The sequence below is a fragment of the Undibacterium sp. RuRC25W genome, assembly GCF_049339825.1.
Lineage (GTDB): Bacteria > Pseudomonadota > Gammaproteobacteria > Burkholderiales > Burkholderiaceae_D > Undibacterium.
Window position 1 is genome coordinate 1 of sequence record NZ_JBMPPD010000010.1, and the last position, 57,671, is coordinate 57,671.

Consider the following 57,671-nt stretch of genomic DNA (forward strand, 5'->3'; position numbering starts at 1 on the left):
AGAACATCTTTCGCGAAGTATGCCGCCGCCTTTTTTATGATTTCGTTCTCCCGCTTAAGTCTGGCAACTTCTGCTCTTAATCGGGATAGCTCCATGGCTTCTGGTGTGACGACTTTCGTGCCTGCGCCTTTAAGTTTTCCTTCAGATGAGGCCTTGATCCAATTGCGCAGGGTTTGGTCACTTAACCCCAGCTCCCTGACGACGACAGAGATGGCTTCACCATCTGAAACACGTTTAACGGCCAGTTCTTTAAACTCGGTCGTGTAAGCTTTTTTTGGTATCCTGTTCATCATTTGTCTTTCCAAAGTTACGTTTATTTTACGTCACCTTTGGGGAACTAAATTTCGGGGGAAGCTCAATCGTCATATGAACGAACACCGGATCCAGAACACTCATACAAAAATTTAATGGAAGCGATGTCTACTGGTCCTAAAATTTCTGACATTTATGAAAAGCTTTTTTTTGGAGTTAGAAATCTAAATATGGTGAAAAGAATTCAAAGTGAGGTAATTGAAAAAAAACAATGCAGCGTGGTTGCTGTAGGAGCGGCTCATCTTGGTGGTGAAAATGGAATATTAAATTTATTCAATACATCGGGCTTCACATTTTTACAAGAGTGAGTTGAAACCTCGACGAAAATCATAACAATACGACTGTACGAAATGCCAAGCATGGTTGGCGCAGTTATTTCAGCGGGCAACAAAATATTTGGAAAAACTGTGTTGCCATATTCATGAATTCAGCTAGTTAATTCGAATAATAAAATGGACGATGGGTATATAACCAGTGGCGCAGTCACTTTTCATCTTGTTGTCCATATAGGTCTGTAGGCGACGCTTTAATTTCAATTAAATCATAGTAATGAAACGTTGACGAATTTTTTCCATATTTAATGATTATAAAAATATTTTGAAAGCCATCCTCCAAACAGAATCGAGCGAATGCGGCCTTGCCTGTCTTGCGATGGCTGCATCTTATTATGGTCATCATACCGACCTCGCGGATTTGCGGCGGCAGTTTTCCATTAGCCTTAAGGGCGCGACAATGGCGCAATTGATGCGTCATGCTGCGGCACTGCATTTATCGACTCGTCCGCTTCAGTTGGAACTGGAAGAAATTCCGCAGTTGCAAACACCATGTATATTGCACTGGAATTTGAATCACTTCGTTGTCTTAAAAAAAGTCACCAAAAACTGGCGCGGCAAAGTTACTTTAGTTTTGTTGGATCCTGCTGTCGGTGAGCGACGAGTCTCCCTACAAGAAGCATCGGCACATTTTACTGGTGTAGCATTAGAATTATTTCCAAGTGCTGCCTTTCAGAAAAAAGACGAACGTAAAAAGATAGCGATCCGTGATCTGACTGGACATATCGTTGGTCTGCGACCAGCAATTGCGCAGGTCATGTTGTTAGCACTCGCGCTGGAAATCTTTGCTATCTGTTCTCCTTTGTTTAATCAATTCGTCGTCGATGAACTCATTGTCAGTGGTGATAAAGAACTACTGACTGTTTTGGTATTTGGCTTTGGTTTGTTGATGATCACGCAGACAGCAATTAGCCTCGCACGTAGCTGGTTTCTGATGCGTTGGAGTATGGATATCAGTTTTCAATGGAGTGCAAGAGTCTTTGCACATTTGACCCATTTGCCAGTGTCATTCTTTGAAAAACGTCATTTAGGTGATGTAGTATCTCGATTTGGCAGCATCGGTGCAATTCAAAGTACCTTGACGAGCTTGTTTGTCGAAAGTGCACTGGATGGTTTGATGGCCTTATTGGCGCTGTGCATGATGTTGGTCTATAGCTTAAAGCTTTCAGTTTTAGTGCTAGGTACGGTTTTTGTTTATGCCTTACTACGCTGGATTTCTTATCACCCATTCAGAGAAGCATCGCAAGAGCGTCTTATTTTGTCCTCCAAAGAAAGCAGTCATTTCTTAGAAACAGTTCGCGCGATATCTCCATTAAAACTGTTTGGTCGAGAAGATGAGCGCCGTGCGCGGTGGTTGAATCTCAAAATGGATGTGCAGAACCGCGATATTAAAACGCAGAAAATGTCGATAGTGTTTAAGATTACCAATACCACTTTATTTGGTATTCAGGGGCTTGCTTTGTTTTATATTGGTGCTGGACAGGTAATGTCGAATGCCTTATCTGTTGGCATGCTGATGGCATTTTCTAGTTATGCAGGAACATTTTCAGGGCGCTTCTTTAGTTTGATTGACTTAGTCGTCAACCTCAAAATGCTCGGTCTGCATAGCGAACGCCTGGCTGATATTGTGTTGGAGGAAGCGGAAGTCGACACAGCAATAGAGACAGACTTATCCCGTATTAATCCAAGCATTACGCTCAAGAACATCAAGTTTCGCTATGGCGAAGGTGAGCCGTGGATATTGAATGGAATTAATTTGACCATTCCAGCCGGACAGAGCATTGCCCTTGTTGGGCCTAGTGGCTGCGGCAAAACTACGTTGTGCAAGGTGATCCTCGGTTTGCTTAAACCGACTGAAGGCGAAATCCTGATTGATGATATTCCGATTCAGCAATTAGGAGTGAAAGCCTATCGTCAATTAGTCGGTACAGTAATGCAGGATGATGTGTTGTTGGCTGGTTCTATCAGGGACAACATTAGTTTTTTTGATGCACATACTGATCAAACACGAGTGGAACAATGCGCGCAACAAGCGGCGATTCATCAGGATATCGTCAAAATGCCGATGGGCTACCAGACTTTAGTGGGTGATATGGGCAGCAGCTTATCGGGTGGTCAGAAGCAACGCGTGTTATTAGCGCGTGCCTTATACAAACACCCTAAAATCCTTGCTTTGGATGAGGCAACAAGTCACCTTGATGTCGACAACGAGCACAAGGTGAATGAGGCATTGCGGGGGTTACAACTCACCCGCATCATGGTTGCACATCGTCCTGAAACCATTAATGCGGCGGAGCGCGTAGTAACGCTCCAAAGTGGAGTGATGACGGAACTGCGCATGACTGCGGTCTCACCGCTTCGGGTGTTGGTATAAATGACAAGGTAATTGGCGATATCGTACTGAAAAGCCGGATATTGAGCGTTATGCCTAATGAACTAGTATTTTCTTTCAACTTGCTTCCCACACTTCTCATCATCGCTTAGGTGTTAATGCCATGTTGAAAGAAGGCCATCAATAATGACAGCAAGAGAGAGGTCAGCCTTCATGCGTTCGCTTGTAGCGGATATCGGTTATCTAGGTTGTATCCGGCTGGTCGATATCATCTTACATAGTCAAATTAGACATGCTTCATGTCGACCGCCGTAATGGCAGATGCTACATAGTTACCGTACCAGATCCAGGAAGGGCAGGTCATCCCCAAATTTGTTTCAACGTGATGAAACGTCTACTTAACTTGGGGAAGTCCAGGTGACGACACCCGCCATGAAGGTGGCTTAATGCTCCCTCAGTGCCCGTCTGTACTGGATGGCTTCCGCGACATGGGGTGTGCTAATGGTCTCTGCAGCGGCGAGGTCGGCGATGGTTCTCGCTACTTTTAATACCCGGTGATATGCGCGTGCAGACCAGGCAAACTTGGTGATGGCTTGGGTGAGAAGCTGTTGTGCGGCGGAATCCGGTTGGCATAAAGCATCAATTTCGCTGGTGCTGAGTAAGTTGTTGGCTTTTCCTTGTCGTTTCTGCTGGCGCTCAAATGCCGCTTCAACCCGTGCGTGGATGCTGGCGCTGGTTTCGCCGTCGGCTTGCCTGAGCAAGTCGGCATGCGGCAGGGCGGCAACCTGAATTTGCAGATCGATACGATCCAGTAAGGGGCCGGAAATTTTGTCCTGATAGCGATTGATGGTCTCAGGCGTGCAACGACATTTGCCATTACTGTGGCCGACATAGCCACAAGGACAAGGATTCATCGCGGCAACGAGCTGAAATCGTGCCGGAAAGTCGGCCTGACGTGCCGCGCGCGAAATCGTAATGTGACCCGATTCCAGCGGTTCGCGTAAGACTTCTAAGACTTTACGGTCAAATTCTGGGAGTTCATCTAAAAATAGCACCCCCCGATGCGCGAGAGAGATTTCTCCGGGGCGTGGGTTACCGCCCCCACCCACCAGCGCGACTGCAGAGGCTGTGTGATGGGGGGCGCGGTACGGCCGTATCTTCCACTTGTCAATCGAGAAGCCTGCTGTCAGTGATTGCACGGCAGCTGATTCCAACGCTTCCTGATCGGTCATGGTGGGCAAAATACCCGCAAAGCGCGCTGCCAGCATGGATTTACCTGTGCCGGGTGGACCGACCATTAATACGGAATGAGACCCAGCAGCGGCAACTTCGAGTGCCCGCTTGGCTTGTAACTGTCCCTTCACCTCGCTGAAGTCGGGGTAGATTGCTGCCTGCTTAGTCTCAACGGGGCGATGACGGGATAGCTTATCGTCACCGGAGATTGCGGCAAAGTGAGTGCAAACTTGGAGCAATGAATCTGCTGGGTAAATCGTCGCATCGCTGACTAATGCCGCTTCGTGCGCATTGGCGCTCGGTAAGATAAAGGCACGTTTGCGTTCCGGCCTTGTATCGCGCTGACTCTGGCAAATTGCAAAGGTCATTGCCAGGGCACCGCGAATCGGCCGTAACTCACCTGATAACGAGAGTTCACCTGCGAATTCATAGTGTTCCAGCATTTCGCCGGGGATTTGGCCTGAAGCAGCGAGGATGCCGAGGGCAATCGGCAAGTCGAATCTGCCTGATTCTTTGGGTAGATCTGCCGGCGCCAGATTGACCGTAATTCGCTTAGCCGGGAACTCAAAACGCGCGTTTTGTATGGCTGCGCGGACCCGGTCTTTGGATTCTTTGACTTCAGTTTCCGGCAAACCAACGATGGCAAAAGCTGGTAGACCATTCGCCAGATGCACTTCAACAGTCACTTGTGGCGCATGCATGCCGGCCAATGCACGGCTTTTTAAGACGGCAAGACTCACATTTTTCCTTTATGCTAAAAAGCTCTCACGCCCATACGGAATTAACCCCAGCAGAACGGAGGGGCGACGCATCAAATACCACTTTGTCTTTTAAATCAGTCCAGTCGCCGTGAATAATTTGATGAATACGACTGTAACCCGTCACCAAACGGGTAAGGATGACGTACTGGTGTGCATCCAGCAGATCGGATGCACCAAGGTTAAGAAAAAGAGAAAAAACTGAGGATACCCCGCTTACTTTGGTGGGATCTGTGTTTCTAATGCTGCCACACGCGCTTCTAGTGCTTCCAGCTTGGCACGGGTCTTGGCTAACACTTGTGCCTGAATATCAAACTCTTCACGTGTGACCAGATCTAGTTTAGAGAATCCCTGGGTCATCATTGCTTTGACATTTTTTTCTATGTCTTTTGCTGGTGAGTTTTCCAGTGCCTGGCTAATTTTTGCCTGCATGTCGTCGAAAAAATTTTGCTTGTTCATGGTGTGTTGTCCTGGTTATTGACGGCTACGCACATTTATGGTGCGATTTTTTTACTATCAGATTACATTAAAACGTTTGCTGCAAATTGGTGCAAATCGACTGTTCGTTCAGACCAGTTGGGTAGTGTAGTTTTGACTAAAAGGAAATCATAACCTAAAGCTAGAGAGCTGCCCATGGTCTTAGCGCCTCTCTTCACAACAGAGATATGACAAGGCGTAACAAAGCGGTCACCGCAGGGCGATAGGATCATAATTAGAGACAAAAAATTAAGAAAAATTCAGTTGTGTATTGTTCCCAAGACACCTGGCACAACTCCTGCTTATACAAAAGCGAAGAGCTCTATCAAGTTCAATGAGTTCATTTCCCGCAGGGTCACGGATGATCTTCTGGCTTTGTGTATCAGCGGTTGACGAAGTGAGTTCAAGGCAGTTTCTTAATTATTAATAATGTTCAAACCTTTAAGGGGAAGCAAAATGAAGAAAGCTTTACTTGCTGTTGCAGTGGCCTCAACGCTCATGACTGGATTTGTACATGCTGAAGACGCAAAACCAGACAATGAAGTTAGTTTTAATGTTGGTGTTGCGAGCGACTATCGCTATCGTGGCATTTCTCAGACTCGTCTGGATCCAGCATTGCAAGGCGGTGCGGACTACACAAATAATCCAACAGGCTTTTACGCTGGTACCTGGTTGTCTTCCATTAAATGGACAAAAGATGCAGGCGGCGGTGGCGATGTTGAGTGGGATTTGTACGCAGGTAAGCGCGGCGAAATCACTAAAGACGTGACGTATGACGTTGGTGTTCTGAGCTATGTTTATCCTTCCAATGGTCTGGGTAATGTCGCTGGTTTAGTTAACGCAAACACCACTGAGATCTACGGTCAGGTCGGTACAGGTCCTTTCTATGCAAAATACTCCAGTTCTGTGACAAACCTGTTCGGTAATGCAAACAGTAAAAACAGCGGCTACCTTGATTTGGGCGCGAATGTCGAGTTGACAGAAGCGTACACATTGGTGTTGCATGCTGGTCGTCAGATGGTTAAAAATAACTCTGCGTACTCGTACACTGACTGGAAAGTTGGCGTAACTAAAGAATTTGTTGGCGTTGCTTTCACTTTAGCGGCGATCGGTACGAATGCTAATAGTTCTCTGTATGTAACACCAGCGGGTAAATTCACTGGCAAGACAAGTCTGGTCTTGACGGCCGTTAAAACTTTCTGAAGACCGAGGATAGTATGAAACTCATTACAGCGATTATCAAACCTTTCAAACTCGATGAAGTGCGTGAAGCCTTATCGGAAATGGGAGTACAGGGCATCACCGTGACCGAAGTCAAAGGTTTTGGCCGCCAAAAAGGTCATACCGAGTTGTATCGCGGTGCTGAATATGTCGTTGATTTCTTGCCAAAAACTAAAATCGAAGCCGCTGTGGATGATGCGATTGTTGATCGTGCTATTGAAGCGATCGAAAATGCAGCCCGTACCGGCAAAATTGGTGATGGAAAGATTTTTGTCTATGACTTGCAACAGGTTGTGCGTATCCGTACCGGCGAAACCGGCAACGACGCACTCTGACGCACTCTGATTGATTCATTAGGGAATTCATATGAAAAATATATTTAAAAATATGCTGGTAGCAGGTGCCTTGCTTGCTTCAGTAGGTTTTACGTCCGTCGCATTGGCGGACGATGCACCAGCAAAAGCTGACGCCACTGCGGCATCCGCAGTCACCGCTTCAGCACCAGCAGCAACTGCTACCCCAGCGCCAGTCGTTGCACCTGCTGCGGCTTCTGATGCAGCAACTGCTTCCGCACCTGCCGCCGCTGCAGACGCGTCAGCAGCATCTGCACCAGCGGTCGTTGCTAACAAGGGTGATACTGCATGGATGCTGGTTTCCACGCTGTTAGTGATCCTGATGACGATTCCAGGTCTGGCATTGTTCTACGGTGGTTTGGTCCGCTCCAAAAACATGCTGTCCATCCTGATGCAAGTGTTCATGATCTTTGCTGTGATCATTGTTCTGTGGTGCCTCTATGGCTACTCCTTGGCATTCACTGAAGGTAACTCTTTCATTGGTGGTTTTGATCGTGTGTTCCTCAAAGGTATCTGGGATCCAGTTAAAGGTACATTCGCGACCGCTGCAACATTCAGCAAAGGTGTTGTGATTCCTGAGTTTGTTTATGTCGCTTTCCAGGCAACGTTTGCAGCGATTACTTGCGGTCTGATCATCGGCGCGTTTGCTGAACGTGCAAAATTCAGCGCAGTACTGGCATTCGTCGTGTTGTGGTTCACATTCAGCTACCTGCCGATTGCACACATGGTCTGGTTCTGGACTGGTCCTGACGCCATTAAAGATGCAGCAACTGCGGCAGCTGAGTTGGTTAAAGGTGGTTTCCTGCAACAAAAAGGTGCACTTGATTTCGCTGGTGGTACTGTTGTGCATATCAATGCAGCGGTTGCCGGTCTGGTTGGCGCGATCATGATTGGTAAGCGTGTTGGCTACGGTAAAGAATCCATGGCACCACACTCTCTGACAATGACAATGATTGGTGCTTCGTTGTTGTGGGTGGGCTGGTTTGGTTTCAATGCTGGTTCAGCATTAGAAGCAGGCGATATCGCAGCACTGGCATTCGTCAATACGTTGTTGGCAACAGCTGCAGCAACGGTATCCTGGGTGTTCGGTGAATGGATGTCTAAAGGCAAACCATCCATGTTAGGTGGCGCTTCTGGTGCTGTTGCTGGTTTGGTTGCGATTACGCCAGCATGTGGTTTCGTGGGTCCAATGGGTGCATTAGTCATCGGCTTGCTGGTAGGTGTGATCTGCTTGTGGGGTGTCAATGGTCTGAAACGCCTCATCGGTGCGGATGATTCTCTGGACGTCTTCGGCGTACACGGCGTTGGTGGTATCTTCGGTGCGTTGGCAACCGGTGTGTTCGCTGCACCAGCGTTGGGTGGCCAAGGCATCATGGACTATGTTGCTAACAAAATGTCTGCTGATCCATATGTGATCTTTGATCAAGTCAAAGTACAGGCGATTGCCGTTGGTACAACAGTCCTCTGGTCCGCAGTGGTATCCGTTATCGCCTTCAAACTGGTTGATATCGTCATCGGCTTGCGTGTACCAGAAGATGAAGAACGTGAAGGCTTAGACATCACCAGCCATGGTGAATCTGCATACCACTCTTAATTGAGCGGGAGGTTGCAGAAAGGTTTGATGTAGCAAAGCTAGTATCCTCAGTACGTGTATAGAGCGCACGGTGCTGATTTTATGAGCGGTTTAGCGTCATTGCTAAACCGCTCTTTTTTTGTCCCTGCCAACAACATCACGACAAAGCCAGTCTTTAAGATGAAGTAACATTTAAGGCACACTAGCGCAAGCAATCAGTTGTGGATTGCTTGAGAATGCAGAGCGCAAAAAAAGCGTGGCAGAAAATATCCTGGCACGCTTTTCAGACTTCAGATAGAAGAACTTATTTTGCTACTGGCGCTTCCAGTGGCTTGAACTTCAACCACAGCGAGGCGATATCCGCGGCGCCATCCGTGCCTTGAATGGTACCGAATGCTTCCGCTGCTTTATCACGATTACCCGCTTTGAGATAGGCGAGGCCTAAATGCAGTTTTGCTTCGTCAGCAGATTTCAGTCCGCCTTTAGCGATACCTTGATCGATCAGCGCGATACCTTTTTCAAATTGACTGTTAACAACGTAGTTATAACCAATATTGACCAAGCCAACGCCTGTTTTTGCATTTTTTGCGGCGGTTTCGCCAGCGTCCAATGATTTAACGTCGTCAGCCGCTTGTTTATTAACACGGTCACGTAATTGTTTATGTTTCGCAGCTTCTTTGCCTGCACCCAGCACGTTAGCGGCATAGCCAGCATCAACCACTGCTTTTGCTTCTGTCGGTAAGCCAGCCAACAACGCCAGTTCTGCCATTTCTACATATTGTCCTGGATCGTCCATATTGTTCGTTGTGAGCATCAAACGATACAGGTCCAGACGCAGGCGATCGGAGAACCCTGGTTTATGCTCAACGCGGTAGAGTAGATCACCCCAGTATTCTTTGCTTGGGTGGTAGGTGATCATCAATGTCAATAGCGAGGTGTAACCCGCGGTATCTTTGATCTGTTGATAGCTGCTTCCCAGCAAACGCAAGGTTTCTTCGGTTGGCGCGCGTTTTGCTGCCTGATCTTCGGCCACAATACCTTTGAGTTCCGTAATCGCATTCGGGAAATCGTTTTTGAGGTAATACGCTCGGGATAACAAATTATGCATCGAGGCGTTGGCGCTGTCTTTTTCTAAAAAGCGCTTAGCCCAGATAATAGCGGAGTCATATTTTTTTTCATTGAAATAGGTACCCGCTAAACCTTCGATCAAACGCTGTTTCTCATTGTCTTTGAGGAACTCAGATTTAATCATCCCTTCGAAAGCAATTGCTAACTGATCGGTATTACTCGTTCCAGATGCTACAACAGCGTACATACGATCAATCACGAAGAGTTCGTAAGGTGTTTTATTTTCAAAGGCCTTCAGAGCATTAATTTTTTCTGATGCTTGCGGATATTGTTTTTTATCAAGCAGGTCTTGAATTTCTGATAATGGTTTGCCCATTTCCGCACGGACAGTGGTTTGTTTCGCTTTGTCGGCAGCTTCATCCGCGTGAGCGATACCTGAGGTCACAGGAGCAATACCTGAGCCGATTGCTGCAAACATCATCGCAGCGAACAAATAGGAAATTTTTTTCATGGATTATCCGGTAAAAAATAAGGAAGGCCGCACGAGCACGGTTCTGATAGTAACGCTCAGCTGATTAAGTCTGTTGACTGTGTGGATGTGCGAAGCGGGCATTATAACTGAGGTAGCCACAGGTTCACCACTTACAAACCTTATCGCTTATGGCACTGGCTGCCAATGGAATCAGTGCCAACAAACCTAACCCAGAATAGGCTTGTCGGCAATCTTTGGCCTGCGCTTTTTTAACGCCTTCACCCAGACGCGTTTCAATACGCTCATCGCGTCTCAGTTCATTCTGCATTTTTTCAATTTCACCTGGGCGTCGCTGTTTATCCATTGCCAGCGCTGAGGCGCGCAATGCATCAAGATCAAGATGTATTGCTGGTTCAGGTTCGCTGCTGGTGATCGGCGTATTCGCGTTATTTGGAATCGCGATGGTCGGTGCGTTTGACGTGACGGTGATCGTCTTGGTTGTGGGGGAGGCAACATTTGCTTGTTTGCGCGACACCACAGGATGCGTGTTTGGTTTATCTTGTTGCGTTGGACTTTTTTCTAGCTTCGGGTGCGGCGGCTCGGGCTCTTGTCGAGGTAATTGTAGCAATTGCAGATACGTTGTTGGTGTTTCGCGCAACAACCCGAATTTGATCTGCGACTGCCACGCAAACCACAGCAAAGCATGTACCGACAACATGAGTAAAATGACAAATAACCGTTGCGATATGGGCGGTACAGGACTGACTGTCATTGCTGTCATCGTTAAACTCCCTGAGTGATATGTCACTGTGACAGATGAAACTTATTAAAAGTTCATTATCATTGAAGCGATGCCACTGTGGTGCAATCCGTTGCGGTATCAGCCTTGGGTGCCATAAGGAGCAAAAACTGAGGAAAAAACGAAGAAAGAACCTGAGAAAGAACCTAAGTTACTTCGTCACGGTCATCAATTATTGTTCTACCCGATGTTGAACAAGGATCCACGGTTTGATAACGACGGTCCATACCATGAGATTTTGCTCCAGCCAGGAGAGGGCCTGTTCGTCGGTGACCTTGGCAATTTTTCCAGCGATGACGAATGGCTGAATCACCGCCGTATTATCAGTTGCCATTGCTTCGGCAATCTCGACCAGATCAAGCTCGCCATCGACGGCGATCACATTGCCGCTGGCAAATTGTTTGAGTAATTCACTCCAAGGGAAAATCGCAGTTTCTTGGTTAATTTTTTCGCGTAAGGATTGTTCAGACGACATAGTAGTTTCTTGTAGGGGTAATAAAATAATAACTCACAAGGAGGCGCATCACTTTTTGATGTTGACTTGACCCTTTAATTGTTCAGTTAGTTCAGCAATCACGTCATCGACATTTTTTTCTTTAATACTGACGTGTATTTGCACCATCTCCCCATAAAAGACATCGGTGATATGCGTTGCATATTTTTCTAAGGTACGCCTGGCATGGGACTCATCAGCAAAACTGACTTCGATGCTGATATCCGCCAAGGTCTCAACAGCGATTAACTCTGCCATTTTAAAAGCTTCTGAAATGGCTTGTCCGTAGGCGCGCGTCAGGCCTCCAGCACCGAGTTTGATACCACCCCAATAGCGCACAACAACAGCGAGTACATTAATAACGTCTTTATGAACTAAGACGTTATACATTGGTTTCGCAGCAGTTCCAGAGGGTTCACCATCGTCATCGAGGCCTGATTCGCCTGCACACACTAATGCCCAACAAACGTGTACCGCATGCGGGTGCGCAGCACGAATCTGGCTTAAACGTTCACGCGCCTCAATGCGGCTATGCAAAGGGTACAGTTGTCCCAGAAAGCGGCTTTTTTTGATGTCGATTTCCGCAAATGCGGGTGCTGCCAGTTGATGCATGTAAAGTTGAGGTATGGAGGATGAGCGTTTTAGCGCGGAGAATCGCGTCACACGTCATTCGTAAACAATAGAGGGCGGAGCAAAGATTGCCAGGGACTTGGCATTCCGCTTGCCGCCGATGTTGCTTGGTATGACGATCTGCTCAGGTTTATTGAATGACGAAATTAATCAGGTAGACATCAGTGACGCCGTCGTGCTCTTTTAAACCTAACGCCTGATTGAGTTTCTCTTTAATCTCATTAATCAATTCGCGTTTACCATCGCTGTTCTGAATATCAGACGATTCTTTACTACTCAGTAGCATGATCATAGCGTGTCGAACCATCGGCATCTTGGCTTTAATCTTCTCGCCGGTTTCAGGGTTTCCTAATTGCAGCGTGAGACTGATCTGCAGATAGCGATCAAAGCTCGACAAATTAACGGTGAACGGTTCCAAAGCCACGACTGACGAACTACCTTCGCCACCTTCTTTTTTTTCGTTGGCTTGTGTCGTGCCAGAGCAAAGGGCGAGCACGCAAAAAAGACTTGCTAAAAGGACCTTTATGAATGCATTTTTTCGCATAACATCTCTCACAAGGGAAGGGTTTCGGAACTATCCAGAAAGACGATTATGGTCTGTCTGGATAGATACTTGATCGTACTTATACTGTCAGCGGCTTGTAGCGAATCCGTTTTGGTTTGGCGCCTTCTTCACCTAGACGTTTTTTCTTGTCGGCTTCATATTCCTGATAGTTGCCGTCAAAGAAGGTGACCTGAGAGTTACCCTCAAACGCCAGAATATGGGTTGCAATCCGGTCCAAGAACCAGCGGTCATGGGAAATCACCATTACGCTACCAGCAAATTCTAACAAGGCATCTTCTAGTGCACGCAGTGTTTCAACGTCCAGATCATTGGACGGTTCATCGAGCAGCAGAACGTTGCCGCCTTGCAGCAAGGTTTTGGCCAGATGCAGACGTCCGCGCTCACCACCGGATAAATTACCAACGATTTTTTGTTGATCGCCACCTTTGAAATTGAAACGACCCAAGTAGGCACGCGACGGCATTTCGAAACGACCTACCGTCAGAATATCGGCACCATTGGCGACATCTTCAAACACCGTTTTTGTGTTGCCTAAGTCTTCGCGGGATTGATCAACGAGGGAGATCTTCGCTGTTTGTCCCAGAACGACTTCACCGCTATCAGGTTGTTCCAAACCTTTGATCATTTTGAACAGGGTCGATTTACCTGCACCGTTTGGGCCGATAATACCGACGATCGCGCCTGGTGGAATCTTGAAGCTGAGATTGTCGATCAATATGCGGTCGCCAAAGGCTTTGGAGACGTTTTTAAATTCGATGACTTCGTTACCTAAACGCTCCGCAACAGGGATAAAAATCTCCTGTGTTTCATTGCGTTTCTGGTATTCATGCTCACTCATCTCGTTAAAGCGGGCCAGACGTGCCTTACTCTTCGCCTGACGGGCTTTTGGATTCTGGCGTGACCATTCTAATTCTTTTTGCAGTGCTTTCTGACGGGCAGATTCAGTCGCTTCTTCTTGTTTCAGACGCGCTTGCTTTTGATCTAACCAGGAAGAGTAATTGCCTTTCCATGGAATACCATGGCCACGATCCAGTTCAAGAATCCACTCAGCGGCGTTGTCCAGGAAGTAGCGGTCATGCGTAATCGCCACCACGGTGCCAGGGAAGCGCAATAAGAACTGCTCCAGCCAATCGACCGATTCTGCATCCAGATGGTTGGTCGGTTCGTCAAGCAAGAGCATGTCTGGTTTCGATAACAACAGACGGCACAACGCGACACGACGTTTTTCACCACCGGACAAGACGCCGATTTTGGCATCCCATGCCGGCAGGCGCAGTGCATCGGCGGCCATTTCTAATTGCAGTTCAACGTTGTCACCGGCGGAGGTGGAGATAATTGCCTCCAGACGTGCCTGTTCATTGGCCAAGGCGTCGAAATCAGCGTTTTCATCGGCATACGCGGCATAGACTTCTTCTAACTTCGCTTTTGCTTCAAACACTTCACCCAATGCGGACTCAACGGCTTGGCGCACTGTTTGTTCTGGGTCGAGTTGTGGTTCCTGAGGCAGATAGCCGATGTTCAGGTTAGGCATCGGTACTGCTTCACCCTGAATATCTTTATCAATACCTGCCATGATTTTGAGCAGCGAGGATTTACCCGAGCCATTCAGACCCAATACGCCGATTTTGGCGCCGGGAAAGAAGGACAAAGAAATATCTTTCAGAATTTGACGCTTCGGCGGAACAATTTTACCGACGCGATTCATTGTGTAGACGTAATTAGCCATTTTTTTAATGTTTTATGAGGTAAGGACAATGAACGCAAGGATACCTTAAGCGGACATTGAGCGGCACATTTTGCCAAATTTTACGAAAAATTGTGCCTTGCACCAAACTTGATGTAGCTCAAACAGCTTTTTGCGGTGCGGAACTACACTTTGTTCATCTTAATTCGACACATAAAGGAAATTAAAATGAAAAAATTAGTCCTCGCGCTCTCTTTGGCAGCAGTTGGTTTTACAGCAACACAAGCAATGGCTGATGAAGCAACAAGCCCATGGCTGGTGCGTGTTCGTGCAGTAAACATCAGCCCAGCAAATCAATCCGATCCTATCGGTGGCGCTGGTGCCGCTGACCGTGTTTCCTTGAGCACAAAAACAATTCCAGAAGTTGATTTCTCCTACTTCGTGACACCAAACTGGTCTGCAGAATTGATTCTGACTTACCCACAAAAGCATGATGTGAAGCTCGATGGCAACACAATTGGTAGCCTGAAACACCTGCCACCAACACTGACGGCACAATATCACTTTGCACCAGAGGCAAAAATCAATCCTTACTTAGGTGCAGGTGTGAACTACACACGTATTTCTGATGTCAACCTGCCAACAGGTCTGAGTCTGGATAACAACAGTTTTGGTTTCGCTCTGCAAGCTGGCGTTGATTTTAAAATCGACAAAAACTGGTCTGTGAACGTGGACGTGAAAAAAGTACAGATTCGCAGCGATTTGTCTTTGAACGGCGCTAAAGTATCTAACGTTAAAGTTGACCCATTATTGGTTGGTGTGGGCGTTGGCTACCGCTTCTAATGTGATACGCTCCTTAGCGTGTTAAGCTCAAAAGTCAGTCTCACCGACTGGCTTTTTTTATGTTTGCCCCTGTTTTTTTTCTATTCATACAGCGATGACGAGCTGAGTCCGTTACCCTTATTCACCCTCCTGCAACGCAAAAGACTCGCAAGCCCTATAATCGAGACCGCTGAACAGGGCGCCTACGATTGATGCCTTGTTGAAGTACCGATTACTTGTATTCATTGTGTCATCCCACTGGAGAAAAAAATGGCGATTTCTATGTACACCGCGTCTGTCCCTGTTTTAGTTCAAATGCTCGACAGCCTGAGCGATGTGCTCAGTAAGGCTGAGGCGCACGCTACGGAGAAAAATATTGCACCCGAAGTGTTTCTGCAATCCCGCTTATTTCCCGATATGTTTGCGTTAGTGCGTCAGGTGCAGATCGCCGCTGACTTTGCAAAGGGGATTGCAGGACGACTTGCTGAGGTTGATTTGCCTGCGTATGAAGATAACGAACAAAGTTTTGCGCAATTGCAGGAACGTATCGCTAAAACCAAAGCGTTTATCCAGTCTCTGCCTGCCGTACAATTTGAGGGGAGCGAGGACCGCGACATCGTTCTGCGTCCCGGCACACCGAAAGAGAAAAAACTCAGCGGCCATGCCTATCTGTTGAATTATGGTCTGCCACAATTCTTCTTCCATGTGACGACAACCTACGCGATTTTGCGTCACAGCGGCGTCGTCTTGGGTAAAAAAGACTACATGGGCGCTTATTAATTAGCAATGAATTAAACAGGAATTCTTTGATGGCTTCGACGTTAAAATACAACGTGACTTCATCACTCACAAACGGCACGTAGCGGCCAACTTTATAGTCACTCCGGAGTATTTTCGTGTAACCATTCGCACCACAGGCCTGCTTGAGATACAGAATCATAAAGCGGCAATTGAACTGCGTTATTTCGATAGTGACCGGGAGTGTCGTGTCTTTGATCGTTAATTTTCCAATTACTTGGGTCAATTTATCGTTGTCGAATAATAATTTATCCGAGGCAAAGGCGATCGTAGGAAATTTTTCTGCGTCAAAAAAATTGGATGAGCGCATGGCACGATCGAACGTCGCGGAGCCGGTGTTGACCGACGTCGTATCAATTTCTATGTTGATAGAGCCCGATTTTGCTTCTTTATCGACGTGAATACTACCTGTATTTTTATCGAAGCGACCGCGCTGTGTGGACAATCCCCAATGCTGATATTCAAAACTGCTAAACGTATGTTCGGGGTCAATTTTGTAGGTATCGTTAGCAAAGGCGGTGTGGGCTGACGTTAATAATAGCGCTGAAAATGACAGTGCTGAGGATGCAGCCTGAAAAGTGGGACGAAATACCATGACATGCTCCAGATAGCTGCGACACAACAAAAACATTGTGTCGCACGATAGCGATGTTCTTGCGATTTTCAGGGTTTGATGAACTTTAACGTCATCCTATCACTTTCGCCGATAGCCTGATACGCTGCTTTGTTATTGTCTTTGTTGGCATAAGTTGGTGGCAGTGCCCATACGCCACCTTCGTGATCTGCATGATCTTTTGGATTGGCGTTGATTTCTGATTTACCTACCAGCTTAAATCCTACGCTCTGTGCCATCTGAACCACATAAGTCTCATGCACGTAGCCACTGCTCGCTCTATCATCCTGCTCTTTATTTTCGGGTAAGCGATGCTCGACAATACCAAATACACCACCCGGTTTTAAGGCGTCAAATGCGCTTTGGAAAACCGCTTTGACACTGCCATTACTATTCGCTATCCAATTATGAATATTGCGGAAGGTGAGCACCATATCAACGCTGTTATTGGCAGCAAAATGAATATTGCGGGGTGGCTCAAAGACGCCAATGGTCACTTTATCAAACACGGCAGGACGTGCGTCTAAGCGTTGTTTGAATCGCTGATATCCACGTTTTGATTGTTCATTGTCTGATGCTGGATCGCTTGCCGTCGCGATCATCAGCCCATCGTTGCGTAAATACGGTGCAAGGATTTCGGTGTACCAGCCAGCGCCGGGTGCCAGTTCGACGACCTTCATATCGGGCCGGATACCAAAAAAGCGTAACGTCTCGTCAGGATGACGGTAGACATCACGAGTTATGTTTTCTGGTGTACGTTGTGCTCCGTTAATTGCTGCTTTTAGCGCATCATCGGCGAACGCCGGACTACAAATGGATACCATCAGTGCTGACACGAGCGCAAAACGTTTCATGGAGTGACTCCGGAAGTAAAACCGACCAGACTACAAAAACGACAGAATGTTTCGTACGTTTTGTTTTATTTGACTGTGACTATATCCCTTTTCATCGGAGCTAGTCGCGCAATCAGTTTATTCTGAATGGCGAATGGAATATTGCACTTCTCCATTCCTGCTTGTAGATCTTCCGCTAAGGCATTGAACTGAGCACTGGTGATGCCGAGTTTTTCATGGACAATTGCCATCTCGTCACCACTGTATTGACATGGACCACCCGCTACTACGCAAAATTGTTCTTTGAGTAGCTGTGCAAGGCGTTTCATATTGGTATCTTTGAAACCACTTTTGATGCGTTCGTCATTCAGAATCTGTATAACGGTCTCGTCAACGATACGGCTAATCCCACTTTCCTGCCCCAGTGCGTTATATAGCGTTGATTCTTGTGCCGAGACGGGTTTCGTGGCCACCATGATTGTGGCAGCAACGAGCGCAATGCGGATTAATTTGACATACTTATTCATACTGAACTTGCCTCCTCTACTAATTGCCTATTTGTACGGATAAATACCATCCACGCTGATTTTTAGGATTGAACACCGTAATGTCTCCTAAGGTTACGTAGGCGAGGGTGAGGGACAGATTTTTATTAGGAAACCAGGCCAGAAATCCGTCGTAGTATGCTTTTTCGTGGTCAACGCTCAGATTGCTGGGTTTTTGACGGTATTCAACACCGACGGCCACTTTGCGGTTGAGTAAGTAAGCCGCAGACGCTTCTGCCATTGCCTGGTAATGATCATGTTTGTCTCCACCAAAGCCTAATAAACCCATCTGGTTTGCTTTGGTCAGTCTGACCGTGCCGTTGAGCAAGAGACTTTGCGCTAAAAATAACTTAGTAGCGGAAACATAGTAATCCGTGCCCTGATCATCTTTGGCGCCGAGCTGTGTGACGTTGGTCACACCGAGCGCCTCGAGCCCATTGATTCCCTGATCCCGTTTAAACATCGCACCCACCGCAATTTGTGGACGCCAGTTATCCTGATCGGCGACCAGATCGCCTGCTAACTTGAGTTTGACACCGACAATTTCTTGGCTGAGTTTTAATTTGTTTAATGGTGCCAGACTACCGCTGAACTCTTGTTTTGAGAGTGACAGTTCAAGTTTGTCGCAGATGCCGATGGCAATCCCGCTGGTGTTTAATTGGTAATCTTGGGTATTGAGTTGGGTAACATGTGCATTAAAGCCGTAGCTGTTTTCGCTGCCATACCCAGTAATAACTGCCCACGGCACAAGACCGCCACCACCTGTACCTTCGACTTCTGACACGCCAGAAGTCGCCAGGAGTTTACCCTGATCCGGTAAGGGTAGCACCTGTGCCTGAGCGTTTTGGAAGATCCATCCAGCTAAACAGATCGCAACATAACTTGAAAAGTGAAAGAGTCGCATGGCATGTTTAATAGTAAGTTGGCGGGGCACAGTCATTATGTTACTGTAACTTAACCTTGTTTGGCTTGAAAGCACTATTCACTTCGCGCAAAGAGCTACCCACTAGCATATATCGTCTGGCGAAGAATGCGTCACACGGTAAAAGCTAATTTTGATGTCTACGTAGGATATAGGATATTTTTGTTGTGTAAGGTTGATTAAATGCAACATCGGTAGCGCGATTTATTTCGATAATTGTTATTTACTGTAGAAGTCAACGCATTTCAAAACGATGAATTAACAGAGAATAATTGACTTGCTTAAAAGAACTGAATTCGTTTATCTTCGTATAATTATCGTTAAATAAAGCAAAAGTTTGCGTTTTTGACATAATTATTTTTCGTTTTTTTGATGTCAGCGTATTCGTGGTTTGCATAGCAAGTTGTTATCTTATGGTTGTTTATTTAATGTAGGTTGTCGAGTCTCTTTATGAGCCGTTCTTCTTTGCGTCGCGAATTGGTTATCCCTATTACTGCTGTGGTGGTGGGTGTTTCTATTGCGATTGGTTGGGTATCAATGAAAGCGGGGACGGATGCTGTCAATGCATTGTCTCAACGCATTCTCGTTGATATGGTCAACCGGATTAACCTGGCAACCGAAAAGCATCTTGATGGCGCCTTAACTGCTATTGAATCGATTGCGCCCAGTGCTAGCCATCTTCCTAGAGAGTACGAATTTAATCCTGATTTGCATGTTCTGGAAGATAAATTCTGGTCTGCAAGCGGCTTGTTTATGGACGTCAATAACTATGTCTATTTTGGTGGAAAGGATGGGCGCTTTATCGGTGTCTATCGTATTTCACCGACAGATGTACAATTATTTTGGCGTGAACCTACCGACTTGCGCCGCTCGGTGTTCAAGGTGGGAGGGGTCGGTGATCGGTCTGTCATAATCCGGACGGATGATTTTGATCCACGCAAACGCCCTTGGTATCAGATTGCGATGGGTTCCACAGCGCCAGTCTGGTCACGTATCTATAATAATTTTTCTTTTCATTATCCAACCATTACCCTCGCAAAAGCGGTATTTGAACACAACCGTCAATTTGCCGGTGTGGTTGCAACTGATGTGACTTTAAAAGAATTATCGAATTTTTTATCTAAGCTCGATATTAGTAAGAATAGTGTTGCTTATATTGTCGACGAGGATGGGTATATCGTTGCGACTTCTGGTAAAGAAATTCCAGAGCGTTTAGTCAACGGCGTTCCCGAACGCATGCGTGCTGTCGACATGAAAACGACGCTGATTAGTCAGACTTACAGAAAACTCAGCCAGCCCATGTTGAAAACAGCGAAAATACAGTCGCTAGATCTGCAGCTAGGTACGGTTGATCTGGCTATTTCGCCGTTAGGTAATAAACAAGGGCTGCATTGGCAAACGATTGTTGCTGTGCCGCGCGCGGACTTTATGAGCAACATTAACAAAGGCTTTTTGCAGAGTGTTGTCATTGCAGTGGCTTGTATATTGTTTGCGTTGACAGTTGGTTTGACGATCGTTGAACGGGTTATTCGGGATATCCGAAAATTAACCGCTGCCGCTGAAAAATTCGGTAATGGTGAAGCGATGCCCAAGCTAGACATCCGTCGTAAAGATGAAATCGGTATTCTGGCGCAGACCTTTACAGAAATGGAAAACAAACTGCGGTTTGATAAATTAACGCAGGTTGCCAATCGCGAGTCTTTGTTTGCCCAAATTAATTACCTGCAAAATATCGCGCTACAACATCCGGAGGCCAATATTGGCTTCACTTTGTTGTTTGTCGATCTGGATCGGTTTAAAAGTATTAATGACAACTATGGCCATGATGCTGGCGATAATGTCTTAGTGATCACTGCTGCTCGCTTGCGCTCAGCCATTCGCGACTCTGACGAGGTGGCACGCTATGGCGGCGATGAGTTTGTATTGCTATTGAAAGATACCAAAAATTCGATTGATATCCATACGATGGTGGAAAAAATTACTTCCCTTGTCGAAGAGCCGATTTCGCTTGAACATGACGTCGTCGGTATCGGCGCTTCAATTGGCTGGGCGAGTTTTCCGGATGATGGCGAGGATTACTTACGGCTGATCAAAATTGCTGATAGCCGTATGTATAACCTCAAGCGCGACAGGAAGACAACATCGTTCGTTCACGCAGTCTGAAGACGGGCGAAGGGGTGACCCTTATTGCTTCTTAAGCAGGCTGGCTGGTCCGCCATTGCTTAAGCCATGCGGGCATATTGGTTACTGGCATTGGTCTGCTGATGAAGTACCCTTGCGCTTGATCACAGCCGAGTTCTTTGAGCAAAGCCATGACTTCCGCATTTTCTATGCCTTCAGCAACCACTCTGAGTCCCATATTGTGGCCGAGATCGATCGTTGATTTGACGATCTTGGTATCATCGATATCCTGTTCCATCTTTAAGACGAATGATTTATCGATCTTTAACTCATCGACGGGCAAGCGTTTCAGATAGGCGAGTGACGAGTAGCCGGTACCAAAGTCATCAATGGATAACTCCATCCCCATCGCATGCAGTTTATCGAGGGTCTGATGGGCACGCTGCGGATCATCCATAATCGCGCTCTCTGTAATCTCTAGGCAAAAAGACTGTGGCTGTACCCCATGTAATTGCAGAATTTCAGCAAATTTTTGGGGCAAATCTTGATCCATTAAATCTCTCGTCGAAATATTCACCGACATCTTCAGGTCGATACCAGCCATGCTCCACGCATGACAACATTCTGCTGCCGCATTCATTACCCAGCGTGTGAGCTGACGAATAAATCCTGTTTGTTCTGCGAATGGAATGAACTGATCTGGGAATACCATTCCTTTTTCTGGATGGACCCATCGCACCAATGTTTCTACCGCAATGACCTCGTTGGTACTGAGAGATAGCTTAGGCTGCGCATATAACTGAAAATGATTTTGTTCCAGAGCGATCCGCATATCGGTCAATAAGGACAAACTTTGTTGACTCGATTTATCAATGCCTTGGGTATAGATAACTGGACCGTTTTTTGCCTGTTTTGCGACATACATCGCGACTTCAGTATGACCGAGCAAGGTCTCAGTATCGATGGCATGTTCAGGGAAACCGGCGATGCCGATACCAGCACTGATATCAACGGCTTGATCCTCAATTGAAATGGGCTTTTCCAGCGATTCCAGAATCTTATTTGCTACTCGCAGCGCGTCAACCGCATTAGACGATGGTAATAAAATAGCAAATTCATCCCCTCCGAGTCGTGCTGGTTTAATGTTGCCGATCCCTAGTCCGGCACGGAGTCTGAATGCTACTTCGATGAGTAATAAATCGCCGAAACGGTGACCCATCACGTCATTCACATGCTTAAACCTATCCAGATCCATCATTAAAACGAAACAAGAGTTACCGAGAGATTTAGCCTGCACTATCGCCTCATCCAGCATCTCAGTGAATAATGCGCGGTTTGGCAGGGTAGTTAGGGTGTCCCAATAAGCGAGGTGACTAATTTCTTTTTCGCGCTGTGCAATCGCATCGCGCATGTGAGAAAAGCTTGCAGCGAGATCACCGATTTCATCTTTTCGCTCAATATCAATGTTCACTTTGTAATCACCAGCACCGAGTCGACGGGCAGTATCCGCCAACTGCCGAACTGGGCCAGCAATACGACGTGCGGTGAGGATGCTCAGAATGCACGCCGCGATACCACCCATGACCGTGAGGAGCAGTAAATTTCGTTGGAGTTTTTTATATGGCGCAATGACGTCACTGACGGATAACTGTAAAACGGCAATCGTCGTGCTTTTTTTATTTTTCGCCAAAGGTAATACGCGGGCGCTGTAGCGATTTTCCCCAATCGTGAGATCGCGTATATACGTCGATACGTTGATGCCTGTAGGGATTAATTTAGCTAAGGCTGCCTCTTGAGTCGCGTCCAATGTCGAGACATCAGATATCCAAGGACCATTATTTTCCGAGGTGAATAAGCTTACTTGTAGTAATGATAACGCTCGCATATCATTCACAAGTCCTTGATCAATCGGTATCGCCATGGCAACCCAGCTAATAAAGACAGGCGCTTTCACCGGTACCATGACCATTTGATATGGCTTACCGTTGACGATATTGGTGCTCGACGCATTTCCGTTCAGCGTGGCATCGTTTACAAGATTACTGACGGTCTCCTGGAATCCTCTTGCCAGGGTATCACTACTGGCATCGATGATTTTTCCGTCTAGGCCGACCAACATGGTTAAATCCGACTTAATCCGGTCACCGTGATTGAGTAATGCTGAGACAATGGTTTGCGTATCGTTACTCGCAATCGCTTGTCGGAATGCGTAGTCTTTTGAGAGTAAAGTCGCCCCTACCACCAGTCGTTCGGCATTTTGATCTAGTAAATGCCCCATAATTTTTTCATTGATGCTTAGGCTTGACTCAATCGACGCCCGAGCATTTTTATCGATCGCATTGTCGATAAAAAAATACCCCGCGAGCTGCAAAACCAGTAGCAGACTGATAAATAAGATAACAACTCTACTTTCCAGACTCTGTAGACGCATTTTCCCCTCTCTTGAAATTGATAAATCAAGTGTAATCTAAAGAACGTCTTTATACATGAAGGTTTTAGTTATTACTCAAACGAACAGGGGGATATGTTTATCGCCGTTTAAAGTTGAGCTTCACAGTCATAGGCGGAATTTCTTTTGCGACTTGTAACACCTGAGAATAGGGTTCGCTGCCTTGTGCTTGCTCATAGTGCCAGACTTTAAGTGTGTACTTACCTGCGGGGAGTGCTGGGAGAGTTGCGTTGCCACGCGCATCAGTCTTGGAAAAAAATGGTGTGTTCACCACATGAATAAAGGCCAGCATCTGATCGTGGATGTTACAGCCGACGGTGACAGTTCCAGCTTTATCAAAGAGCAAAGGTGCGGTTGGTTTTCCGGAATAAAGTTTCAGTTCAAATGTTTTTGCCGGAGAGAACGAATAGGCCTGATGTTTTACATTGTCGTTATTTGGAAAAGAAATCAGTGATCCCACCTGTACGACGGTGACCAATGGAATGAACTGTCTATTTTTTTGCTCAATCACCGCTGGTTCTGGCTTATTACTTGGAAGCGTAAATTCGGGCTCAGCGTACACCACGGCATCTTCTAACTTTTGTCCACTGTTGTCGGTTACAGAGATAAGCGTACTGGCAAAAGCAGCATTGTTTGCGCCGATACAGAGAAGTATAGTCAGTGCAACTGGACGAAAAAATTGGGCTGGCATGGTGATATCCTGGGTTTCAAAAGTGAGAGCGGAAGGCGACAAAAACAGCCTTGATGTCACGTTTTAATCATTTCACCGCAAATCGATTAGACACGAATAGCTTATAAGCCTATCATTGTTTTTGCTACACGATCTACGTTCAACAAAAATTATCATTTCGATCTTGAGTTTAATACTGTCTACAATATGTTGCAGGATGGGTGTTGCTACCATCACTTTTGATTGTCTTTCGATGACATCGTGGGGATCTGGAATATGGAATCCATCATTCAGCATTTGGAAAAAATGACAGGTTATCGTGACCACGATTTGCTCAATATTTCGATAGCGCCCGCATTGCGAGAAATTGTTGATGCATCCTCGGCACGGGTCTTTGAATTTGTTGCCAATGAGGCGGGTACTTTTCTGCGGTCGAAGGTCGATATCACCGCGACAGATGTTACGTTGGTCGAGCAGCAAGAGGTCATCCATCTCTCGTCAGGTGTTTGTTCAATTCCTGGCTTACAAAGTGCAATCACAAATCGTCATCCGGTAGTCGAAGCCACTACCGATACTGGATTGAGTCTTTACTTCTTGTTGTGGAATGGCGAGAAGTTAGAGGCGGTTATCCAGCTATGCCGTCCGGTGAAGCAACATATCAGTATTACCGATGTACTAAAAGGGATGCTTGTTGTCTTCCGAAATTTCCATGCCTTGCTTGACTACAATGAGCGAGACTCGCTGACGAGCTTACTAAACCGTAAGACCTTTGAAGACAGTTACACCAAGTTATTGCGCCTTAATCCGGAGCAACCTGTCTCCAATACTGAAGAGGCAGAGGGTGCGCATTTTCATTGGTTAGCGGTGGTGGATATTGATCACTTTAAGCGCGTGAATGACCAGTTTGGGCGTTTATATGGTGATGAGGTGTTAATTTTAATTGCTAATCTGATGCGCAGTTATTTTCAGACAGATGATTACTTGTTTCGCTTTGGTGGTGAACAGTTCCTGATTTTGTTACATGCGACTAATCTGGCTTCTGCGCAAGAAAATCTGGATCAGTTCCGGACTCTGATTGCGGAACATCAGTTTCCACAGGTAGGAAAAGTTACCGTGAGCATCGGTTTTTCTCGTGTAGAAAGCGGCGAACCAGCGGTCGCTATTGTCGGTCGGGCCGATCAGGCGCTGTATTACGCGAAAAATCATGGTCGCAATCGTACCTGCCACTATGACCATCTTGTGGCTAGTGGCGATTTGCATCAGGAATTCTCGAATGATATTGCTGAGTTTTTTTAACGCAATATCATTTTGCCGGTTTGCGTGAACTTGTCAGCACCATCACGCTACCAAGGATAATCGCCATCGCCAACATCGCTTTGAGTGAAATATGTTCACCACCAAATGCGGCACCAAGGGCGACGGCTATCACAGGATTCACGTAAGCGTAGCTCGCTGCTAGTCCGGTATGAACTTTTGATAGCAAATACATATACGCCGTAAAGGCGAGTAAAGAGCCGGCAGTTACCAGATAGAACCAGGCTGCAATGGCATTGAAAGTGACCGGCCCAGTCGCATGTTCACCAAGCAGGATGCTAGCGACGACTAAAAACAGTCCCCCCACTAGCATTTCGCTGGCAAATCCCATACCTCCGGCTGCCATCTTGAGTTTTTTCTGCGACAAAATTGATCCAACGTCCCAGCATAAGATAGCTGCTAATAACAAGATAACCCCGACTGGTTTTGCTGCAAATTCGCCATCTGATGCCAACAATAGCGCTCCGGCGAATCCGCATAAGATGCCTAACCATTCATGGCGCCTTGGCCAGTCACCGAATAAACCTGATAAACCCGATAAAATCATTGGTGAGCAGGCAATAAATACCGCGGTCAGTCCCGACGACACATATTGCTCGGCACACGCAGTTAAACCGGTACCGCCGCCCAGCATCAGAATGCCGATGATGCCGCCATCCCGCCATTCACGCCAAGTCGGGATTGTTGCCCCGCGCCATAGTTGCCACAAAAATAGAATCGATCCGGCTGCCACAAAGCGCGTACCAATCATCATTAACGGCGGGAACGATTCAAGCGCCACCTGAATCGCAAAATAAGTGGACCCCCAGACGATATAAACAGTCAGTAAAGCGGTCAGAACGGAGCGGGGTAAATGGCGCATAGGGATGAAATTGAAAATGAAACGAGGCTGCAGAGAGCAGTTAATGTAAAACAGTGTATGTCAATCAGATACGCTTTTGAATGGATAAAACAAGGTAAATAGAGTACATTTCTTTTAAATCGACTGAAAAATCAAGGTTTTACCATGAAGATAGAATTTGACCTGATGGATGCAAAAATTCTCGATATTTTGCAGGCGGATGCCCGCGTGACGCTGGCAGAAATTGGTCGCCGTATTCATCTAAGCCAGCCCGCCGTGGCTGAGCGTATCAAACGGATGGAAGCTGCCAATGTGATCACGGGTTATCACGCTCACGTTAATCCAGAAGCTCTAGGCTACGGGATTACGGCATTTGTACGCATTGCCAGTCGGTCGAGTGATATCCCCGTTGTCAAGATTGCCGAACAAGTACCAGAAGTGATCGAGTGCCATGCGATTACCGGTGAAGATTGTGTGATTGTCAAAGTGGTTGCTCCTTCTGTACGCGAGTTGGAACGCGTGATTACCAGTCTGGCGCGCTGTGGCGTAACGTCGACATCCCTGATTTTGTCGTCCTCGATAGAACGACGCTCAATCAAACCGGTGGAGTAGAGTATGGAATTACGCCAGCTGCGCTATTTTGTGGCGATTGTCGATCACGGCTCGTTATCACGCGCTGCAAAGGTGCTGCATATTGTTCAGCCCGCGTTGACACAACAATTGCAACAACTGGAAGAGGAACTAGGGGCGACCTTGTTACATCGTTCAGCGCAGGGAATGCAGGCAACTGATGCAGGTAAGATATTTTATGAACATGCACTGGCGATCCTCAAACAGGTCAGTGACGCTAAATCGGCGGTAGCGCAGTCAACTGATAAGCCTACTGGAACGGTGGCATTGGGCATACCGCAAAGTGCTTCCGGTGCGTTGGCCTTTCCGCTGCTGACGGCGGTACGTGCAGCCTATCCCGATATTGTGTTGCAGTTGACTGAAGAACTGACCGGTAACCTGACCGAGCAGTTGCGTTCAGGAAGACTAAATCTGGCCGTCTTGTTTGATGACGGACAGCTCACGCATTTCGCTACGACTCCGCTGGTGGAAGAAGAAATGATGTTTATCACGCGTGTTGATTCCCAGTTTGCGTGCAAACGTAAATCCATCACACTTGAAAAAGCATTACAGGTACCGTTGATATTGCCGAGTATTCAACACGGGGTCAGACCCAGGATAGAGAAAGTCGTTAGACAGCAGGGGCTGCATATTGAGCAGGTGATTGATATTACGTCGATTGCGATTTTAAAATCGGCGTTGCAGGCCGACATGGGAGCGACGATTTTACCTGTATCGCCTCTTCTTGCAGAAATCGAACGCGGTGAAATGATTGCCCGTTCTATCAATGACATCCAACTGTCGCGGACAGTGAGTTTGTGCGCGTCTAAAAATATTCCCTTAACCAATGCCGCACTAGCCGTTGAGAAGCTCGTGCTTGATGTGACGAGGGATCTCTGTATCAGTAAAAAATGGTTAGGGACAAAAAGTCTAATAAACGATGGGCCAGAGCACACTCAATAATCAGTAACACTCTGGTCTGGTCGGATCTTACTTATGCCGCAATCAGTGTTGGAGAAGTCTCTAATAAAGCAGATAGACCGATAAATGCCGGATAGGGTTCAATAATCACAAAGACCGGAATATCGGATAAGTATTGTGTAAAACGGCCTTTTTGTTCAAAGCGGCAACGGAACCCAGATTGGTTGATGTAGTCACCGAGGCGTGGGACGATACCGCCACCAATGTAAATACCACCGCGTGCGCCCAGTGTGACGGCAAGGTTGCCCGCCATTGTTCCCAGCATCTCACAAAAGCAGGATAAGACCTCGGTACAGATACGACATTCCTGATTCAGACCGCGTTGCAGAATCTCAGAGGCTTCGATATCGTCGGCCACCTTATTTTGCATTGCTGCAAGCGCCCGGTAAATCAGTTTCAAACCCGGACCGGATAATAGGCGTTCAGTTGAAACATGCTCAAATTCTTGCCATGCAAATTCGAGAATAGCTATTTCGCGCTGGTTTGCTGGGGAAAAACTGACATGGCCACCTTCGCTATGCAGTGGTTTCCAACCATTTTCTGAAGGAATTAATCCAGATACACCAAGCCCTGTACCGGCACCTAAAAGGCCGATTGCGCTGCCAGCAACCGTGGTACGACCGCCAACTTGTTTTAATTGCTGGTTATTCAATCGGGGCAAGGCCATTGCTAGGGCAGTGAAGTCATTGACCACATCCAGCGTCTCAAATTGAAACTGTGTACGGATTGCTTCAATGGAGAAGCTCCAATGATGATTGGTCATCTGTACCAGATCACCATGAATCGGATTCGCAATAGCAATACCGACATTTTTCACCTGATCTGCGCCTGCTGCTCTAGCCTCATCCGATTGTAGATACGCGCGCATGGCATCGGCTAATTGCGGATATTGCGTGCACGCCAGAATGTTGACGGCACTAAGGACACCGGGTGACGTTTCCAATGCAAAACGGGCATTAGTACCACCGATATCTGCAAGTAATTTAGGGATACGCATGGTTAACTCCTGTTTTTTCTTACAGTAAACTTTGCTCTGTTTCCGGATCAAAAAAGACAGCTTTCGATAAATCAAAAGCCAAGCGCATTTTTTGCCCCGCTGTTGCTGCGGCGCGTGGATGCGTGCGGCAGGTAATCCGTTCTTGGTTAAAGCTGGTAAAGACGAGCGTATCTGGACCAGTAGGTTCAGTCAGATCGATCAGACAATCGACCTCAGTTGGATGGTAATTACTCGTAGATTCAGAACGACGGGCGCTGGCAGCGTCTGTCACGTGTTCAGGGCGAATACCTAAAATGATATCGCCATCCTTATTGCGCAAGCCTTTGATGGCGTTGAGATGAGAAGCCGGGATTGGCAGTACGGTATGCTGACCTGCATGTTCAGCCACAAAACCGACACCGTTCTCATGTGCTTGCAATTTTCCGCGTAAAAAATTCATCGAAGGCGAACCAATAAATCCAGCAACGAACATGTTCGATGGTCGATCATAGATTTCTTGCGGACTACCAAATTGCTGAACTACGCCATCTTTCATGACAGCGATTTTGTCGCCCAGTGTCATTGCTTCGACCTGATCATGTGTCACGTAGACGGTGGTTGTTTTCAGGCGTTGATGCAAGAGTTTGATTTCAGCGCGCATTTCTACGCGTAGCTTTGCATCCAGATTCGATAATGGTTCATCAAACAAAAACAAGGAAGGGTTGCGGGCAATAGCGCGCCCCATTGCTACACGCTGGCGCTGACCGCCTGACAAAAGGGCTGGCTTACGATCGAGTAAATGTGTCATTTGTAACGTCTCAGCAACACGGTCGACGATCTTTTTTTGTTCCGCCGCCGGTACTTTACGTATGCCTAGACCGAAGGAGATATTTTCGCGTACTGTCATCGTTGGATATAACGCATAGGACTGAAATACCATCGCTATATCACGTGATTTTGGTGGCACGTTATTGACGCATTTGTCACCAATATAAATTTCGCCTTCAGAGATTGTTTCCAGTCCGGCAATCATATTTAATAAGGTCGATTTACCGCAACCTGAGCCGCCAACTAAGATCAGAAATTCGCCATCTTTGATTTCTAAATTAATCCCCTTCAAAATTTCTGCGCCATTCGGGTACACCTTTCGTACACCGCGGATCGATAAGCTAGCCATGTTTGTTTCTCCTGATTGTTCTTTTACAGCGTGTACAAGACGAAAATAGCTTGTTGTCGCTGTGATTGATCTTTTATGTTTGTGACTGATGCTGTGACTGATCTCGTATTAACCTTTGACCGCACCCGCTGTTAGACCACGTACGAAATATTTACCTGCCAATAAATACAGTCCCAGCGTTGGTAACGCCGCGATAATCGCTGCTGCCATATTGACGTTGTATTCCGTCACGCCAGTTGAGGTATTGACCAGATTGTTCAGAGCAACTGTTACTGGTTGCGCGTCGGTTCCACCGAACACCACACCGAACAAAAAGTCATTCCAGATTTGTGTGAATTGCCAGATAAAGCACACCATAAAAATGGGCAGTGACAAAGGTAGAATGACGCTGCGATAAATTCGGAAAAAGCCTGCACCATCAATACGGGCTGCTTTGACTAATTCATCTGGCACGCTGATGTAGTAGTTACGGAAAAACAAAGTCGTGAATGCAACCCCGTAGACCACGTGGACAAATACCAGCCCCATTGTTGTATTCGCTAACTCAGCCATGCCTAATAACCGCGCCATTGGCAAAATCACGACCTGAAACGGGATAAAGCAACCCACCATCAACGCTGTGAAAATAATTTCTGAATACTTAAATTTCCAATGCGCCAACACATAACCATTGACTGAGCCGATGAGCGTTGAAATCAATACAGCTGGAACCGCCATCTTTACTGAGTTCCAGAAATACGGTGAAAGCCCATCGCAACGTACACCGGTACATGCACCACTCCAGGCTTTTTGCCATGCTGCAAAACTTGGATGCAGCGGGAAATCGAGCAAGTTACCACTGCGGATTTCATCAAGTGATTTGACCGACGTGGTCAGCATCACATATAACGGAGCGAGGTAGTAAAGCGCGCAGAACACCAGTAACGCATAGATAAAAATACGCCCTGGACTAAATGTAAATTGAGAACCCGTGGTGTGAGAATCAGTGCCCATGTTTGGCCTCCTTGCTTTCCAGATAAATCAATGGCACCAACACGGCCAATACGGTCATTAACATCATCATTGCCGAGGCTGCACCTAAACCTAACTGACCACGGGTGAATGAAAACTGATACATAAAAATGGCGGGTACATCTGACGAGGTGCCAGGGCCACCAGCGGTCAATGCCATCACCAGATCGAAGCTCTTAATCGCAATATGTGATAACACCAGCAGCACACTGAAAAACACAGGACGCAGTGCAGGAATTACGATACGGCGGTAGATCGTTGGTAAGCTGGCGCCATCCACCATGGCCGCTTTGATAATCGCGTCATCCACACCGCGCAAGCCCGCCAGAAACAAGGCCATGACAAAACCGGATGACTGCCACAGACCCGCGATGACAACGGTATAGATTGCCATGTCTGAGTCCACCAGCCAGTCCATGGAAAAATTCGGAAAGCCCCATTCATGAACCATTTTTTCCAGACCTAGACCTGGATTGAGGATCCACTTCCACGCCACACCAGTCACGATGAAAGACAGTGCCATTGGATACAGATAGATGGCGCGCAGCGCGCCTTCCATACGAATTTTCTGATCTAAAAACACGGCAAGTAACAAGCCGACGATCAGGCAAAATAAAATAAATAAGCCACCAAAGATACCAAGATTGGCTGCTGATACCCACCAACGATCGAGTTCAAATAAAGCCTGATATTGACCAAATCCAGTCAATTCATAATTTGGCATCAGACGAGAATCTGTAAAAGATAAATACGCAGTGAAGGCGATAAATCCATAAACAAACAGCAGAGAAGCAAATACGGTTGGCGATAACACCAGACGCGGTAACCAGATATCTGCAAATGCTTGCATGCGACCAGGCGCAGAGGCTTTTTTTTGTATAGCGGGAATATGTGTTTCTGACGGGGATGTAACCGACATGCTTGTCTCCGGGGGTGAGTTGAGCTGATGCAGGGGGGAGGTGCTACATCAACTCTCCGGCATCATCAATGACGATGCCGGTACTCGGGTGAACCTTATTTAGTTTTTGCTGCTTTTGCCAGTGCTTGAACAGCGGCTTGCGATGTCATGTTGGAATTCATGAATTTCGCAATCACGTCCTGGATCGCGCCTGCTTTTGCAGAGTCGATCGCCATGCCGTGGGCAAAGCTTGGAACAAAACTACCTGCTTTGCTTGAAGCATCCATGTCATCCATGGATTTTAATGCACAGCTATCAAACTTAGCGCGAGAAACGCCGGAACGTGCTGGAATTGAACCCTTGTTGAGGTTAAATACTTCCTGAAATTCAGGACTCATGACCGCAGTTGCCAAGGTCAGCTGTGCTTTTTGTGCATCCGCACCTTTAACAGCAAACATCGTCAGCGAATCAACGTTGAAGGTAAAGGATTTTTCTGTGCCAGGTGCAGCAACACATAAAAAATCTTTACCAGGCTGTTTGCCCGCAGCGGTGAATTCACCTTTAGCCCAGTCACCCATGAATTGCATACCAGCTTTACCGTTGATGACCATCGCTGTAGCGAGATTCCAGTCACGACCTGCTGCATCTTTGTCGATGTAGGTTTTGATCTTTGCCAGTGTATCGAAGGTTTTGATCATCGTTGGTCCAGTCAGTGTTGCCTGATCCAGTTGTACGATTGCTTTTTTATAGAATTCAGCACCGCCGATACCCAAGGCAACGGATTCAAACACGGTAGCGTCTTGCCATGGTTGACCACCATGCGCGATCGCAACATAGCCAGCTTTTTTGATTTTATCTGCAGCATCAAAAAATTCAGCAAAGTTGGTTGGTACTTTAGCGCCAGATTTTTTCAAGACTTCTGGATTGACCCACAACCAGTTAACGCGGTGAACGTTGACAGGTGCTGCGACATAATGACCTTTATACTTCATGATGTTGGTCAGCATTGGTGGTAAGGAGGCTTCCCATTTACCTTCAGCCGCTGCGGCGTCGATGTTGGCCAAAACGCCTTCATTACCCCATTCCTGAATGGATGGGCCCTTGATCAGAGCCGCCGTCGGAGCACTACCTGCAATGACGCGTGCTTTTAAGGCGGTCATGGCATTTTCACCCGCACCGCCAGCAACGGCAAAGTCTTTCCATGCGACGCCTTTGGCTTCCATCATTTTTTTCAGCTCAGCAACAGATTTTGCTTCGCCACCAGCAGTCCAATAATGCAATACTTCCACTTCGGCTGCGTTGGCGACACTAGTGCCAGCTAGTAAAGTTGTGCCTGTCAGAATAGCAAGTGTCAGTTTTTTGAGTTTCATTTGAGTCTCCGTTATATTTTATCGACTACTAATGTTAGTTCGGGCACGCTACAACATTGGCAGTGTGCCCGTTGATTTTTTCAAGCGTATTACCACCACGCCTCTACTTGAACGCCAGCAGACGTGCCGCTGGTACCGTTGTTGTAGACAGGACCGGAGTTGTTGCTAGCATTGACTGCAGCGGTAGCCGCATTGTTCCATTTGCCATAGCTGACGAAGAAACGCAGTTCTGGGCGTGCCCAGTAGCTTTCTCCCATCGCGATTGCTGGAGCGAAAGTCAGTTTCGTCAGACGTGCGTCTGCACCACCAGTCATCGACGTGACGCGGTCAGTACCCAGTTCCATTTGCAATTTCAGGTGCGGCAAAATGGCGTAGACTGGACGTACACCTAGGCTAGTCCAAGTTGTTGAGCCTGCATTGGATTTGTCTTTTTGCATCAAAGCCACGAATTCAGCACTGAATTGTTTCGTTGGTTGTACGACCAGATCATCAAAAATGCGAGTACGGGTAACATCAGAGCCAAGCAATGTGCTACCAGAAGAACCCATGCGACCGTTGCCAACACCAACACCTGTGCCCGGACCAACACCGTACTGGATGCCCAATGTATTGCCACCGCCCAAGACATCTTGCTTGTGCAATACGCTTAATTGCCAGCCACTATGAGTATTAGTTCCCTGGCCTTTAATTGCAGTCAGAATCGCATCGACTTTGCCGCCTTCATTGACTGGCAGACCTTCGTAGATAAAGTTTTGGCGAATTGCCGCAGTCGTGTTAACAACGAGCCCTGTTGTTGGATCGATGTTCGTTGCATCGTTATCTTTGAATAACGCATAACTGAATTTACCTGGACCTGCCTGAACACCATCAATACCACCACCGGTACCATTCAGATTCACGAATTGCAAATCAAGCATGTGGATATCTGGACGGTAGTAGTAACGTTTACCGATCCAAGCGACACCGCCTTGCAAGAAATCGACATTTTTTGCTTCAACATAAGCTTTAGCGATTTTCAGTGAGGCATTACCGAAATCAGAATTAGGACTCCAGGCATTTGCCCATAAAGTGCCAGTAAATGTGACGCCATCGACTGCTTTTGCCAATGTGGATGTATAACCACCTTCAAAGTAAGCATCACATTCGTTACCAAGACGGTATTTCATGGTGTTACCACCGAGGCCGAAACAGCTTTGTGGACCATGTGCGGAGCTGGAGCCCGCGCCGTCACGCAAATAACCATGAAAGCCATCTTCATCATGACCAGCATCAGCGTAAGTGAATCCGGAAGAGAGCGCGAGTGCGAGCGCCAAAGGCAATGCTTTGAGTGTAGTACGAGTCATTTTGTCTCCGTAATAGTTGAGTGAACAAGGCTCAACAAAGTCTGTGCTTTTTTATTTTTTGCTTTGAGCTTGTCTTTTTATTGCATGTCGATTGACAGCGATCGGAAGGTAACACCGCTACAAATGTGATTCCAACTACGGCGTTGAGTAGGTGGTGGTTGTTGTTAAGGTATTGATTTATAAGGAATTGCTATTTTCGATATGACGAAAATGCCTTACGTTTCTTTACAAAGTAAGTCGTAGATCAACGTTAAGAAATCGGATCTCATAGTCACAAGCGTGAAAATGAATATAAATAAAGACAATCATAAAATTTCATAAAAACTTACGTTTCTTTACAAATACCTAGTCTTCATTACGGACGCGGCACCACTTTGGTAGTCACTTCGGCTATAGTGTTCTCCGAGACAAAGAAGGATCCCTCAAGGTGCAAATAGAAAAAAAATTATTGCCCTATGCAGAATTTGCCAGCAAATCGACGCCTAAAAAAAAGTCTGACATCCTGAAGTCAGTGTTATTTTTAATCGTCTTTTTGCTGTTTTTAGCAAATGCGCATGCCCAGACCGTGCAAGTGCTTCATTGGTGGACATCTACTAGCGAAGAGAAAGCCATTGCAGTGTTGTCGGGGCGTCTGGCACAAGAAAATATCGTATGGAAAAATGCTGTGATTCCTAGTGGGTCAGGGATAGGGGCGGGTATTGTTCTCAAAAGCCGCATGCTGGCAGGTGATGCGCCGGAAGTTGCTCAACTGAACGGAGTGATGATTGCGGAATGGGCGCAACTCGGTTTACTTCAGGAAATGGATACCGCTGCCACCGCTGCGCGATGGGAAAAATTGCTACAGCCAACCGTCTGGCACCTCATACAGCCAAACGGTCATCCTGTCGCACTACCGCTTGGAATACACCGGATTAATACGCTTTTTTACAATCGCAAGCTTTTTGCTAAATACGATCTGACCGTACCAACTAACTGGGACGAATTTGAGATCACTGCCAAAAAACTGCAGCAACTTGGCATCATCCCACTGGCGCAAAGCTCAGAACCCTGGCAATTAGCGACGTTATTTGAGACGTTGGTGTTGTCTGAGTCCGATGCTAATTTTTATCGTGATGCATTCGTGAGTAAAAAATCGCAGGCATTTATTGACCCGCGCTTTGGACGTGCCTTGAGTCGCTTACGTAAGTTAAAACAATATATGCCTGTTCCCTTGACGGAACGCACCTGGTTTGCCACGACTAAATTGCTCGCTGATGGCGATGCTGCGATGCTGGTAATGGGCGATTGGGCAAAAGGTGAGCTGAACTCGTTGGGTTTAGCGACGGACAATGGGTTTTCTTGCACGGTAGTCCCTAACACCGGTAACTATCATTTATACGATATCGATACGCTGGTCATGATCAAAAAAGGCAATACTACCCACCTTGCTCAAGACAAAATAGCCCAAGTCGCACTACAACCTGCGGTGCAGTCGGAATACAATCAGCTTAAAGGATCCATCCCTGTCTTGCGCAATCCTGATCTGAGCAAAATGGACAGTTGCGCGCAAGCGTCCTGGAAAAGTTTTTCTCGTGGTGTAGAAAATCAGGTACCAAGTTTCTCACACCGGATGGCCACCGACGAAATTTCAAAAGAAGCCATTATTGCCGAAGTCATCCGTTTTTTTGTTGATGACCGTATCACTGTCAGTGAGACACAAAAACGGCTGGCAGCAATTTCACGTACTTTACCTAAATGAACCCTCGGTTATGACCCGCAAGATACTTATCGTCGATGACGATCAAAAAACCCGAACTCTATTAAAAGCGTATCTCGAAAAAAATCAGTACGAGGTCAGACTCGCCCATAACGGTGAGTCATTTTTGTCCGAATTTCAACGCTATGTTGATGAGTTGTCGATGGTTATCCTTGATGTCATGTTGCCAGATACCGATGGTTTCGCGCTATGTAAGATTGTTCGCCAACGCTCGAATATTCCGATCATTATGCTCACCGCTAGTTCGGATGAAACTGATCGTGTGGTCGGACTGGAACTCGGTGCTGATGACTACATTGGCAAACCGTATAGCCCCCGTGAACTGTTAGCGCGTATCAAGGCAATTCATCGTCGCATGGGGTCGGAAAGCAACGGCCCACCACGCTATTATCGTTTTAATGGTTTCACCCTTGATGCACTCGAGCGCACTGTCGTAAATGCAGAATCGGAAATCGTACCACTGACAGGGCTTGATTTTCAGTTGTTGAAATACTTTGTCGAACATCCTGGCGATATTTTGGATCGCGGTATCTTGTGCGAAGAAACGCGCGGCCGTGATTCGGGCCCCTTAGATCGTTCGCTGGATGTGCAGATTAGCCGCTTGCGTCTGCGTCTCAACGATGACGCCAAACAGCCGTTTATTATCAAAACGGTGCGTGGTGCAGGTTATGTGTTTTCAGTGGATGTCAGTGTGTCCAATGCCTGATCAGCCTCGTCCACGTCCTTGGTTGCAAAGAATATTGCCTTCGTCGTTGCTTGGGCGATTGTCGATCGTCATGGTTGCGGGGGTGATGCTGACACAGTTTGTCGGTAATGCATTCTGGGCGGCGCAGATGCGCAAGGAATCGCAGATCGAAGTGACTGAATCGTCACAGCACTTAGCGCAAAGTGCTGCGTCGACGATCCGATTTTTTATGAGTCCACCGCCAAATTTCCGGCCTTTAATCATTCAGCAATTTCGTGAAATGGGTGGGACGCGTTTTTACGTTAATTTAAATAGCACACCCATTAAAATTAAAGATATTCCAGAAGAAGCGTTGACGGCGCTTGCCAAAGAAAAGTTTGGTGCTGCATTAAAAAAGGTACTACCTAACATTTCTAAAACGCAGATCAATTTCACTTGGCCTGCTGACTTGGTATTATCGGAAGATGGCGCGGGTATTGGCGATGTCCCTGATCGTTGGGTGCAGCATATTTTGGTGACTAAACCCAATCCGGCACCGATACTGGTATTGCAAATAGAGATGGAGCCTGATCACTGGCTATATCTGGCTACGCTGATGCCAAATCCCTATTTTTTAGACAGCAATGATCCCTTATCTGGTGATCGGGTTGTATTACAGGCGCTATCCTTGGCGGCGGTTTTATTGTTATCAATTTTGGTTGTGAGTTGGATCACTCGACCATTGGCGGCGCTTTCTGATGCGGCCTCGGCATTTGGTAATGGTGAGAGCGCCCCTGAGCTTCCTGAAACGGGTAGCCGTGAATTTATTAACACTGCACGCGCCTTTAGTGCCATGCGTGAACGTATTGCCCGCTACATTGAAGACCGCGAACGGTTGTTTGTCTCTATTTCACATGATTTAAGAACACCGATCATGCGCTTGAAGCTACGTGCTGAGTTATTGGACGATGATGATGTCAGAAGCGAGTTCCACGATGATCTTGATGAGCTAGATATGATGGTCAAAGGGGCGCTACAATGCGTCAAGGATAGTGATATTTATGAAAATCCAACCCAGATCCGTTTAGACCCGTTAATTGGCCGCATGGTGCGTGGAGTCGGTTTGGCTGGTCATCAGATTTTATTTCAAGAGTGTGGCCTCACTGTCTCTGCTAAACCACTTGCCCTAAAACGGGCGATTGGAAATTTGCTCAATAATGCGATTCACTACGGCAAACAAGTCGAAATCTGTGCCTTGGAATCGGATACCGCGATTGAGATACAGATTCGTGATCACGGACCAGGTGTTCCTGAGGAAGCGCTTGCACGTCTGTTTGATCCCTATGTACGGCTTGATCATGGCCGTCAGCAAAACCAGACGGGCTTAGGGCTGGGGCTGAGTATTGCGCGAGATATTGTGCATGCACATGGCGGCGAATTGCTATTGAGTAATGCTGTTGGTGGAGGCTTGCTGGCGTGTATTCTGTTACCTAAACGATCATGACATTGGTCGTCATGGGTGATGAAGGTCGTCTCAACCATCGTTGAAACGACCAGAAACAGCGCTCACACGGTATAGCCTGCGCAGTCCCCCCTCATACTAAGAAGTCTTACATAAGCGATGGGATAGATAACGCTATGTGACTATGCATAGTTGATAATCAATGGTGAATGATCAGAGAACCGTTGCTCTTTATAGATCGACGCTGAAGTTGCTTTGGCGCTGATGCCAGGTGTCGCGACATGGTAGTCGATCCGCCATCCAACATTATTTGCCCAGGCTTGTCCGCGGTTACTCCACCACGTGTAGGCTTCTGCGGTGGTATCAGGGTGCAGTCGGCGATAGACGTCGACCCAGCCTTGTTCATCAAATAAGCGGGTCAGCCACGCACGTTCTTCAGGTAAAAAGCCAGAATTTTTCTGGTTGCTTTTCCAATTTTTTAAATCGATTTCTTTGTGGGCGATGTTCCAGTCACCACAAATCACCAGTTCTCTTCCTTCAGCGATGAGATCAGCCAAATGCGGGAAAAATTCATCCATAAAACGGAATTTAGCTTCTTGTCGCTCAGGTGAAGAAGAACCCGATGGGCAGTACACGGAGATAACCGACAGATCGCCAAAATCACAACGGACATAACGACCTTCTGCGTCAAATTCTCCGCTGCCAAAGCCGATATGGACGGCATCTGGCTTTTGTTTGCTATATACGCCAGTGCCAGAATAGCCTTTCTTCTCGGCGTAATGAAAATGACCGTGGTAGCCATGGGGGTTTAAGAAATCGGCGGTCATGTCATCGACTTGTGCCTTGAGTTCCTGAACACAGACGAAGTCAGGATCTTCTTTTTCCATCCATTCAAAAAAGCCTTTTTTTGCCGCAGAGCGGATGCCATTCAGATTGGCAGAAATGATTTTTGTCATAGCAAATCCCAGAAAATCTTCTCATCAACAGAGACAAAAAAAACTGACATGAAGTGATTGTTCAGTCAGTTTCTTTTTGAATTAGGTGCTGAGTTTGTTTTTAAAATAGTGTTGAACGGAAACGCATTCGCAACGTGACCGTCAACTTAACTACAAACTTACATTAAACCTTATACCGCGCCGTACTTATCGCGATACGCAGCTACAGCCGCTTTGTATTGCGTCAATTGCGCGTCGGCACCAGCGGCGGATAGGTATTCAAATAAATCGTTCAGGTTACCAATCGATACCACAGGCATGTTGTATGCATTGCTGACTTCTTGTACTGCTGAATGGGCAGACAAGGCGTCATCTTTGCCAGAACGTTCCATCCGGTCCAACGCGATCAGTACGGCACAGGGTGTTGCACCTGCTGCGCGGATCATTTCGACGGATTCACGCACGGACGTACCTGCAGAGATCACATCGTCGATGATCACAACTTTACCCTTTAGCTCAGCACCAACGATGGTGCCGCCTTCGCCGTGGTCTTTAGCTTCTTTGCGGTTATACGCAAAAGGGACATTGCGGCCACGTGCTGCCAGCGCAACTGCGGTGGCCGATGCCAAGGTAATTCCTTTGTAGGCTGGGCCAAACAGCATGTCAAATTCAACGCCGGAATTGATCAGGGTGTCTGCATAGAATGCAGCGAGTTTGCCCAGATTCGCGCCGTCATTAAAGAGACCAGCATTAAAAAAGTAAGGTGAGTTGCGACCTGCTTTTGTCACAAAATCGCCAAAGCGGATGACGCCAGCTTTAACGGAAAACTCGATAAATTCTTGTCGTAAATTGCTCATGATGTTTTTTCTTTCACTGCGATGTCGGTCCTGCCGACATCGTTATTCAATCAGCCTGCTAATTTCTTTTTGAGTAGTTCGTTGACCTGCGCAGGATTGCCTTTGCCTTTGGTTGCTTTCATGGCTTGTCCCACCAACGAGTTAAAGGCTTTTTCTTTGCCGGCGCGGTATTCGTCAACCGATTGCTGATTTGCTGCCATGACTTCATCGATAATTTTTTCGAGCGCGCCAACGTCAGAAATTTGTTTCAGACCTTTTGACTCAATGACGTGATCTGCCAGATTGACATCGGCGGATGGCGCTTGCCACATGCCAGCAAATACTTCTTTGGCGATCTTGTTGGAGATCGTGCCGTCGGCAATACGTTGCAGCAAGACTGCTAACTGCGTAGCAGAAACAGGGATGGCGCTGATGTCGATGCCTTCGCGATTGATTGTCGATGCCACGTCACCCATCATCATGTTGGCGGCAGGTTTCGCTTGCGCAATACCAGCAGCGTTGACCACGGCTTCAAAATAGTTAGCAACGCCTTTGGATTGTGTCAGAATCGTTGCATCGTATTCTGGCAGGCCAAATTGTTCTACAAAGCGGCTACGCATTGCGCCTGGCAATTCAGGCATCGTGCTGCGTACTTTTTCTACCCATTCTGCGCTGACTTTTAATGGTGGCAAATCTGGGTCTGGGAAGTAGCGGTAATCCTGCGAATCTTCTTTACTGCGCATGGAGCGCGTTTCTTTTTTGTCGGGATCATACAGACGCGTCTCTTGTACCACGGTACCGCCATCTTCGATCAGTTCGATTTGACGACGTACTTCGTGATTGATTGCTTCTTCTAAAAAGCGGAACGAGTTCAGATTCTTGATCTCAGCGCGGGTGCCGAATTCTTTTTGGCCGACCGGACGCACGGAAACGTTGGCGTCGCAACGGAAAGAACCTTCTTGCATATTGCCGTCACAAATATCGAGCCACATGACTAACGAGTGTAAGGCTTTCGCATACGCAACCGCTTCCGCAGCACTGCGCATGACAGGTTCAGTCACGATCTCCAACAAAGGTGTGCCAGCGCGGTTAAGATCAATACCGGTCATGCCTTGATAGTCTTCGTGCAGCGATTTGCCCGCGTCTTCTTCCAGATGCGCGCGGGTCAGCTGGATGTTTTTGACTTCGGATTTGCCATCTTTTTCAACCACGCAGGCAACGTAACCACCTTGCACGACAGGGATTTCAAACTGACTGATCTGGTAGCCTTTTGGCAGATCTGGATAAAAATAGTTTTTACGCGCGAAGATCGACTCAGGTGCAATCGTTGCACCGACCGCCAGGCCGAACTGAATCGCTTTTTCTACTGCTGCTTTATTCATCACTGGCAACACGCCGGGCAAGGCCAGATCCACTGGGCTAGCTTGTGTATTTGGTTCTGCACCAAACTGAATGGATGAACCACTAAAAATCTTTGAATTGGTTCTAAGTTGGACGTGTGTCTCAAAACCGATAACTACTTCCCATTGCATAGCAGTTCCTTTTCTTTCATCTTGCTGGGACAATCTGAGATACGTCCCGGTCAATTGTATTAAATCGTATGTTGCTGTTTTCTCTGATTCAGACGAACCACTGCCGCGTTATTCTTCGTACTGGCATTTGCCATTACTGACGTCGACTTTCAGTTCGGTAAAATTCATTCTTGATCCACACAGCGCCGGACAGGTTGGCCTGAGGTGAACCGTACCACCTTCGCGTTCAACACGAATGCTGCATTGGTAGCCACGATCAAAATCGTAGCCCCGCTCATTGCGGGCAGCCACGGCATCTTTGAGGGTGATACGCCAACCTTTGTCGGTCACTTCTGCTTGTAACTGATCATCTTTATCAATACTGCATTCGTGACCATGATCACTACGGAGCAGCGAAGATTCCCACTGAAAATTGTCAATCTGGTTTCCTCGAAGTTGTATGTGTGCCTGGTCGGTATAAATCAAGCGTTCACCTTTCCCACCTTCTTGCTTAGTCTGTGTGCACTGTAAATGCAGATCGAGCGCTGGCTCTTGAGCCAGTGCCACGAAACTCGCGCTACTTAACAGCAGGGCGACCAGAAATGTGGGCAGGAAGCGGACCATTTTCATACCGGTGAGCGTTGGTGCCAATCAGTGGCTTGCTGGTATTGATGCGCGACGTTGAGTAGCCGTGCTTCATCAAAATAATTTCCGATCAATTGCAAGCCGACTGGACGTTTTCCATTCTTTTCACCTTGACCAAAACCACATGGAATCGACATCCCCGGTAAGCCTGCGAGACTAGTGGAAAGAGTAAAAATATCTGCCAGGTAGTTTGCTACTGGATCGTCAGATTGCGCACCCAGATCCCACGCAACGGTAGGAGCGACAGGGCCCATGATCACATCACATTGTTGGAAGGCAGCAGCAAAATCCTGCGCGATCAGACGGCGGATTTTTTGTGCTTGTAGGTAGTAGGCATCGTAGTAACCATGCGATAACACGTAAGCACCGACCAGAATACGGCGCTTGACTTCGTCGCCAAAACCTTCAGTACGTGACTGACGATACATGTCGTTCAGATCTTTATAATCTGCCGCACGGTGACCATACCGGACACCATCAAAGCGACTCAGATTGGACGATGCTTCTGCTGGTGCGATAACGTAGTAAACCGGAATCGACAAGGCTGTTTTTGGCAATGAAATATCAACCAATGTCGCACCGAGTTTGACGTATTCATCCAATGCCGCACGAACAGCTTGTTCGACGTCCGGTGCCAAGCCTTCGCTGAAAAATTCTTTTGGTACGCCGATACGCAAGCCTTGCAATGATTTGTTCAGATTCCGGTTAAAGTCCTCGGCTTTACGTTCAACCGAGGTAGAGTCTTTTTCATCAAAGCCGACGATGGCATTGAGTAACATGCCGCAGTCTTCGGCTGTCTGGGCAATCGGGCCGCCTTGGTCCAGTGACGAAGCAAAAGCGATCATGCCGTAGCGAGACACGCTACCGTAAGTTGGCTTGATGCCTGTTACGCCGCAAAACGCAGCGGGTTGACGGATGGAGCCGCCCGTATCAGTACCTGTCGTTGCTGGTGTCAGGCGCGCTGCAATCGCTGCTGCCGAGCCGCCGGAAGAGCCGCCTGGTACGGCTGTTTTGTCCCATGGGTTTTTAACGGGGCCGAAATAAGAATTTTCATTGGCAGAGCCCATTGCAAACTCGTCGCAATTGAGTTTTCCCAACGTTACCATCCCCGCTTGTGCGAGTTTTTCAACGACAGTTGCATCGAACGGACTGACGTAGTTTTCTAGCATGTGCGAACCGGCGGTAGAGCGCAGATGACGGGTCACAAAAATATCTTTATGCGCAATCGGAATACCAGTTAAAGCCGTGGCATTGCCACTGGCCAGTAAGGCATCTGCGGCAGCGGCTTGCTGTAAGGTGAACGCAGGATCAACGTGCAAAAATGCGTTGAGGTCGCTGGCCGCAATCCGGTCTAAGAAATGTTGTGCGAGTTCCGTCGCAGAAATCTGTTTGCTATGGAGCAGTGCAGATAATTGGGCAAGGGTTTTAGTATGCATGTTTTATTCCGGAAATCTTATTCAATGACCTTTGGTACGAGATACAGACCATCTTGTGTGGCTGGTGCGCATTGTTGGTACTCATCACGGTGATTGCTCTCAGTGACAACGTCTTCACGCAGACGCAGCGCCAGTTCTGGCAACAAAGCAGCAATAGGGTGGCTCAATGGCGCAACGCCAGTAGTGTCGACCGCTTTGAGCTGTTCAGCCAGAGAAAAAATCCCATTGAGCTTGTCGAGCGTGGAGTCCGCTTCAGAGGCGGAAATATTTAGTTTTGCCAAATTGGCAATACGCGTTACATCGTTGATGGTCAGTGACATGATTTATGGGCGCTTAAAGCGCAAAAATAGTCCAAAAGAGTGTCAAAAAAGAGTATTGGAATTGTTACAAAATAGCGCCGCTATCCGGTGAACTTCTTGTTGACGAGAGGTGTCAGTGCAACAAATGACCCGAAATGCACATCTGATGACTTAATGTCATAATTTTGTGTTAATTCCATGTAACTTTTTATAAATCCCGATACGATATTTTAGGTGTTGGTATCGAGTAAATTTAAGAAGATTATAAGGTAGAATGGCGGGTTAATGCCCTAATGGCTTACTAAATCCCTTAACTTAGCGTCATCCGTGGTTTAGCAAAGCGTCTTACACCGCACAGACAGGGTAAAAATTTCGTGGTGCAGCTAACTTCATCGTCGATGAAGGGAGCTATGTGGGAAGCTATAGAGGCAACTACATAGGAAGCTGCACGCAACAATCGTTAAATACAGGACAATACATGTTTGGTTTCTTACGCAGTTATTTCTCAAACGATCTGGCGATCGACCTTGGTACCGCTAATACATTGATTTATGTCCGTAGTCAGGGCATCGTTCTGGACGAGCCGTCGGTAGTAGCGATCCGGCAAGAAGGCGGTCCAAACGGTAAAAAGACGATTCAGGCCGTTGGTAAAGAAGCAAAACAGATGCTGGGCAAAGTGCCAGGCAATATCGAAGCGATTCGTCCAATGAAAGACGGCGTGATTGCTGACTTTACGGTTACTGAGCAAATGCTCAAGCAGTTTATCCGTATGGTGCACGACACAAAATTCTTCAAACCATCCCCACGTATCATCATTTGCGTTCCTTGCGGTTCAACCCAGGTTGAGCGTCGCGCGATTCGTGAATCTGCACTGGGTGCCGGCGCTTCTCAGGTTTACCTGATCGAAGAGCCAATGGCTGCTGCAATTGGTGCTGGCTTGCCAGTGTCTGACGCGACAGGTTCCATGGTCGTGGATATCGGTGGTGGTACAACTGAAGTTGGTATCATTTCGCTGGGCGGTATGGTGTACAAGGGCTCGGTCCGTGTTGGTGGCGACAAGTTTGATGAAGCGATCGTGAACTACATCCGTCGTAACTACGGCATGCTGATCGGCGAACAAACAGCTGAAGCGATCAAAAAAGCGATCGGTTCTGCGTTTCCAGGCTCAGAAGTGAAAGAAATGGAAGTCAAAGGACGCAACTTGTCCGAAGGTATCCCACGTTCCTTCACAATTTCCAGTAACGAAATTCTGGAAGCACTGACTGATCCACTGAACAACATCGTTTCCGCAGTGAAAAACGCGTTAGAACAAACGCCACCAGAACTGGGTGCCGATATTGCTGAAAAAGGCATGATGCTGACCGGCGGCGGTGCGTTGCTGCGCGATCTGGATCGTTTGCTGATGGAAGAAACTGGTTTGCCAGTGATTGTGGCTGAAGATCCATTGACTTGCGTGGTTCGAGGCTCCGGTATGGCGTTGGAGCGTATGGATAAACTGGGTTCTATCTTCTCTTACGAGTAATAGGGCTAGAGATCATAGTAAATTGATATTTTCAATTTTTGATCGATAGACTGATATACGACTGTTTAACTAAGCCCTATTGACGTTTGGTTTTCTGTGATGAACAACGCAGGCCACTGAATGATCTCTACTGGGATCTTTTTTGCTAGTCTGGTTATATTGAGAAGCGCGTGCTGTCAGGGGCTAAGGGCTTGTGGAATAAGGTGATTGCTGATGTCCGCTGGTCTTACTCTGATAGTCACGTAAAAATTGTTGCAGAGCCGGCCGCTAATCTGTCGGCTTTTTGCTTTTTGAACGCGCGCAGCCAGTAATGGCATTGCGATGCGGATAGGCAAACCTGTTTCTGATGATTGATATAGTATGGATTACAGTCCGCCACCCCTCTTTAAGCAAGGCGCATCCGCCCGTGCCAGAGCGATTTTTTTCACGATCCTGGCAATTTTTTTGCTGGTTGTTGACTCTCGTCTGAAATCATTGACGCTCGTCCGGCAGGTCATCGGTACCGTCCTCTATCCGGTACAAATGGTTGCCGCTATTCCGAGCCTGACTGTGGGTAACCTGTCGCATTATTTCGTTTCCATGAATGAACTGGATAAAGAGAATGCCAGCCTCAAACGTCAGCGCACTGCCAATGCCGACGTGTTACAGCAAACGGCACAGTTGCAGTCTGAAAATAATCATTTACGTCAATTACTCGATGCCCGTGAACGTCTGCCAGTGAAATCGGTGCTTGCGGAGATCATCTACGATGCGCGTGATCCCTCGACCCGCAAAGTGATTGTCGACCGTGGTATCAAGGATGGTGTTGGTTTGGGGCAGCCTGTGATTGATGATTTGGGTGTCGTTGGGCAGGTGACCCGGGTTTTTCCATTGACAGCAGAAGTGACATTACTGACGGATAAAAATCAGGCGATTCCGGTTCAGATTTTGCGTAACGGCCTGCGCAGTGTCGCTTACGGACGCGGAGAATCAGCGTATCTGGATATGCGCCTGACCTCAAATGCTGATATTCAGAGCGGCGATCAGTTAGTGACCTCGGGTATTGATGGTATTTATCCACCGGGTCTCTCGGTGGCAAAAGTAGTCCAGGTAGAAAGTAAAGCAGTCACGACCCTGGAAAATATTTTGTGTGTACCAACGGCAGGTATTGATCGCAACAAACAACTATTGATCTTACAGGTATCTACAAATAACTTACCGCGTCCTGACACAGAAGATGTCAGAGCAAAAAAAGAAAAAATTAATCGTAAAGTGACGCGTGATACCACGCCGCCGCCGAGTGACACCAAGCCAGTTGATCAGCCATCTTTAGCGCAGACGGCGAGCAAAGAAGCGGCGACGTTAGATGCAGCCAGAGGACAGGTCGGAAAAGCAGCGCCAGTAAAAGTCGATGTGCCTAAAGTGGATGCTGCCAAAGTTGAAGCGACCAAACCAGTCAATAAGGAAGCAGGAAAATGACGCAACCGCATTACATCTTGTTGCCAGTTAATTCTGTTTTTATCATATTTAGTCTGGCGCTCGCATTTTTACTTAATTTTTTACCGTGGGGCGGATTTATCGCAGTCCCTGATTTTGTGGCATTGGTCTTAGTGTTCTGGAGTATTCATCAGCCGCGTAAAGTGGGGATTGGCGTTGCGTTCACCATGGGTTTGTTGATGGATGTCCATGATGCTATCCATCTTGGTGAAAATGCGCTTGCTTATACATTGCTGACGTACTTTGCGATCACAATCCACCGACGTGTATTGTGGTTTCATCCATTGACACAGTCTTTACATGTATTCCCGTTGTTTCTTTTCGTCCAGTGTCTGCAAATTGCGGTACGCCTGATTGTTGCGCCTGATGCGCATTTTCCAGGGTTGTTGTATTTTTCTGAGAGTATCGTCACTACCGCATTATGGCCAATAGCAACGTTGATATTACTGGCGCCGCAACGACGTGCGATTAATAAAGATGATACCCGTCCGATCTAATTTGCACGCTTATTTACTGTAGTTGCTGTACGCTAACTTAATATCATGAATGAACTAAAGAACACGGAACGCGAACTCTATTTTTTCCGTCTGCGTCTGATATTTATCGGCATATTCGTGTTCGCCTGCTTTGCTGCATTGATCTCACGTTTTGTGTGGTTGCAGATCGTAAAGCATGACGACTACGTTTTACTCGCCGATGAAAACCGTATCGATATCGTCCCAGTAGTGCCGAACCGTGGCTTAATCATGGATCGGAACGGCGTGATTCTGGCCCAGAATTACTCTGCGTACACCTTAGAAATTACACCTTCTAAGATTACGGAGGATATGGATCAACTGATCGATGACCTCTCAGCCTTAGTCGACATCCAACCCAAACACCGCAAGCGTTTTCGTAAATTATTAGAAGAATCAAAAAATTTTGAAAGTCTGCCCATCCGTACTCGTCTGACTGATGATGAAGTCGCCCGCTTTACGGCACAGCGTTACCGATTTCCGGGTGTCGATATTCAGGCGCGCTTGTTCCGGCAGTATCCGCAGGGTGACAGCGCTTCGCATGTGATTGGTTATATTGGTCGTATTAGTCCTAAAGACGCCGATATCATTGACGATATGGAAGACAGTGCCAATTACAACGGTACCGATTACATCGGTAAAGAAGGTCTGGAGAAAAGTTACGAAACCGCCTTACACGGCACCACAGGGTTTGAACGTGTAGAAGTCTCTGCCAATGGTCGCGCTGTTCGTACCTTGTCACGAACGCCACCGACCCCAGGTCAAAATCTGATTTTGTCTGTGGATATTGAACTGCAGAAAGTGATTGAAGAAGCTTTTGGTGATCGTCGTGGCGCTCTCGTGGCGATTGAGCCAGAAACCGGCGATGTCCTGGCGTTTGTCTCCAAACCGACATATGACCCAAACTTGTTTGTTGAAGGTATTGATCAGCAAAGCTGGACGGAGTTAAATACGTCTGAGGACCGACCATTATTAAATCGTCCCCTATCCGGTACCTATCCACCTGGTTCTACCTATAAACCCTATATGGCATTGGCAGCGCTGGAACTAGGCAAACGTACCACTTCACAAGCCGTCGCCGATACCGGCTTTTTCATGTTTGGCGGTCATCGTTTCAATGATGATAAACCTGGTGGGCATGGCGTGGTCGATATGTTCCGCTCCATCGTTGTCTCATGCGATACCTACTATTACTTGCTAGCGAACGACCTTGGTGTGGATACGATCCACGACTTTATGAAACCATTTGGCTTTGGACAAAAGACCGGTATCGATCTGGAACATGAAAAGGTTGGTTTGTTACCATCCACTGAATGGAAGCGTACTGCCTACAAAAAAGCCGTTCAGCAAAAATGGTATGCCGGTGAAACGATCTCTCTAGGTATTGGTCAGGGCTACAACAGTTTTACCCCGCTGCAGATGGCCCACGCCATTGCAACGCTGGCCAATAACGGCGTTGTCATGAAGCCGCATCTGGTGAAGATGACCGAAGATCCGAAGACACGGCAAAAGGTACTGACTGTGCCAAAAGAGAGTTACCGTATTCCGCTCAAGCAAGAAAATATCGACTTTATTAAAAATGCCATGGTTGGTGTGACGACCGTTGCGGGCGGCACTGGCTTCGCCAAATTCCATGATGCTGAATATATCTCTGGTGGTAAAACGGGGACGGCACAAGTGATTGGGATCAAAAAAGGTGAAAAATACAATGCCAAGAATACGGCTGAGCGGCAGCGTGATAATGCCTTGTATATTGCATTTGCCCCAGCCGATAAACCGCGTATTGCGTTGGCGATGGTGGTAGAAAATGGTGGGTTTGGTGCAGAGTCAGCGGCACCGATTGCTCGTAAAGCATTGGATTATTATTTGCTTGGCAAGCGCCCATCAGACAAAGATAAAGCGCCGACCGTGAAAAGCGATGCGGCAGCAACGTCGTCGACGCAGACCGATGGAGCGACGGATCCAGCAGCGCAAGAGATAAGGGATTGATCATGCAACACTCACGCTTTAACTGGCAATCCATGCGATCGCATATTATGGTGTTTGATGCCCCATTGGCCATTTTATTGTTCCTGATTATGTCGATTGGTATCGTCACGTTGTACTCGGCTGGCATTGATTTTCCGGGGCGGGTTGAAGACCAGTTGCGTAATATTCTGGTGTCGTTTGTCATCATGTGGGTATTTGCCAATATTCCACCGCAAACCTTAATGCGATTCGCAATCCCGATTTATAGCTTTGGGGTGGCGTTGCTGTTAGCCGTGGCTGCCTTTGGGATGGTGAAGAAAGGGGCACGTCGCTGGCTCAATGTAGGTACGCCCATCCAGCCCTCCGAGATCATGAAAATTGCCACGCCGTTGATGCTGGCCTGGTATTTTCAGAAGCGTGAAGGTGCGCTACGTTTAAAAGACTTTATCGTTGCGACGGTTATTTTATTGATACCCACGGGATTAATCGCCAAACAACCGGATTTGGGAACGGCGCTGTTGGTTGTTGCAGCAGGGTTTGCGGTTATTTTTCTGGCAGGTTTGTCATGGAAAATTTTGATTTCGCTCATCACGTTTGTTGCTGTTGTGACGCCGACGGTCGTGTGGCCCTACCTGTTGCATGACTATCAACGGGACCGTGTACTCACGATGCTTGACCCGACCCGTGATCCATTGGGTAAAGGATTTCACATTATTCAGTCGACAATTGCTGTGGGTTCCGGTGGCTTACATGGCAAAGGTTGGTTGAAGGGAACGCAGGCGCATCTGGAGTTTATTCCCGAACGGACTACCGATTTTATTTTTGCTGTCTTTTCTGAAGAATTTGGTTTTATTGGTAATCTGGTATTGGTTAGTTTGTATTTTTTATTGATACTACGTTGCTTGATGATCGCTGCTAATGCCCCGACGCTATTTGCGCGTTTGATGGCTGGTTCAGTGACCATGATATTCTTTACCTATGCGTTCGTGAATATGGGTATGGTGAGCGGTATTTTGCCAGTTGTTGGTGTTCCTTTACCGTTTCTCAGCTACGGTGGGACCGCGTTGGTCACCTTAGGTATGGCCGCGGGTATCATGATGAGCGTACAACGTAATCGTAAGTTGGTGCAGACATGAAAAGACCTTTTTCAAAAAAGCAATTACAGCGGTGTTATTTGGTGGCAGCACCAGCACTCTTTTTAGTCGCGTGTGGTACAGCGCCGAAGCAGCCAATGATCATCGCTGATACGGCCAGGCCAGTCGCTACTACCGGCTCGTCCAGTCAGACGCCGGTATTGCCCAAAGCAGGATCTGGCAAAGGTGGCTACTACAAAGATGACGGCCCAGGTGATAGTCCACCTCAAGGCTTAGAATCCACGGTGGATCCCATACCTGTTCTCGAAGACTTTTCGCGTTCAGCAAACAAACCTTATGTTGTTTTTGGGAAAACTTATTCGCCACTGGTCGACAACTCCACGCCATTCATTCAACGCGGTATCGGCAGCTGGTACGGTAAAAAATTTCATGGGCAAAGAACATCTTCCGGTGAACTGTACGATATGTACAAAATTACAGCTGCCCATCCCACCTTGCCGATTCCTTCCTATGCCAGAGTGACCAATTTATCTAACGGTAAACAAATTATTGTCCGTATCAATGATCGTGGTCCATTTCATTCAAACCGGATAATAGATTTATCCTACACCGGCGCATTAAAACTGGATTTGTTAGGTAAGGGTAGTATGCAGATTGAGGTAGAGCGATTATTACCTGTCGATATTGCACGCATGGCCGAGAATCGTAAAAATCAAGCTGGTACAAACGTAGCGATAGCGGCACGCGATGCTTCTCATAACCAGCCTGTTTCACAGGTGCCCGCGCCACAAGTGGTACAAACTAGCGCGACAGTCGCTAAATCTACATCGTCACTCGGTGACACGATTAGTATCGATGATTTGATTGCCTCGCAGCAGGGAAAACAAGTAGGACTTGCTGATAAGCAGGAAAAAACCACCGTCGCACTACCTGAGAGTACGGCTGATAAGCCTTCAATAACGGCTGCCCAACCAGTTGCGCAGCCGACAGCGAGTAGCGCCTATTACTTACAATTCGGGGCGTATGCGATTCGTTCTAATGCTGAGTCCATCCTCAATCACCTGAAAAGCCATGCTGAAAATCGCTTGCCTGGTTTTGATATTGTCCAGCAAGGTAGTTTGTACCGTTTGGTCAGTGGTCCATTCCAGAGTCGTTCTGAGGCAATGACAGCGCTGGCGCAAGCAGGCGACTTAGGCGTTGGACGGCCGCTTGTGGTACAGCGCTGAGACTAACGCCGTAAAGTACGGAAGCAGGGAGTTTCACCCTGCTTTTCATTTCATTCCTCTACTTCGCCTTGCTTCATTTCTAACGCTAGTTGGTACAGCGCATTTTTTTTCAGACCCGTCAGTTGTGCGGCCAGATTGGCTGCCTGCTTAACGGAGCATTCTTCCAATAAAATTGTTAATACTCGTCGCGCTTCGAGATCGTTGTCTCCCTCCGCTTGCTGGCTTGCATCAAGTAAAATGACGTACTCGCCTTTTTCGCGATGCGCATCGGCCGCGAGCCACGCGGGTGCTGCGCTGAGTGGGCAGCGGTGGATTTCTTCAAATAACTTACTCACTTCACGTGCAAGCACGACTTGGTGATCACCACCAAAGACCTCCAACATGGCGTTGATTGTTTCAGTGATGCGATGCGGTGCTTCATAAAAAATCAGGCTCGCAGGGATATGTAGCAGACTGCGCAGGGTGGTTTCGCGCTGTCCTGCCTTCGCTGGTAAAAAACCTACAAAATAAAAACGGTCCGCCAGTAATCCACTCGCAGACAAAGCGCTGATGGCTGCCGAAGCGCCAGGTAATGGTGTCACTGGGACGCCTGCAAGCTTCAACACATCAACGATTTTTGCGCCTGGATCGGAGACACCGGGTGTCCCGGCATCGGAAACTAAGGCAATCCGTTCACCTGCTTGTAACCGTTGCAGAATTTTTTCAGCGACTTCGCGCTCATTGTGCTGATGTGCCGCGATTAAGGGTTTCTGAATGCCATACCGCCCCAAAAGTTGCGCAGTGTTACGGGTATCTTCACAGGCAATTGCGTCGACCAATGAAAGCAAGTGTAAAGCACGTAAGGAAATATCAGCGATGTTCCCGATCGGTGTGGCGACTACATATAATGTGCCGGCTGGATAACTTTGCCGTACCACTGCATCGATAACAGTCGGGCTCATAGTCAGACTTGTCGTCAGTGTCGATTCGGTGTTGCTCATACCCAGCCATTCAAAATAATCAAAACCAGATTGTACGACAATGAGACGTCAAACCGTTCAAGAATGTACCCTAGAAGACAAGAGAACCGATCGCCGTCGCCAGGGCGACGAGGGCGAACTACAGGCAATGCGTTACCTCGAACAAGCCGGACTGCGCCTTGTTCAAAGGAATTTTTTATGCAAGGGCGGTGAGATTGATCTCATCATGCGCGACAAAAAGACGCTGGTGTTTGTCGAAGTACGGGTCCGTAACTCAATGCGCTTTGGCGGTGCGATTGCCAGTATTACACCGGCAAAACTTCGGAAAATGCGACATGCTGCGCAATTGTATTTAATGCAACTCAAATCACTACCTGCATGTCGATTTGACGTAATCGCTATCGAAGCGGGTACAATTCACTGGTTACAAAACATTATTGTTGCCTAGCCACTATCGTATAATCTGACTCACTATGACAAACCAACGCATCCTGGCGCACTTCAATGAAAGTGCCGAATTAAAAAGAAAAGCTGCCGAAGAACTGGCTGCTCCCATTTCTGCTGCTGTGGAACTTATGTTTCAAGCACTGTCTAATGGTAACAAGATTCTCGCTTGTGGGAATGGTGGGTCAGCAGCTGATTGTCAGCATTTTGCAGCTGAACTGGTCGGTCGTTTCGAACGGGAACGTTTGCCACTGCCTGCGATGGCATTAACCACTGATAGCTCGATTATGACGGCGATTGCCAACGATTATAGCTACCAGGAAGTATTCTCTAAGCAAGTTCAGGCATTTGGACAGGCTGGTGACATTTTGCTGGCGATTTCGACCTCGGGTAACTCCACCGGTGTCATCAACGCCATTAATGCTGCGCTCGAGCGAGATATGCGGGTCGTTGCCCTCACTGGTAAAGGCGGCGGTGCGATGAAGAATTTATTAGGTGACTTGGATGTCAACATTTGCGTTCCGCACGATAAAACGGCGCGGATTCAGGAAGTGCATTTGTTAGCGATTCATTGTATCTGTGACGGTATTGATAACGCACTCTTTGGAGAGGATGCTGATGATTAAACAAAGCCTGAGCCGGGTTTCACGGTCTTTGCTGGTGGTGGGTGTATGCGCTGCCGCCGTGATGAGTTTGCAGGGATGCGTTGAGCTGCTTGTTGGTAGCGCGGTGGTCGGTACCTTTGCCACCGCTGATCGTCGCACTTTTGGTGCGCAGACCGAAGACAAGTCGATTGTTGTCAAAGGTGAGTTAACACTCTCTAAAGTCCTGAGTGATAACACGCATGTCAACGTCAATTCCTTTAATCGTCATGTGTTACTGACAGGTGAAGTACCTGATCAGCAGACAAAAGACAAAGCAGAAAACGAACTCAAGGCAGTCGAAGGGGTCGTCTCAGTGATCAATGAAATCCAGATCGCCGGTACATCCAATTTGACCGCACGCTCTAACGATGCACTGATCACCACCAAAGTGAAAGCATCTTTTGTTGATACTAAAGATTTATACGCAAATTCCTATAAGGTCGTCACGGAAGCTAGCGTGGTTTATCTGATGGGACGCGTCACGCAGCGTGAAGGTGAGCGTGCAGCTGATGTCGCCAGTAGCGTCAGTGGCGTGCGTAAAGTCGTCAAGGTGTTTGAATATATGACGGAAGAAGAATTAAAAGCGTTGCTGGTACAACCAGCAAAGTCAGAAAAAAGTGCTGAAGCGAAATAAATAAAACCATAACCGATGATTTTTCATCGGTTTTCTTTTTGTCCGGAGAATAAAGATGACGTTGATCATAGTGTTAGCTGTTGTTGTTCTGATTGGATTTTGGGTCGTCGGTGCCTATAACCGCCTGGTTAGTCTGCGTAACCGATTTAAAAATTCGTTTGCACAAATCGATGTGCAATTAAAACGTCGTTATGACCTCATTCCGAATCTGGTTGAAGTTGCCAAGGGCTACATGAAGCATGAGCGTGAAACGCTCGAAGCGGTCATTGCCGCCCGTAATCAGGCGGTGTCAGCGAGCAGCAAAGCCGGCCTTGATCCAGCCGATGCGGCGTCTGTCCAGCAGCTCTCTGCCGCAGAGGGCACATTGACCGCCTCATTAGGAAAAATGTTTGCGCTGTCTGAATCGTATCCAGACCTGAAAGCCAATGAGAACATGATTCAACTCACCGAAGAGTTGACCAGTACAGAAAACAAAATCGCCTTTGCCCGTCAGGCTTACAACGATAGCGTGATGCAATACAACACGAGTATCGAGCAATTTCCAGGCTCCCTGATTGCGAATAATTTTGGTTTCAAAGCAGCAGAATTGTTGCAGGCCACCGAATCAGAGCAAGAACGTAAAGCCGTCAAAGTGGCGTTCTAAGTTCTGTCGCAGAGCCGACCACGATGATGGACTTTTTTGAGCAGCAAGATCACGCCCACCGACAAAGCCGGAAGTTGCTGTTCTTGTTTTTTCTGGCGGTTATCGCGATTCTGATTGCAGTCAACGTCAGTCTGGCGTTGATCTGGAAATGGGCGTTCGCACTACGTACACAGGGACACCCGGGCTATCCGACTGGATTTTTCTTTGTCAATACTGCCGTCACCTTGTTATTTATCGGTGGCGGTACCTTATTCGAAACATTCCGTCTTCGCGATGGTGGCGATGCGGTAGCACAGATGGCGGGGGGGCGATTGGTCATGCCTTCTTCGACCGATGTCAAAGAACGCCGCTTATTAAACATCGTTGAAGAAATGGCGCTAGCGTCAGGCATCGCCTGTCCCCGAGTTTATGTATTAGATCGAGAAGACGCGATCAATGCGTTTGCTGCTGGATATCACCAAAATGAAGCGGTTGTTGCCGTGACGCAGGGAAGTCTGACACGCTTAACCAGAGATGAGCTTCAAGGGGTGATCGGGCACGAGTTCAGCCACATCCTTAACGGCGATATGCGCATGAACATCAAGCTCATCGGTATCCTGTTTGGGATTCAAATGATTGCTGGTTTTGGTCAGGAGCTAATGTACTGGGGGTCGCGTTTTGGTAGTTCCCGTGACCGCAATGAAAAAGGACCACCGATCCAGTTAGTGCTATTGGCAGTGGGTGCTGCTTTATTTGTGATCGGTTATGTCGGCATTTTTTTTGGCCGTTTAATTAAATCAGCGGTGTCCAGACAACGTGAATTTCTCGCTGATGCCAGTGCTGTTCAATTTACCCGTAATCCAGAAACCATTGGTGGTGCTTTACGTAAAATCGGTGGACTGACCATGTTGAATCAATGCGGCTCCCGTATTACGAATCCGCGTGCTGAACAAATGTCGCATATGTTTTTAGGTGCTGCTAGAGCGAATTTAATGGATGGATTATTTGCGACTCATCCGCCACTCAAAGAGCGTCTGCAACGCGTCTATGGACGTAACGTTGAGTTTTTAGATGCCAGTGAGATTATTGATCCGCCAGAGCAGACCGCAGAGCCGGAAGGGATGCTGGGCTTTGGTGCTGGTCACGTCAACACTCATTCGCAGACATCTGGCGCGCAGACAAACGCTAGTCTGAACGCCGGATTTGGTCAGCATGGCGGTCTTTCTTTTCAGGTGACGCCGGTTGCAGCGGTGAATCCAGTTACGACGGCAGTTCTTAAAGCACGTGGTATCGATCCTGCTATTCTGCGCGCCGCACGTGATCCACGCTTTGCAGATGCACTGGTCTTTGCCTTACTATGCGATCCGACACAAGAGCAGGATTATCAGACACAGCTGGCGCTAATCGCCCGAATCAGCCGCGAAAAAGCCGCGCAAACAGACCAACTCGTGCACCATCTCGATACCATGCAAGCGAGTCCGCGCTTGCCGGTCCTTGATCTGGCCATGCCAGCACTAAAGCAATTATCGACCGAATCCAGAGCAGACTTGCTGTCACTCTGCGCCAAACTCATCGCTGCAGATCAACGCATGAGCCAGTCCGAGTTTGTATTGCAGACGGTGCTTGAGCGTCGTCTCGGACCACAATCAGGGCGTCTGGTGAAGGTTCGGTATAACGATCTGACTGCGTTAAAGTCGGAAGTGGTTCAGATTTTGTCTTTGGTTGCTAGTAGTCACTCGGATGATCAGGTAGCCACCGTCGCATTGATGCGAGCAGCCTTGCTATTGCCTGACTTAGGTTTGCATGAAGGGGATTTGCTCGCCTCATCTGATGTTGATTTTTTTGTTGTCCGGCAGGCGTTGGAAAAATTAAATCAACTGGCGCCATTGGTGAAACCATTTCTGATCAAGGCCGTTATGGCCGCTGCTTCTGTTGCACCAAGTACGCTTGGTGCAGTGCAAGATACTGCCATGGCAGCGTCCATGATTGATCTGGTGCGAGCGATTTGCGCAGCGATCGATGCTCCGGTACCGGAAGTGAATGCCTTAGCAAGCCCTTACTGAGCCTGTTTTATCCGTTGTTTGCGGATGTTAAAAAGCCCTTCGTTCCATGTCGGAAGAAGGGCTGATTTATTTGCAAAGTGCTGGTCGCAGCGCGCGATCAGGATCTGCCGATGATCGATGCCGTTGCCATCAGTTCATCGATCAGCGCGAGCAGCATTTTGCCTGGCATATCATGTGGATTCAGTATCGGTAATGGTGAATACTTGAGCAGCATCGAAGGATTAAGCTTACTCATGTTCACCTGACCCATGGTCCAGCCGCCGTAACGGCGTTCGGTGATCTCTTCGTAGTCCAGCAAAATCACGTCGTTATGACGGGTGTCTTTGAGGATGTGGCTGTACAGTTGATTGACTGCGTCACGCCCG

53 protein-coding genes and 2 pseudogenes (1 of these 55 running past the window's edge) are annotated in these 57,671 nt (G+C 47.4%); 25 read left to right on the plus strand and 30 right to left on the minus strand.

Translation table 11 applies throughout. From position 1 onward, the window contains the following. A pseudogene (locus ACO0KV_RS06475) lies at window positions 1–290 on the minus strand (transposase); the annotation flags it as partial. A 117-nt stretch (window positions 291–407) separates the two neighbouring features. Here ACO0KV_RS06475 and ACO0KV_RS06480 point away from each other — a divergent pair. Further along, entirely contained in the window at window positions 408–620 is a 213-nt protein-coding gene (locus ACO0KV_RS06480; RefSeq protein ID WP_423041084.1) for a TraB/GumN family protein, read from the plus strand. Window positions 621–909: 289 nt separating this feature from the next. Then, window positions 910–3,018, plus strand: coding sequence for a peptidase domain-containing ABC transporter (locus ACO0KV_RS06485; RefSeq protein ID WP_423041086.1), 2,109 nt, complete (start codon window positions 910–912; stop codon window positions 3,016–3,018). Window positions 3,019–3,419: 401 nt separating this feature from the next. Here the strand turns inward: ACO0KV_RS06485 and ACO0KV_RS06490 are convergent, their stop codons facing one another. Both ACO0KV_RS06490 and ACO0KV_RS06495 read right to left on the minus strand, forming a co-directional pair. Further along, window positions 3,420–4,949, minus strand: a complete 1,530-nt coding sequence (locus ACO0KV_RS06490) for a YifB family Mg chelatase-like AAA ATPase (RefSeq protein WP_423041088.1) — start codon at window positions 4,947–4,949, stop codon at window positions 3,420–3,422. Window positions 4,950–5,183: 234 nt separating this feature from the next. Continuing rightward, window positions 5,184–5,426 (minus strand): accessory factor UbiK family protein, encoded by a 243-nt coding sequence (locus tag ACO0KV_RS06495; protein WP_423041090.1) that lies wholly within the window; start codon window positions 5,424–5,426, stop codon window positions 5,184–5,186. Window positions 5,427–5,900: 474 nt separating this feature from the next. Between ACO0KV_RS06495 and ACO0KV_RS06500 the strand changes: the two genes are divergently transcribed. Genes ACO0KV_RS06500 through ACO0KV_RS06510 form a run of 3 tightly spaced genes read left to right on the plus strand, consistent with a single transcriptional unit; the run spans window position 5,901 to window position 8,612 of the window. Beyond that, window positions 5,901–6,647 (plus strand): TorF family putative porin, encoded by a 747-nt coding sequence (locus ACO0KV_RS06500; protein ID WP_423041092.1) that lies wholly within the window; start codon window positions 5,901–5,903, stop codon window positions 6,645–6,647. A gap of 14 nt (window positions 6,648–6,661) precedes the next feature. Then, the gene (locus ACO0KV_RS06505; protein ID WP_423016653.1) at window positions 6,662–7,000 is read left to right on the plus strand and encodes a P-II family nitrogen regulator; all 339 of its coding nucleotides are present in this window, start codon (window positions 6,662–6,664) and stop codon (window positions 6,998–7,000) included. Between the two features lie 31 nt (window positions 7,001–7,031). Continuing rightward, window positions 7,032–8,612 (plus strand): ammonium transporter, encoded by a 1,581-nt coding sequence (locus ACO0KV_RS06510; RefSeq protein WP_423041094.1) that lies wholly within the window; start codon window positions 7,032–7,034, stop codon window positions 8,610–8,612. Window positions 8,613–8,895: 283 nt separating this feature from the next. On the opposite strand, the gene ACO0KV_RS06515 is transcribed toward ACO0KV_RS06510, so the two are convergent. The 6 genes from ACO0KV_RS06515 to ettA form a co-directional block, all read right to left on the minus strand. Then, a complete protein-coding gene (locus tag ACO0KV_RS06515) occupies window positions 8,896–10,170 on the minus strand; it encodes a tetratricopeptide repeat protein (protein WP_423041096.1) in 1,275 nt (424 codons plus the stop codon). A gap of 124 nt (window positions 10,171–10,294) precedes the next feature. Further along, window positions 10,295–10,912, minus strand: a complete 618-nt coding sequence (locus tag ACO0KV_RS06520; protein ID WP_423041098.1) for a hypothetical protein — start codon at window positions 10,910–10,912, stop codon at window positions 10,295–10,297. A 190-nt stretch (window positions 10,913–11,102) separates the two neighbouring features. Beyond that, on the minus strand, window positions 11,103–11,405 hold the full coding sequence (locus tag ACO0KV_RS06525) for a DUF2288 domain-containing protein (RefSeq protein WP_423041100.1): 303 nt from the start codon (window positions 11,403–11,405) through the stop codon (window positions 11,103–11,105). Window positions 11,406–11,453: 48 nt separating this feature from the next. Further along, window positions 11,454–12,086 carry an IMPACT family protein gene (locus ACO0KV_RS06530; RefSeq protein WP_423041102.1) on the minus strand — a complete coding sequence of 211 codons (633 nt, stop codon included), beginning with the start codon at window positions 12,084–12,086 and terminating at the stop codon, window positions 11,454–11,456. Window positions 12,087–12,183: 97 nt separating this feature from the next. Continuing rightward, window positions 12,184–12,549, minus strand: coding sequence for a flagellar basal body-associated FliL family protein (locus ACO0KV_RS06535; RefSeq protein ID WP_423041104.1), 366 nt, complete (start codon window positions 12,547–12,549; stop codon window positions 12,184–12,186). 127 nt (window positions 12,550–12,676) lie between these two features. Beyond that, complete coding sequence (ettA, locus tag ACO0KV_RS06540) at window positions 12,677–14,344, minus strand: energy-dependent translational throttle protein EttA (RefSeq protein WP_423041106.1); 1,668 nt, start codon at window positions 14,342–14,344, stop codon at window positions 12,677–12,679. Between the two features lie 186 nt (window positions 14,345–14,530). On the opposite strand from ettA, the gene ACO0KV_RS06545 reads away from it, so the two are divergent. Beyond that, window positions 14,531–15,145: an OmpW/AlkL family protein gene (locus ACO0KV_RS06545; protein ID WP_423041108.1), complete on the plus strand. Its 615-nt coding sequence runs from the start codon at window positions 14,531–14,533 to the stop codon at window positions 15,143–15,145. Window positions 15,146–15,394: 249 nt separating this feature from the next. Further along, complete coding sequence (locus ACO0KV_RS06550) at window positions 15,395–15,904, plus strand: DUF1993 domain-containing protein (RefSeq protein WP_423041110.1); 510 nt, start codon at window positions 15,395–15,397, stop codon at window positions 15,902–15,904. A 91-nt stretch (window positions 15,905–15,995) separates the two neighbouring features. Here ACO0KV_RS06550 and ACO0KV_RS06555 read toward each other — a convergent pair. The 4 genes and pseudogenes from ACO0KV_RS06555 to ACO0KV_RS06570 all read right to left on the minus strand — a co-directional run. Then, window positions 15,996–16,553, minus strand: a pseudogene (locus ACO0KV_RS06555) (YceI family protein); the annotation flags it as partial. A gap of 32 nt (window positions 16,554–16,585) precedes the next feature. Next, window positions 16,586–17,389: a class I SAM-dependent methyltransferase gene (locus ACO0KV_RS06560; RefSeq protein WP_423041112.1), complete on the minus strand. Its 804-nt coding sequence runs from the start codon at window positions 17,387–17,389 to the stop codon at window positions 16,586–16,588. Window positions 17,390–17,454: 65 nt separating this feature from the next. Then, window positions 17,455–17,895 carry a group I truncated hemoglobin gene (locus tag ACO0KV_RS06565; protein ID WP_423041114.1) on the minus strand — a complete coding sequence of 147 codons (441 nt, stop codon included), beginning with the start codon at window positions 17,893–17,895 and terminating at the stop codon, window positions 17,455–17,457. 19 nt (window positions 17,896–17,914) lie between these two features. Beyond that, window positions 17,915–18,817 carry a DUF3034 family protein gene (locus ACO0KV_RS06570; RefSeq protein ID WP_423041116.1) on the minus strand — a complete coding sequence of 301 codons (903 nt, stop codon included), beginning with the start codon at window positions 18,815–18,817 and terminating at the stop codon, window positions 17,915–17,917. Between the two features lie 468 nt (window positions 18,818–19,285). Here ACO0KV_RS06570 and ACO0KV_RS06575 point away from each other — a divergent pair, with 468 nt between their 5' ends. Further along, complete coding sequence (locus ACO0KV_RS06575; protein ID WP_423041118.1) at window positions 19,286–20,998, plus strand: diguanylate cyclase domain-containing protein; 1,713 nt, start codon at window positions 19,286–19,288, stop codon at window positions 20,996–20,998. 31 nt (window positions 20,999–21,029) lie between these two features. Here ACO0KV_RS06575 and ACO0KV_RS06580 read toward each other — a convergent pair whose 3' ends face one another. Both ACO0KV_RS06580 and ACO0KV_RS06585 read right to left on the minus strand, forming a co-directional pair. Then, complete coding sequence (locus ACO0KV_RS06580) at window positions 21,030–23,387, minus strand: EAL domain-containing protein (RefSeq protein ID WP_423041119.1); 2,358 nt, start codon at window positions 23,385–23,387, stop codon at window positions 21,030–21,032. Between the two features lie 97 nt (window positions 23,388–23,484). Beyond that, window positions 23,485–24,096 (minus strand): methylamine utilization protein, encoded by a 612-nt coding sequence (locus tag ACO0KV_RS06585; RefSeq protein WP_423041121.1) that lies wholly within the window; start codon window positions 24,094–24,096, stop codon window positions 23,485–23,487. Window positions 24,097–24,351: 255 nt separating this feature from the next. Between ACO0KV_RS06585 and ACO0KV_RS06590 the strand changes: the two genes are divergently transcribed. Continuing rightward, on the plus strand, window positions 24,352–25,371 hold the full coding sequence (locus ACO0KV_RS06590) for a GGDEF domain-containing protein (protein ID WP_423041123.1): 1,020 nt from the start codon (window positions 24,352–24,354) through the stop codon (window positions 25,369–25,371). Between the two features lie 7 nt (window positions 25,372–25,378). Here ACO0KV_RS06590 and yedA read toward each other — a convergent pair whose 3' ends face one another. Then, the gene (gene yedA / locus ACO0KV_RS06595; RefSeq protein ID WP_423041125.1) at window positions 25,379–26,251 is read right to left on the minus strand and encodes a drug/metabolite exporter YedA; all 873 of its coding nucleotides are present in this window, start codon (window positions 26,249–26,251) and stop codon (window positions 25,379–25,381) included. A gap of 144 nt (window positions 26,252–26,395) precedes the next feature. On the opposite strand from yedA, the gene ACO0KV_RS06600 reads away from it, so the two are divergent. Continuing rightward, the gene (locus tag ACO0KV_RS06600) at window positions 26,396–26,842 is read left to right on the plus strand and encodes an Lrp/AsnC family transcriptional regulator (protein ID WP_423041127.1); all 447 of its coding nucleotides are present in this window, start codon (window positions 26,396–26,398) and stop codon (window positions 26,840–26,842) included. A gap of 3 nt (window positions 26,843–26,845) precedes the next feature. Next, window positions 26,846–27,802, plus strand: a complete 957-nt coding sequence (locus ACO0KV_RS06605; RefSeq protein WP_423041129.1) for a LysR substrate-binding domain-containing protein — start codon at window positions 26,846–26,848, stop codon at window positions 27,800–27,802. Between the two features lie 31 nt (window positions 27,803–27,833). Here the strand turns inward: ACO0KV_RS06605 and ACO0KV_RS06610 are convergent, their stop codons facing one another. From ACO0KV_RS06610 to ACO0KV_RS06635, 6 genes are all read right to left on the minus strand, one after another. After that, window positions 27,834–28,817 (minus strand): glucokinase, encoded by a 984-nt coding sequence (locus tag ACO0KV_RS06610; protein WP_423041131.1) that lies wholly within the window; start codon window positions 28,815–28,817, stop codon window positions 27,834–27,836. A 19-nt stretch (window positions 28,818–28,836) separates the two neighbouring features. Further along, entirely contained in the window at window positions 28,837–29,973 is a 1,137-nt protein-coding gene (locus ACO0KV_RS06615; protein ID WP_423041133.1) for an ABC transporter ATP-binding protein, read from the minus strand. A 108-nt stretch (window positions 29,974–30,081) separates the two neighbouring features. Next, window positions 30,082–30,966, minus strand: coding sequence for a carbohydrate ABC transporter permease (locus ACO0KV_RS06620; RefSeq protein ID WP_423041135.1), 885 nt, complete (start codon window positions 30,964–30,966; stop codon window positions 30,082–30,084). Next, window positions 30,956–31,834 (minus strand): carbohydrate ABC transporter permease, encoded by an 879-nt coding sequence (locus ACO0KV_RS06625; protein ID WP_423041264.1) that lies wholly within the window; start codon window positions 31,832–31,834, stop codon window positions 30,956–30,958. The genes ACO0KV_RS06620 and ACO0KV_RS06625 overlap by 11 nt, the downstream gene beginning before the upstream one ends. Before the next feature lie 164 nt (window positions 31,835–31,998). After that, window positions 31,999–33,252 (minus strand): ABC transporter substrate-binding protein, encoded by a 1,254-nt coding sequence (locus ACO0KV_RS06630; protein WP_423041137.1) that lies wholly within the window; start codon window positions 33,250–33,252, stop codon window positions 31,999–32,001. Window positions 33,253–33,341: 89 nt separating this feature from the next. Continuing rightward, window positions 33,342–34,595 carry a maltoporin gene (locus ACO0KV_RS06635; protein WP_423041139.1) on the minus strand — a complete coding sequence of 418 codons (1,254 nt, stop codon included), beginning with the start codon at window positions 34,593–34,595 and terminating at the stop codon, window positions 33,342–33,344. A 427-nt stretch (window positions 34,596–35,022) separates the two neighbouring features. Here ACO0KV_RS06635 and ACO0KV_RS06640 point away from each other — a divergent pair, with 427 nt between their 5' ends. From ACO0KV_RS06640 to ACO0KV_RS06650, 3 genes are read left to right on the plus strand one after another with little or no spacing between them, the layout of a single operon-like run. Continuing rightward, entirely contained in the window at window positions 35,023–36,333 is a 1,311-nt protein-coding gene (locus tag ACO0KV_RS06640; protein ID WP_423041141.1) for an ABC transporter substrate-binding protein, read from the plus strand. A 10-nt stretch (window positions 36,334–36,343) separates the two neighbouring features. Further along, complete coding sequence (locus ACO0KV_RS06645; RefSeq protein ID WP_423041143.1) at window positions 36,344–37,057, plus strand: response regulator; 714 nt, start codon at window positions 36,344–36,346, stop codon at window positions 37,055–37,057. Then, complete coding sequence (locus ACO0KV_RS06650) at window positions 37,050–38,519, plus strand: sensor histidine kinase (RefSeq protein WP_423041145.1); 1,470 nt, start codon at window positions 37,050–37,052, stop codon at window positions 38,517–38,519. Before ACO0KV_RS06645 ends, ACO0KV_RS06650 begins: the two co-directional genes overlap by 8 nt. 140 nt (window positions 38,520–38,659) lie before the next feature. Here ACO0KV_RS06650 and ACO0KV_RS06655 read toward each other — a convergent pair whose 3' ends face one another. From ACO0KV_RS06655 to gatC, 6 genes are all read right to left on the minus strand, one after another. Beyond that, window positions 38,660–39,433 carry an exodeoxyribonuclease III gene (locus ACO0KV_RS06655; RefSeq protein WP_423041147.1) on the minus strand — a complete coding sequence of 258 codons (774 nt, stop codon included), beginning with the start codon at window positions 39,431–39,433 and terminating at the stop codon, window positions 38,660–38,662. Window positions 39,434–39,603: 170 nt separating this feature from the next. Continuing rightward, complete coding sequence (gene pyrE / locus ACO0KV_RS06660) at window positions 39,604–40,269, minus strand: orotate phosphoribosyltransferase (RefSeq protein ID WP_423041149.1); 666 nt, start codon at window positions 40,267–40,269, stop codon at window positions 39,604–39,606. Window positions 40,270–40,319: 50 nt separating this feature from the next. After that, on the minus strand, window positions 40,320–41,780 hold the full coding sequence (gene gatB / locus ACO0KV_RS06665; protein ID WP_423041151.1) for an Asp-tRNA(Asn)/Glu-tRNA(Gln) amidotransferase subunit GatB: 1,461 nt from the start codon (window positions 41,778–41,780) through the stop codon (window positions 40,320–40,322). Window positions 41,781–41,888: 108 nt separating this feature from the next. Continuing rightward, window positions 41,889–42,389 carry a hypothetical protein gene (locus tag ACO0KV_RS06670; protein ID WP_423041153.1) on the minus strand — a complete coding sequence of 167 codons (501 nt, stop codon included), beginning with the start codon at window positions 42,387–42,389 and terminating at the stop codon, window positions 41,889–41,891. Continuing rightward, the gene (gene gatA / locus ACO0KV_RS06675) at window positions 42,386–43,840 is read right to left on the minus strand and encodes an Asp-tRNA(Asn)/Glu-tRNA(Gln) amidotransferase subunit GatA (protein ID WP_423041155.1); all 1,455 of its coding nucleotides are present in this window, start codon (window positions 43,838–43,840) and stop codon (window positions 42,386–42,388) included. Before gatA ends, ACO0KV_RS06670 begins: the two co-directional genes overlap by 4 nt. A 17-nt stretch (window positions 43,841–43,857) precedes the next feature. Further along, window positions 43,858–44,160: an Asp-tRNA(Asn)/Glu-tRNA(Gln) amidotransferase subunit GatC gene (gene gatC, locus ACO0KV_RS06680; RefSeq protein ID WP_423041157.1), complete on the minus strand. Its 303-nt coding sequence runs from the start codon at window positions 44,158–44,160 to the stop codon at window positions 43,858–43,860. A gap of 457 nt (window positions 44,161–44,617) precedes the next feature. On the opposite strand from gatC, the gene ACO0KV_RS06685 reads away from it, so the two are divergent. The 6 genes from ACO0KV_RS06685 to ACO0KV_RS06710 all read left to right on the plus strand — a co-directional run bounded on the left by ACO0KV_RS06685 (window position 44,618) and on the right by ACO0KV_RS06710 (window position 51,940). Beyond that, the gene (locus ACO0KV_RS06685; protein WP_176801730.1) at window positions 44,618–45,661 is read left to right on the plus strand and encodes a rod shape-determining protein; all 1,044 of its coding nucleotides are present in this window, start codon (window positions 44,618–44,620) and stop codon (window positions 45,659–45,661) included. Window positions 45,662–46,021: 360 nt separating this feature from the next. Then, entirely contained in the window at window positions 46,022–47,119 is a 1,098-nt protein-coding gene (gene mreC / locus ACO0KV_RS06690; protein ID WP_423041159.1) for a rod shape-determining protein MreC, read from the plus strand. After that, the gene (gene mreD, locus ACO0KV_RS06695; protein ID WP_423041161.1) at window positions 47,116–47,634 is read left to right on the plus strand and encodes a rod shape-determining protein MreD; all 519 of its coding nucleotides are present in this window, start codon (window positions 47,116–47,118) and stop codon (window positions 47,632–47,634) included. Before mreC ends, mreD begins: the two co-directional genes overlap by 4 nt. Window positions 47,635–47,679: 45 nt before the next feature. Further along, window positions 47,680–49,641 (plus strand): penicillin-binding protein 2, encoded by a 1,962-nt coding sequence (gene mrdA, locus ACO0KV_RS06700; RefSeq protein ID WP_423041163.1) that lies wholly within the window; start codon window positions 47,680–47,682, stop codon window positions 49,639–49,641. Window positions 49,642–49,643: 2 nt separating this feature from the next. Next, entirely contained in the window at window positions 49,644–50,756 is a 1,113-nt protein-coding gene (gene rodA / locus ACO0KV_RS06705) for a rod shape-determining protein RodA (protein WP_423041165.1), read from the plus strand. Then, window positions 50,753–51,940: a septal ring lytic transglycosylase RlpA family protein gene (locus ACO0KV_RS06710; protein ID WP_423041167.1), complete on the plus strand. Its 1,188-nt coding sequence runs from the start codon at window positions 50,753–50,755 to the stop codon at window positions 51,938–51,940. The genes rodA and ACO0KV_RS06710 overlap by 4 nt, the downstream gene beginning before the upstream one ends. Before the next feature lie 50 nt (window positions 51,941–51,990). On the opposite strand, the gene rsmI is transcribed toward ACO0KV_RS06710, so the two are convergent. Further along, window positions 51,991–52,920 (minus strand): 16S rRNA (cytidine(1402)-2'-O)-methyltransferase, encoded by a 930-nt coding sequence (gene rsmI, locus ACO0KV_RS06715; RefSeq protein WP_423041169.1) that lies wholly within the window; start codon window positions 52,918–52,920, stop codon window positions 51,991–51,993. Between the two features lie 40 nt (window positions 52,921–52,960). On the opposite strand from rsmI, the gene ACO0KV_RS06720 reads away from it, so the two are divergent. From ACO0KV_RS06720 to ACO0KV_RS06740, 5 genes are read left to right on the plus strand one after another with little or no spacing between them, the layout of a single operon-like run. After that, a complete protein-coding gene (locus ACO0KV_RS06720) occupies window positions 52,961–53,347 on the plus strand; it encodes a YraN family protein (RefSeq protein ID WP_423041171.1) in 387 nt (128 codons plus the stop codon). Window positions 53,348–53,372: 25 nt separating this feature from the next. Further along, window positions 53,373–53,969: a phosphoheptose isomerase gene (locus tag ACO0KV_RS06725; protein WP_423041173.1), complete on the plus strand. Its 597-nt coding sequence runs from the start codon at window positions 53,373–53,375 to the stop codon at window positions 53,967–53,969. Then, window positions 53,962–54,621: a BON domain-containing protein gene (locus ACO0KV_RS06730; protein WP_423041175.1), complete on the plus strand. Its 660-nt coding sequence runs from the start codon at window positions 53,962–53,964 to the stop codon at window positions 54,619–54,621. The genes ACO0KV_RS06725 and ACO0KV_RS06730 overlap by 8 nt, the downstream gene beginning before the upstream one ends. Window positions 54,622–54,676: 55 nt before the next feature. After that, window positions 54,677–55,264 carry a LemA family protein gene (locus ACO0KV_RS06735; RefSeq protein WP_423041177.1) on the plus strand — a complete coding sequence of 196 codons (588 nt, stop codon included), beginning with the start codon at window positions 54,677–54,679 and terminating at the stop codon, window positions 55,262–55,264. A gap of 23 nt (window positions 55,265–55,287) precedes the next feature. Beyond that, window positions 55,288–57,306: a M48 family metallopeptidase gene (locus ACO0KV_RS06740; protein WP_423041179.1), complete on the plus strand. Its 2,019-nt coding sequence runs from the start codon at window positions 55,288–55,290 to the stop codon at window positions 57,304–57,306. 97 nt (window positions 57,307–57,403) lie between these two features. Here the strand turns inward: ACO0KV_RS06740 and ACO0KV_RS06745 are convergent, their stop codons facing one another. Continuing rightward, window positions 57,404–57,671: the 3' portion of a BLUF domain-containing protein gene (locus ACO0KV_RS06745; RefSeq protein ID WP_423041181.1), read on the minus strand. Its footprint extends 158 nt past the window's final position; only the last 268 of its 426 coding nucleotides appear in the window; the start codon falls outside the window, past its right edge; the stop codon is at window positions 57,404–57,406.

Excerpts from the sequence above, each read along its gene's own strand:
- ACO0KV_RS06500 (WP_423041092.1), top strand. The coding sequence starts at position 5,901 with ATGAAGAAAGCTTTACTTGCTGTTGCAGTGGCCTCAACGCTCATGACT.
- ACO0KV_RS06625 (WP_423041264.1), bottom strand. The coding sequence starts at position 31,834 with ATGCAAGCATTTGCAGATATCTGGTTACCGCGTCTGGTGTTATCGCCA.
- mrdA (WP_423041163.1), top strand. The coding sequence starts at position 47,680 with ATGAATGAACTAAAGAACACGGAACGCGAACTCTATTTTTTCCGTCTG.
- ACO0KV_RS06710 (WP_423041167.1), top strand. The coding sequence starts at position 50,753 with ATGAAAAGACCTTTTTCAAAAAAGCAATTACAGCGGTGTTATTTGGTG.
- mreD (WP_423041161.1), top strand. The coding sequence starts at position 47,116 with ATGACGCAACCGCATTACATCTTGTTGCCAGTTAATTCTGTTTTTATC.
- ACO0KV_RS06670 (WP_423041153.1), bottom strand. The coding sequence starts at position 42,389 with ATGAAAATGGTCCGCTTCCTGCCCACATTTCTGGTCGCCCTGCTGTTA.
- gatA (WP_423041155.1), bottom strand. The coding sequence starts at position 43,840 with ATGCATACTAAAACCCTTGCCCAATTATCTGCACTGCTCCATAGCAAA.
- ACO0KV_RS06600 (WP_423041127.1), top strand. The coding sequence starts at position 26,396 with ATGAAGATAGAATTTGACCTGATGGATGCAAAAATTCTCGATATTTTG.
- ACO0KV_RS06685 (WP_176801730.1), top strand. The coding sequence starts at position 44,618 with ATGTTTGGTTTCTTACGCAGTTATTTCTCAAACGATCTGGCGATCGAC.
- ACO0KV_RS06650 (WP_423041145.1), top strand. The coding sequence starts at position 37,050 with ATGCCTGATCAGCCTCGTCCACGTCCTTGGTTGCAAAGAATATTGCCT.
- ACO0KV_RS06495 (WP_423041090.1), bottom strand. The coding sequence starts at position 5,426 with ATGAACAAGCAAAATTTTTTCGACGACATGCAGGCAAAAATTAGCCAG.
- ACO0KV_RS06560 (WP_423041112.1), bottom strand. The coding sequence starts at position 17,389 with ATGAAACGTTTTGCGCTCGTGTCAGCACTGATGGTATCCATTTGTAGT.
- ACO0KV_RS06545 (WP_423041108.1), top strand. The coding sequence starts at position 14,531 with ATGAAAAAATTAGTCCTCGCGCTCTCTTTGGCAGCAGTTGGTTTTACA.
- gatC (WP_423041157.1), bottom strand. The coding sequence starts at position 44,160 with ATGTCACTGACCATCAACGATGTAACGCGTATTGCCAATTTGGCAAAA.
- ACO0KV_RS06575 (WP_423041118.1), top strand. The coding sequence starts at position 19,286 with ATGAGCCGTTCTTCTTTGCGTCGCGAATTGGTTATCCCTATTACTGCT.
- ACO0KV_RS06720 (WP_423041171.1), top strand. The coding sequence starts at position 52,961 with ATGAGACGTCAAACCGTTCAAGAATGTACCCTAGAAGACAAGAGAACC.
- ACO0KV_RS06740 (WP_423041179.1), top strand. The coding sequence starts at position 55,288 with ATGATGGACTTTTTTGAGCAGCAAGATCACGCCCACCGACAAAGCCGG.
- ACO0KV_RS06735 (WP_423041177.1), top strand. The coding sequence starts at position 54,677 with ATGACGTTGATCATAGTGTTAGCTGTTGTTGTTCTGATTGGATTTTGG.
- ACO0KV_RS06510 (WP_423041094.1), top strand. The coding sequence starts at position 7,032 with ATGAAAAATATATTTAAAAATATGCTGGTAGCAGGTGCCTTGCTTGCT.
- ACO0KV_RS06550 (WP_423041110.1), top strand. The coding sequence starts at position 15,395 with ATGGCGATTTCTATGTACACCGCGTCTGTCCCTGTTTTAGTTCAAATG.
- ACO0KV_RS06730 (WP_423041175.1), top strand. The coding sequence starts at position 53,962 with ATGATTAAACAAAGCCTGAGCCGGGTTTCACGGTCTTTGCTGGTGGTG.
- ACO0KV_RS06565 (WP_423041114.1), bottom strand. The coding sequence starts at position 17,895 with ATGAATAAGTATGTCAAATTAATCCGCATTGCGCTCGTTGCTGCCACA.
- ACO0KV_RS06520 (WP_423041098.1), bottom strand. The coding sequence starts at position 10,912 with ATGACAGCAATGACAGTCAGTCCTGTACCGCCCATATCGCAACGGTTA.
- ACO0KV_RS06620 (WP_423041135.1), bottom strand. The coding sequence starts at position 30,966 with ATGGGCACTGATTCTCACACCACGGGTTCTCAATTTACATTTAGTCCA.
- ACO0KV_RS06580 (WP_423041119.1), bottom strand. The coding sequence starts at position 23,387 with ATGCGTCTACAGAGTCTGGAAAGTAGAGTTGTTATCTTATTTATCAGT.
- ACO0KV_RS06655 (WP_423041147.1), bottom strand. The coding sequence starts at position 39,433 with ATGACAAAAATCATTTCTGCCAATCTGAATGGCATCCGCTCTGCGGCA.
- mreC (WP_423041159.1), top strand. The coding sequence starts at position 46,022 with ATGGATTACAGTCCGCCACCCCTCTTTAAGCAAGGCGCATCCGCCCGT.
- ACO0KV_RS06615 (WP_423041133.1), bottom strand. The coding sequence starts at position 29,973 with ATGGCTAGCTTATCGATCCGCGGTGTACGAAAGGTGTACCCGAATGGC.
- ACO0KV_RS06480 (WP_423041084.1), top strand. The coding sequence starts at position 408 with ATGGAAGCGATGTCTACTGGTCCTAAAATTTCTGACATTTATGAAAAG.
- ACO0KV_RS06505 (WP_423016653.1), top strand. The coding sequence starts at position 6,662 with ATGAAACTCATTACAGCGATTATCAAACCTTTCAAACTCGATGAAGTG.
- ACO0KV_RS06605 (WP_423041129.1), top strand. The coding sequence starts at position 26,846 with ATGGAATTACGCCAGCTGCGCTATTTTGTGGCGATTGTCGATCACGGC.
- ACO0KV_RS06725 (WP_423041173.1), top strand. The coding sequence starts at position 53,373 with ATGACAAACCAACGCATCCTGGCGCACTTCAATGAAAGTGCCGAATTA.
- yedA (WP_423041125.1), bottom strand. The coding sequence starts at position 26,251 with ATGCGCCATTTACCCCGCTCCGTTCTGACCGCTTTACTGACTGTTTAT.
- ACO0KV_RS06630 (WP_423041137.1), bottom strand. The coding sequence starts at position 33,252 with ATGAAACTCAAAAAACTGACACTTGCTATTCTGACAGGCACAACTTTA.
- ACO0KV_RS06515 (WP_423041096.1), bottom strand. The coding sequence starts at position 10,170 with ATGAAAAAAATTTCCTATTTGTTCGCTGCGATGATGTTTGCAGCAATC.
- ACO0KV_RS06585 (WP_423041121.1), bottom strand. The coding sequence starts at position 24,096 with ATGCCAGCCCAATTTTTTCGTCCAGTTGCACTGACTATACTTCTCTGT.
- ACO0KV_RS06645 (WP_423041143.1), top strand. The coding sequence starts at position 36,344 with ATGACCCGCAAGATACTTATCGTCGATGACGATCAAAAAACCCGAACT.
- ACO0KV_RS06525 (WP_423041100.1), bottom strand. The coding sequence starts at position 11,405 with ATGTCGTCTGAACAATCCTTACGCGAAAAAATTAACCAAGAAACTGCG.
- ACO0KV_RS06610 (WP_423041131.1), bottom strand. The coding sequence starts at position 28,817 with ATGCGTATCCCTAAATTACTTGCAGATATCGGTGGTACTAATGCCCGT.
- ACO0KV_RS06570 (WP_423041116.1), bottom strand. The coding sequence starts at position 18,817 with ATGCGACTCTTTCACTTTTCAAGTTATGTTGCGATCTGTTTAGCTGGA.
- ACO0KV_RS06590 (WP_423041123.1), top strand. The coding sequence starts at position 24,352 with ATGGAATCCATCATTCAGCATTTGGAAAAAATGACAGGTTATCGTGAC.
- gatB (WP_423041151.1), bottom strand. The coding sequence starts at position 41,780 with ATGCAATGGGAAGTAGTTATCGGTTTTGAGACACACGTCCAACTTAGA.
- ACO0KV_RS06635 (WP_423041139.1), bottom strand. The coding sequence starts at position 34,595 with ATGACTCGTACTACACTCAAAGCATTGCCTTTGGCGCTCGCACTCGCG.
- pyrE (WP_423041149.1), bottom strand. The coding sequence starts at position 40,269 with ATGAGCAATTTACGACAAGAATTTATCGAGTTTTCCGTTAAAGCTGGC.
- rodA (WP_423041165.1), top strand. The coding sequence starts at position 49,644 with ATGCAACACTCACGCTTTAACTGGCAATCCATGCGATCGCATATTATG.
- ettA (WP_423041106.1), bottom strand. The coding sequence starts at position 14,344 with ATGGCTAATTACGTCTACACAATGAATCGCGTCGGTAAAATTGTTCCG.
- rsmI (WP_423041169.1), bottom strand. The coding sequence starts at position 52,920 with ATGAGCAACACCGAATCGACACTGACGACAAGTCTGACTATGAGCCCG.